Origin of the sequence: Microbacterium sp. (assembly GCF_035556355.1) — a bacterium.
GTDB lineage: Bacteria > Actinomycetota > Actinomycetes > Actinomycetales > Microbacteriaceae > Microbacterium.
The window spans coordinates 1-48,380 of record NZ_DATMFG010000005.1; the positions used below are offsets into that span (position 1 = coordinate 1).

Consider the following 48,380-nt stretch of genomic DNA (forward strand, 5'->3'; position numbering starts at 1 on the left):
CTACTTCTCCGACATCTCCATGCGCAAGCTCGTCCACACCCTCCACGACCACACCGAGCAGCCCCGCCCCGAGCTCCTGCTCACCGCCTGACCCACCCATCAGGAACAACCGCAGTTACACCACCAGACGAGACTTGACCGGGCAGGCGCGGCCGCCCGCCGAGATTGCGCGAATCACCGCCGGATGCGGCGTACGCGCGCAGTTCGCGCGACCCGGCGACCGAGCGCGACCCGGCGACCGAGCGCGACCCGGCGCGACCCGGCGACCCGGCGCGACCGCGGCGCCCCGACCGCGACCGGGCCCCGGGCGCGCAAGCGCGACGCCGGGTCAGCCGCCCGCGGCGGGGGGTGTCTGCCGGGACTCGGCGAGCTCGTCGACGAGGAGCGAGCGCTCGTCGAGCGAGCGGTTGCGGTACGCCTGACGGCCGACCATGTGCGCCGACAGCGGCGCGGTCGCGAGCTGCATGAGGACGACCGGCACGAGGAAGGCGACCGTCTCCCACGAGCGCAGCGACAGCGCGATCGCGAGGCAGATGAGGATGAGCCCGAGCACCTGGGGCTTCGTCGCGGCGTGCAGGCGCGTCGCGACATCTCGGAACCGGAGGACGCCGATGGCGGCCGTGAGGCACAGGAGCGCGCCGCCGAGGATCAGGACGATCGCGACGAGGTCGATCCAGGCATCCGGTGCCATCGTCGCGTCGACGGATGCGGAGGTGAGCACGGCGTTCATTGTTCGGTCGTGTCCCTTCTCGCGACGAACCGCGCGATCGAGATCGACCCGAACACGCCCACCGCCGCGATCATGAGCAGCACCGGCAGAGTGCGCGTGTGGTGGTTGATGGCCATCTCGGCGCCGAGCACGCACATCAACTCAGTGAGAAGGACGTCGGATGCGACGGCCCGGTCGAGGATCGACGGGCCGACGACGATGCGCCACAGTGTGAGGAGCGCCGCGACGGCGAACACGACGTAGATGACGATCAGGAGAACGCTCATGCGGGTTTCGCCTCCGTCGGGTTGGCGCGCAGCTTCTCGAACTGCGCCCGGGAGCCGACTGCGCGCACGATCCGCTCCTCCCAGCGCTGAACACCGGCGCGCTGAGCGTCGACGTCGGCCTTCGTCCGGACACCGATCACGTGCAAGTACAGGATCCGCCGATCGCGGTCGGCCTCCACGACGAGCGATCCGGGGATGAGCGACGCGGTGACGCCCGTGTGGGTCATGATCAGGTCGTCGTCGGTGCGCATCGGAACCGCGATGATCGCCGTTCCGGGCTGGCGCCTCGGGTCGATCACGAGCCACGAGACCGACAGGGCGCCGCGCACGACCGCCGCGAGGAAGGTGGCGACGAACACGAGGCCGTACCAGAGGTTCACGCGTCCGGACAGCTCGACGGGCGGCAGTCGGAACACGCGCGTGACGAAGAGCGCCGCGATGAGCCCGGTCGTGAACGAGACGACCGTGATCTGACCCCACAGCAGCATCCACAGCGCGATGAGCCACAGGAAGAACGGCAGCTGCCGCCACACCTGAAGCAGCAGCGCCTTCCCGCGGGCGGGAGTCGCGGCATCCGGCATCGTCGTCATGGCTGCGCCTCCTCCTCCACTTGAACGAGCGAGATGGGTTCGAGCAGAGCCGCGCCGATGCGCGCGCACACGTCGTACAGGGGACCGGCGAACACCGTGAGAGCGACCGTCGCGGCGACCATGCCCGCGGTCGCCGCGGTCATGATGCGGGGGATCACGCGGCGCTCGGTCTGGATGCCGGCGGCCGGTGCCGAGCCGAGGTACTCGATGCGGGCTTCGGTCTCGGCCGAGTCGTCCTCTTCGCGCCAGAACGAGAGGTTCCACGCGCGCATGAGCGCGTACAGCGTGAGCAGGCTCGTGACGATGCCCGCGACGATGAGCACCATCATGAGCGGCGTCCCCACCTCGACAGCGGCGTCGAACAGGGCGAACTTGCCGATGAATCCCGAGAATGGAGGGAGGCCGCCGAGGTTGATCGCCGGGATGAAGTAGAGCACCGCGATCACGGGCGCCGCGCGCATGAGGCCCTTCACGCGCAGGATCGACGTGCTGCCCGCACGGCGCTCGATGAGTCCGACCGCGAGGAACAGCGTCGTCTGCACCACGATGTGGTGGACCATGTAATAGATCGTCGCGCCGATCGCATCCGGTGTCGCTATCGCGAGCCCGAAGATCATGTAGCCGATATGGCTCACGAGCGTGAACGACAGGATCCGTTTCAACTCCGCCTGCGCGACGGCGCCGAGCACGCCGACGATCATCGTGAGAAGCGCGGCGATCAGCAGCACGGTGTTGACGTCGTTGTAGAGGAAGAGCTGCGTCTCGGTGCGGATGATCGCGTAGACGCCGACCTTCGTCAGCAAGCCCGCGAACACCGCGGTCACCGGCGCGGGCGCGGTCGGGTACGAGTCGGGCAACCAGAACGACAGCGGGAACACCGCCGCTTTGATGCTGAACGCCAGCAGCAGCATGAGGTGCAACACGAGCTGCGTCTCTTGTGGAAGCTCGCCGATCCGCTGCGAGAGCTGCACCATGTTCACCGTGCCGAGCGCGCCGTAGATCATCGCGATGGCCGCGAGGAACAGCACCGACGAGACGAGCGAGACGACGATGTAGACGACGCCGGTGCGGATGCGGGACTCGGTGCCCCCGAGCGTGATGAGCACGTATGACGCGACCAGCAGGATCTCGAACCCGACGTAGAGGTTGAAGAGGTCACCCGCGATGAACGCGTTGAAGATGCCCGCCGAAAGGATCAGGTAGGACGGGTGGAAGATCGAGACCGGAGTCTCGTCGTCGCCGTCGGCGGCGCCCTGGCCGACCGAGAAGAGGAGGACCGCGAGCAGCACGATGCTCGACACGACGACCAGCAGCGCGGCGAGCCGGTCGACGTAGAGCACGATGCCGAACGGGATCGGCCAGCCGCCCACCGACACGGCGATCGGCTGGTTGCCCGCGTCGACCGCGTACAGCAGCACGGCGGCGATCGCGCATACGAAGGTGAGCGTCACGATCGAGACGACGACCTGCGTGCGGCGGTGACGGCCGGCGATGAGCGTCGTCGCCGCGCCCAGAAGCGGAAGCGTGACGAGCAGGGGAACGAGGCCGCTCACTCGTCATCACCTTCCTTCGGCGAATTCGGCTTGGCGGGCTTGTCGACGGGCGCGTCGTCGCGGATGCCGGACACGTCGCGGCTCTGCAGCACGACGATCGGCGAGGTCTCGACCCCGACGAAGTCGGTCGTCGCGTCGTCGTCGGTGTCTTCGATCTCGGTCTCCTCGTCCATCGCCTCTTCGGCACCGCGTCCGCGCACGGCGACGTCTTCGGCATCGTCCTCGACGGTGTCGGCCTGGCCGAGCTGCCACGAGCGGTAGATCAGCGCGAGGAGGAACGCCGAGACCGCGAAGGTGATGACGATGGCCGTCAGGGTGAGCGCCTGCGGAAGCGGGTCGGTCATCTCATCGGTGGAGCCCGACCCGAAGAACGGGGCGATCCCCGGCTGACCGGCGACGATGAGCAGCAGCAGGTTGGTCGCGTTGCCGAGCAGGAGGAAGCCGATCAGGACTCGCGTGAGGCTCCGCTCGAGCATCGCGTAGACGCCGCACGCGAACAGCACCGCCATGATGATGATCAGGACGAACGAGACGCTCATGCGGCGACCTCCGTCGAGCGGGTCTCGGCGGCCTGCCGGTCGACTTCCGCGCCGAGGCTGCGCAGCACGTCGAGCACGAGCCCGATGACCACGAGGTAGACGCCGATGTCGAAGATCGTCGACGTGACGAACTCGAGGTGCCCGAGCACGGGCAGCTCGATCTCGAAGAACGCGCTCGTGAGCGGCGCCGCGCCGAAGAAGACCGGCACGATCGCGCACGCGACCGCGATCGTCATTCCCGCGCCGAGGAGCCGGCCGGCGTCGGTGGGTGCCGCGGCACCCAGCTCGTAGCGTCCGCCCGCGACGTACCTCATGACGAGGGCCATGCCCGCGACGAGCCCGCCTGCGAACCCGCCACCGGGGAGATTGTGCCCCGCGAACAGCACGTACAGCGACACGACGATGATCGTGTGGAAGAGGATCCGCACGATGACCTCGAGCATGAGAGAGCGATTCTCGGGTCTCACGCGCTGCCCGCCGACGAGCCACGCCATGCGGCCGCTGCCGCGCACGTCGCCGCGCTGCCGGAGGCCGTCGGAGGTCTCGACGAGCGGACGGAACGAGCGCGCCGCCACCTTCGGCAGGGGTGCGGTGAACGAGAGGGTGTCGGCGCGATGCGTGACGAACACGAGCGAGGCGACGCCCGTCGCCGCGAGGATCAGCACCGACAGCTCGCCCATGGTGTCCCAGCCGCGCAGGTCCACGAGTGCGACGTTGACGACGTTGCGCCCGTGACCCAGCTCGTACGCGAGCTCGGGGAACGCCTCGGAGATCGGCTCCGCCACCCGTGACGCGGTCGCCATGACGGCGACGACCGCCATCATGGCGCCGACCATCGCTCCGAGCACCGCGCGCGCGATCGGCGCGACCGAGGCGTTGTGCTCGCCGAGCCGCGAGGGAAGTCGCCGCAGCACGAGCGCGAAGGCGACGAGCGTCACCGTCTCGACGAGGATCTGCGTGAGCGCGAGGTCGGGTGCACCGCTCGTCGCGAACAGCACGACCATGCCCATGCCCGTCACGGAGACGAGCACGACTCCCGTGTAGCGCTTGCGCGCGCGCACCGCGATGAGCCCCGCCGTGATCATGACCGGCGCGACCGCGAGCTGAACCGGCGTCTGGTACGCGTCGAGCGCCGCCCGCCACTCCTGCCCGGCGAAGAGCGCGGTGCCTTCGGCCGCGATGAACACGACGAAGATGGTGCCGACGTAGACAGGCAGCGAACCGCGTTGCGTGAGGCTCGTCGTGACCACCGACGCGCGCGCGATCGCCCGCAGGACGATGTTGTACACGTCGGGGGCGGTGAACGGCAGCATCCGCTTCGTCCATCCGGTCGCGACCGTGAGCCAGAAGATCCCCGCGCCGACGACGAGAGTCGCGATCGAGATCCAGAGCGCGGGCTCGAGTCCGTGCCACAGCGCGAGGTGGGCCGGATGCTCCGGCACCGCGATCCCCGTCGACGACTCGGGGGCCGTGTCGGCGTACGGCGCGAGCACTTCGTCGACGAACGTGACGGCGAGTCCGGCGATGACCCCGAGCGACGACAGCACGACCGGCGCGGCGAGGAACCCGATCGGCGGGTCGGGCCACTCGGTCTTGGGGAGAGGCGTGCCCGCGGCGTCTTTCTTGGTCCAGAACGCGCCCCACAGGAAGCGGATGCCGTAGGCGGCGGTCAGGGCGGAGCCGAGGGCGATGCCGGTGACCGCGACGAGACCCCACACTGCGCCGTTCTCGGCCTCGTAGAGCAGCGACGCGAGTGCGCCTTCTTTCGCGACGAAGCCGATCGTCGGGATGATGCCCGCCATCGACGCGATCGCCAGGAACGAGAAGGTCGCCATGACGGGCGCCTGGCGCCCGACGCCGCTGAGCTCGCCGATGTCACGGGTCGACAGCTGGCGGTCGATCACACCGACGACGAGGAACAGCGCCGATTTGAACAGCGCGTGTGCGATGAGGAGAGCGAGACCGGCGAGCGCGACATCACGGATGCCGTAGCCGAGCACCACCGTGAGCAGACCGAGCTGGCTCACGGTGCCGAATGCCAGGATGCGCTTGAGGTCGGCTTCGCGAAGGGCCTGGATGCCGCCGAGCAGCATCGTGAAGATGCCGAGCGAGATGACGACCGGACGCCACACCGGGGAGATCGCGAACACCGGGGCGAAGCGCGCGATGAGGTAGATGCCCGCCTTCACCATGGCGGCGGCGTGCAGGTAGGCGCTCACCGGGGTGGGCGCAGCCATGGCGCCGGGCAGCCAGAAGTGGAACGGGAAGATCGCGGACTTGCTCAGCGCGCCGACGAGGATGAGCACGAGCGCCGCATCGACCACGGGACCGGTCGGCGCTTCGGCGAGGATCGTCGAGAGGCTCGACGTGCCGGAGTCGACGACGAGGAGGACGACGCCGATCAGCATGACCAGACCGCCGAGCGTCGTCACGAGGAGCGCCTGCAGGGCCGCGCGTCGGCTCGCGGCGCGTCGGTGGTAGTAGCCGATGAGCAGGTAGGACAGGACGCTCGTGACCTCCCAGAACATCACGAGCACGACGAGGTCGTCGGTGAGCACGAGCCCGTACATCGCGCCGGCGAACGCGAGGAGCACGGCGGAGAACTGCCCGAGGTTCTCGGTCTTGTCGCGGAAGTACCAGCGGCAGTAGAGCATCACGAGCGCGCCGACGCCGGTCACGACGAGCGCCATGACCCAGCCGAGCGTGTCCATCCGCATCGAGAGCTCGATGCCGAGGGGCCGGATCCAGCGATATGCCTCGAACGGAATGTCGCCCGCCATGACCGAAGGCGTCAGGACGACCGCGTGCACGAACGCGGCCGCCGGCACGATCGCCGACACGAAGAACGCCCGGGCGCCGATGCGTGCGACCAGCCACGGCATCGCGAGGGGGAGAAGTGCGAACGCCGCGAGGAAGGCCAGCATCTAGGCCTCCTCGTGAGACAACGCGGCGCGACGGGGAACAGCTGCGCGGGGCGGTCGGGGTGTCTCGAACATTCTACTGGGGCGTCGGAACACCCGATGACTGGGGGAGGAGAGATGGAAGCCGAATTCAGCCGCCCGGCGCCGGCCCCGTGGTGTTGCCCTCGCGGAACTCGCACGTGAACCGGATCGACGCGGCGAGTTCACCACGGATCATGGCGGCGACGGCCGCTCCCGCCGCGCGCCCTTTGTCCGTCGCGGGCTGCACGAGGGTCGTGAGCTCGTACGGAGCGAGCCCGTCGACGACGATCCCGTCGAACCCTGTGACGCTCACGTCCTCCGGAATGCGGAGCCCCGCCTCCTCCGCCGCCCGGATCACGCCCGCGGCGAGCAGGTCGCTCTGCGCGATGACCGCCGTCGGCCGCGCCGACGGATCGGCGAACAGCTCGCGGCCCGCGGCCAGGCCCTCATCGATGAAGCTGCCCGCGGCGGCGAAGGCCGGGGCATCCGGATACACGTCCCGCACCCCCGCCAGCCGGTCGCGCGTGACCTCGATCGTGATGTCGTTCTCGTCGTCGGGCGTGAGCCATCCGCGCGCCGCGCCCGCCCGGGGCGAGAGAGTCACGGTCGCGACGCGCGTGTGGCCGAGCATCCGCAGATGGCTCGCCGCCTGGCGCTGGGCCTCCCGGTTGTCGAGCTCGATGCGGGGGATGCCCTCACCGGCGTCGCCCTCGACGACGACCACCGGGATGCCGCGCGCGCGCACGACGTCGAGCGACTCGCGCAGCAGCCCGCTGCATCCGATGAGCACCGCGGCGTCGAGGGGTGCCGTTGTGAGCGACGGCGCCGCGCCGTCCTTGCTCCACGAATCGCGATCGCGCAGCAGGAGGAGCCCCGCGCCGATCGGCGCGACCGCGTCGGCGAGGCCGTCCATCATGAGGGTCTTGACGGGGTCGAGGAAGGCGGTGCCGAGGTGCTCCTCGAAAACCACGCCGACGATGCCGGAGCGTCCGAGGCGCAGGGACGCGGCCCGCGGGTCGGGTCCGGTGTAGCCGAGGGCGGATGCGGCGGCCAGCACCCGCTTGCGCGTCGCATCCGACACGGGGGTTTTGCCGCTGAACACGACCGAGGCCGTCGACGGCGAGACACCTGCCTCGCGCGCGACGTCGGCGATCGTTGCCCGGCGCGTACTCATCTTCCGTCGATCGTACTCCGCCCGGTGCATCCGGATCGAATCGATTCGGTAGACTCCACGCATGGAGTCGACGCTCACCCGATCGCAGCTCGTCCGCTGGCGCACCGCGATCTTCGCGATCTTCCTCGCGAGCGGTCTGAGCATCGCCACCTGGGCGGCGCGTGTGCCGGCGATCAAAGACGCGGTCGGCGTCGACCGCACGCAGCTCGGCCTCATGCTCTTCATCGGCGGCGTCGCGTCGATCGTGGGCCTCTCGGTGAGCTCCGTCGTGCTCGCCCGCTGGGGAGCCCGGCGCGGAATGCTCGTGATGATGATCGTCTTCGCCGTGGGCGTCGCGACCATCGGGGTCGGCTCCGATGCGCTGCACTCCGCGCCGGTGGTGGTGATCGGCCTCGTCCTGTGGGGATTCGGCAACGGATGCCTCGACGTCATGATGAACGTCGAGGGGGCGGCGATCGAGAAGCACGTCGGCAAGACGATCCTGCCGCTGTTCCACGCGTTCTTCAGCTTCGGCACCGTGATCGGCGCGGGCCTCGGCGTGCTCGCGATCGCGTGGGGTGCCAACGTGCTCGCACACCTCGCGATCGTCGCGGCGCTCATCGTCGTCGTCGCGATCGTGAGCATCGCGAACGTCCCGTCGCGCGAAGCCACGATGGACCCCGAGACCCGCGCCGAGAAGGCCGGGTGGCGCGAGCGGCTGCGCCTCGCGCTGTCGGCGTGGAAGGAGCCGCGCACCTACGCGCTCGGAGTGGTCATGCTGGGCATGGCGTTCGCCGAAGGCGGGGCGAACGACTGGCTCGCGCTCGGAGTCGTCGAGGGCCACGGCGCCGACGAGGCGCTGGGGGCGGCCGCTCTCGCGGTGTTCTCGGTGTGCATGACCGTGGTCCGCGTGTTCGGCGGACCGCTCGTCGACCGATTCGGCCGCGTCGCGACGCTGCGTGTGCTCGCCGTCACCGCCACGGTCGGACTGCTGCTGTTCATCCTCGCGCCGTCGATCCCGCTCATGTTCGCGGGGGCGGCGCTGTGGGGTGCGGGGGTGTCGCTGGGCTTCCCGCTCGGCATGTCCGCCGCGGCGGACGACCCTGCGAAGGCAGCCGCGCGCGTGAGCGCCGCGGCCACGATCGGCTACGTCGCGTTCCTCGCGGGTCCTCCCGCGCTGGGCTTCATCAGCGAGCAGATCGGGCTGCTGAACACGCTCTACATCATCGTGGCGCTCATCGTGGCATCCGGTCTCGCGTCTCCCGCGGCGAAGCCGCTGCCCGGTTCGAAGGTCGGTGCGGGGCACCACTGAACCTGCTTCTGCTACCGTTCTCTGAGCCGTGCAGCAGCGTGAGGAGGTGGTACCCGTGAACGAATCGACGTGGGTGCTCCTCGCAGGAGCCACGGTCGGGCGATAGGTCGTCCGGGAGCGCCGCCTCTTGAGCACTCCCGAAAGGCACGACCGTGCACTTCACCTCTGATCGCCGCAACGGCGACCTCATCGAACGCGAGTTCGTCCTGGGCGAGATCCCGGGCGTCCTGTGGGCTCCCGCCCGCGCGTCCTCACCTGTTCCCCTCATCCTCCTCGGTCATCCCGGCGGACTGAACCGGATGCTGCCGCGGCTCGCCGCGCGCGCCGAAGCCGCCGCAGCACAGGGCTTCGCCTCGGTCGCCATCGAGCTCCCCGGCGCCGGCGATCGCCCCGCGTCGGCCTCGGCCACGCGAGCTCGCGCCGACCTGCAACGGGCGATCGCGGCCGGCGGGCGACCGAGCGAGGAGGTCATCGACCGCCTCGTCCTCCCGCTCGTCGAGCAGGCGGTTCCGGAGTGGCAGGCCACGCTCGACGCGCTCCTCGAGCTGCCCGGATTCGGCGGCCCCGTCGGGTTGTCGGGCGGGGTCGTCGCGATGGGCGTGCGGCTGGCGCTCGTCGACCCGCGCATCGCCGCTGCCGTGCTCTTCGCGGGCAGCTATGTGCCGCGCTCGATCATCGAGGAGGCGCGGCGGGTCACGATCCCGCTGCACGTCCTGCTGCAGTGGGACGACGAAGGCAACGACCGGCAGCTCGCGCTGGACCTGTTCGACGCTTTCGGGTCGACGGAGAAGCAGCTCATCGCCAACATGGGGGGCCACACCGGAGTCCCACGCCACGCGGGGGAAGACGCGAGCGGCTTCTTCGCGCGGCACCTCGTCAGGGCCTGCTGACTCGGGCGGGACGGATCCGACGTCGCCGGACGCGGGTAGGCTCGTCGCGTGCGTCTCGTCATCGCCCGCTGCTCGGTCGACTACACCGGACGCCTCACGGCACACCTCCCGCTCGCGACGCGCCTGCTCGTGCACAAGGGCGACGGAAGCCTGCTCGTCCACTCCGACGGCGGCTCGTACAAGCCCCTGAACTGGATGTCTCCGCCCTGCACACTGACGGTCGAAGAGCCGGATGCGGCATCCGCCGCCGAAGGCGTCATCGAGCAGTGGCGCGTGACCCACGCGAAGACGGGCGACGCACTGCTCGTGCGCATCCACGAGCTCGTGCACGACTCGTCGCACGACCTCGGAGTCGACCCGGGTCTGGTCAAGGACGGCGTCGAAGCCGATCTGCAGCGGCTGCTCGCCGAGCAGGTCGATGTGATCGGCGAGGGGCTCACGCTCGTGCGGCGAGAGTTCCCGACCGCGATCGGCCCGGTCGACCTGCTGTTGCGCGATCCCGCCGGCGGCACGATCGCCGTCGAGGTGAAGCGCCGCGGAGACATCGACGGCGTCGAGCAGCTCACGCGCTATCTCGAACTGCTCGGACGCGATCCGCATCTCGCTCCCGTGAAGGGCGTGTTCGCAGCGCAGGAGATCAAGCCGCAGGCGAAGGTGCTCGCGACCGACCGCGGCATCCGGTGCGTGACCCTCGACTACGAGGGCATGAAGGGGATCGAGTCGGGGGCGCCGCGGCTCTTCTGAGTCTCGCATCTCGCACCCCGGGGGCCGAGTGCACGACTTCGCGTCGAGTGCACGACGTGCCGACGCACGCGACCCGTGCTGTAGACGGGAAGCCGTGCATCCGCCGCTGACGCCTAGGCTGGGGGCATGCCGACCCGACCTCGCTGGACCTGTGTGCTGTGGGATGTCGACGGCACGATCGTCGACGCATCCGAGGGCATTCTGCGCCGGCTCACGGTCACGCTCACGCACTTCGGCAAGCCGACCCCGACCCGCGCGGAGCTCGTGCACTGGATCGGCCCGCCCATGTACGACTCGTTCCAGGTGAACGTCGGGATGACGCCGGCTGAGGCATCCGAAGCCGTCACGTTCTACCGCACACTCGGCGCGTCCGAGGGGTACACCGCCGGCGCTCGGCTCATCGACGGCATCGGAGAGCTCATCGGCGAGCTGGCGGCGAACGGTGTGACGCAGGCGACCGCGAGCTCCAAGCCCGAGCGGCAGGTCGTGGCGCTCATGGAGCACTTCGGTCTCGCGCCGCACTTCGCGACGATCGTGGGTGCGAGCGATGACGAGCGCACCCTGAGCTCGAAGTCCGACGTCATCGGCGAAGCGCTGCGGCGGCTCGAGAAGCTCGGCGTCGACACGAGCCGCGCGGTGCTCGTCGGCGACCGGCACCACGACATCGACGGTGCGGCCGAGCACGACATCCCCGTCGTGTTCGTGCGCTGGGGATTCAGCTGGCCGCACGAGTCCGAGGGCGCGCAGGCCACGGTCGACACGGTCGCCGAGTTGCGCGACCTCCTGCTGGTGGCTGATGCCGATGGGTGAGATCGTCGCGGCTCTGCTGGGGTGGCTCGTCCCGGCACTCGTCGTGTTCGGAGTCACGGCGATCGGCGTCGCGGCGCTGGTGTGGGGCATCCGTCGTGCCCGCCGTTCGCCGCAGGCTCGAGCCGCGGCCGAAGAGGTGCGCGCCCGCGCGGGTGCGGCATTGGTCCGGCTCGACGACGCGGTGAGCGAGCTCGACGTCGAAGTGGGCCTTTCGGGCGCCCTGTACGGGGGCGACGCCCCGACGTCGCTGCGGCGAGCGCGTCTGACCGCCCAGCACGTGCGCGACGAGTCGTTCGAGGAGTTCCAGGAGATCTCGAAGCCGGATGCCTCGCCCGTCGACATCCGTCGTGTGTCGTCGCGCATCGAGCGCCGGGCAGACGAGGCGATGGCGGGCATCGAGCGCGCCCGCACCGACCACCGCGCGTGGATGGCCGCGAATGTGACCGCGGCGTCGCAGGTCGCGAGCGCACAGTCCCGCCTCGAGGCGCTGCGCGCGTCGATGGGCGACCCCGCCGCGCTCGTCGCGGAGCTGTCCGACCGCTTCGCCCAAGACGAGTGGCGCGAGGCGGCGCGAGCCGCGCGCGCGGCGATCGCAGCGGTCGAACAGGCCGAGGGGCTGCTCGCGGAGGCATCCGAGCACGCCGCAGACCCGACCCGTTCGGCGCTTCCCGATCTCGCTCGGGCCGAGCGTGCGCTGCGCACTGCCGAGACCGAGTCGCGAATCCTCGAGGAGAACCACCGTCTCGTGACGCAGGCCGCGCAGGCCCTCGCCGGCGAGTTCGCGTCGGCGCGGTCCGCGCTGCGGCTCGCCTTCGTCACGCGCGACAACCTCGAGCCGCCCGACGCCGAACGACTCGGTCGGGAGTTGAGGGCGATCGAGGAGGAGCTGACGAAGCTCGAACCGGATGCCGCACGCCGCCCCACCCGCACGATCGACGCGATCGCGCGGCTGCGCGACCGGCTCGACCTCGCGCTCGGCGACGCCCGCACCGCCCAACAGCGCCTGCGCGGCGCGCGCACCGCGCTCCCCGGCACGCTCGCCGCCGCACGCGGAGCGATCGCCCAGGCCGAGGCCGCGATCGCACACGCCCACGCCGGAGCCGACGCTCGATCGCGACTTCTGTCGGCGCAGCGGGAGCTCGCCGCGGCGCGTCAGTCGCACGATCCGGTCGAGGCTCTCGACGCCGCGCGCCGCGCGATGCGCGACGCCGAAGACGCCAAGGCGCTCGCCGATTACGCACGTCTGAGTCGCTCGTAAGACACTCCGACGCGAGCGGGGTCTCCCGAGCACGCGACGGGTCTCACCATAATGAGGGGCATGACGGATGCCTCGCCCCGTCCGAGTCGCCTGGTCACGGTGCTTTCCCGACTGCCGGCGACGCTGTCGCTCGTCGCAGCGATCATCGTCGTCGGGATCGTGAGCGCGGGACTCTGGTCGCCGTTCGAAGACAGCCCGGCATGGGAGGTCGTCGCATACGGACTGCCCGCGCTCGACGCCGGACGATGGTGGACGCCGATCACGGGCACCTTCTTCGTCAACCAGCCATGGGTCTACGTGTTCACGATCTCGAGCTTCGCCGGCATGGCGTATCTCGAGTGGCGGCGCGGATGGCGCTCGGCGCTCGGCTACTTCTGGATCGGTCAGCTCTTCGCGGTGTTCGCCAGTGCGCTCGTGCTCTGGCTGCTCGCGTTCCTGCCGTGGGAGTGGGCGCAGACCGAGGCGGCGTCGCTCGACGTCGGGCCCTCCGGCGGGACGATGGCGTGCATCGCGGCGGCCGTCGGCCTCTTCGTTCAGCCGTGGCGTGTGCGGGCGTGGCTGGTGCTCCTCGCGTTCGTGTTCATCGCGATGCTCTTCTGGGGCGAGCTCGCCGACGTCGAGCACCTGCTCGCCGTGCTCCTCGTCCTTGCGGTCGACCGCTCGCTGCGGGTGCGGCGCACGACGATGCGCGAACAGCGGCTCATAGCGTTCGTCTCGATGCTCGTGCTCGGGGCGATCCAGGTCATCGTCGTCCTGGTTCCCACCAACGGACCGTTCGGTCCGACCGCTCCGGTGAGCGGCGGCTTCCTCGACGCCGCGTTCGACGGCCTCGTGATCCTGATCGTCGCGAACGGCCTCCGGCGCGGACGACGCTGGGCGTGGGTCCTGTCGATCATCCTCGCGGGCATCAACATCGCGATCGCGGCGCTCGTCGCGGTGGCGATCGTGCTGTCGAGCGAGGCGCAGGTCGAGGTCGTGATCGACGGCGAGACCGAGCTGGCCCTCGCCGCCGGCATCATGTGGCTGCTCCTGCTCGCCTATCTCATCGCCGTCCGACACGCCTTCCGCGCCCGGCGCCGCTCCGAGCTGGGGCATCAGCCGGCCCCCGACGTCGAAGACGTCAAGGAACTGCTTCGCGCGCACGGCGGCGGAACCCTCTCGTGGATGACGACGTGGGAGGGCAACTCCTATGCCCGCACGACCCACGGCATCGTCGCGTACCAGCGCCGCGCGGGTGTCGCCCTCGCGCTGGCCGATCCGCTCGGACCCGCCGACACCCGGGCGGAGTCCGTGCAGGAGTTCATCCGCATGGCGGAGTCGGCGGGTCTCGTGCCCTGCTTCTTCAGCGCCGACGCGGCGACGCGCGATGCGGTGCCCCCGACGTGGCGCAGCCTCGTCGTCGCGGACGACACGATCGTCGACCTGCCGGGACTCGAGTTCACGGGCAAACGGTGGAACTCCGTGCGATCGTCGCTCAACCGCGCGGGACGCGAGGAGATGACGTTCCGGATGACGCGGCTCGCCGACGAGCCATGGGGCATCCAGGCGCAGCTGCGTGCGATCTCGGAGATGTGGGTGGGCGACAAGGGGCTGCCCGAGATGGGGTTCACACTCGGGACGCTCGTCGAGGCCGAGGACCCCGAGGTGCGACTCGCGCTGGCGATCTCGCCGCACGGCGACGTCGATGGATTCCTGTCGTGGTTGCCGGTCTACGGCGAGGGCGGGGTCGTGCGCGGGTGGACGCTCGACCTCATGCGCCGCCGCGAGGGCGGCTTCGGCCCCGTGATGGAGTTCCTGATCGGGTCATCGGCCCGCGTCTTCTCAGACGAGGGCGCCGAGATCATGTCGCTGTCGGGCGCGCCGCTCGCCCATGACTATCCGCCCGACGCGGGGATGCTGGCGACACTGAGCGACAAGCTCGCCGAAATGCTGGAGCCGGTCTACGGCTTCCGGTCGCTCCACCGCTTCAAGCAGAAGTTCCACCCGCGGTACGAGACGATGTATCTGCTGTTCCGCGACGAGAGCGACCTCACCCGCATCGGCGCGGGTCTCACTCGGGCCTTCCTGCCCGACGCGACGCTGCGTCAGTTCGCCGGCGCGGGCATGGAGCTCGTCCGCGGCGGACGCGACTGAGCCGCGACCCCTGCCGCCGGATGCCGCGCGATGCGCACGGCGAAGGCGGCGGCATCCGCTCACAAGGAATCGGATGCCGCACGCCGGCCCGTCACTCAGATCGGACGGATGTTCTCTGCCTGGAGACCCTTGGGCCCCTGTGCGATCTCGAACTCGACGCGCTGGTTCTCTTCGAGAGAGCGGTAGCCGCTCGCCTGGATCGCGCTGTAGTGCGCGAAGACGTCGGCTCCTCCTTCGTCGGGCGCGATGAAGCCGAATCCCTTCTCGGAGTTGAACCACTTGACGGTGCCCTGCGTGCTCATGAAATGCCGTTCTTTGCTTGCCCGCGCCTCCTGCACGGGTCCGATGCCCACGCTATCGATCGGCAGGGGTGCGTGGGAGGTGCGTGACGGATGGTGACACAAACGTTGCAAGAGCGGGCGAGCGGGGGAGGAACGGATGCCCCGCCGGCGCAAGCGGGCCCATCGTACGCCCGGGCCGAGCGAACTCAAGGCCCGGGCGTCGACGGATCCCCCCGGATAGGCCACGCCCACGCGTGACAGCGTCACTCTACCGATATATCGGCGTAACTGCGAGTTCGGAATGGGTCTGTGGAAAACTCGACCGCGGGTTATGGCACCCGTCTACACTGGTCGCGGCATGCCCGCGTCCCCCGATCCTCGCCAGAACAGCGGCACCGCCCTCGGAGATGAGGTGTACTCGGTGCTCGGTGAGGCGATCCTCGAAGGCCGCCTCGCTCCCGGTGAGCGGTTGCGCGACCACGAGCTCGCCCAGCGACTCGGCGTGTCGCGAACCCCCGTGCGGGAGGCTCTCCAGCGACTCGAGGTGATCGGGCTCGTCGAGGTCTCACCCAACCGGTACACGCGCGTCTCGACGCCGAGCGCCGCATCGCAGCGGTACACGCAGGAGTTCGTCACGCTCCTGATGGGCAACGCCGCGCTGCTCGCGCTCCCGCGCTGCGACGACGGAACGCTGGAGAGCCTGGTGGCGCAGGCCGACGACCTCGTCGAGGCGTCGCACAGCGGCGACCCCGCGCGCATCCTCGCCGCGAGCGCCCATTTCTTCCCGGCTCTCACGCACGCGACCGGCAACCCCGCCTTCATCCGCGTCCTTCGCGAGGCGGAGTTCGCGCTGCGCCGCAACCTCGTCGGCTGGCGCCCACCCATTGCCGACGAGCCGACACGCACCGCCCTGTACAGGGAATTCCGCGACGCGATCGCGGCGCGTGACGGCGCGGCAGCCGAGCTCGTGCTGCGGCGCCTGCATCTGCTCGCTTAGAGACTCTCGCCCTGGGCGGCCCCTCGCCTATCTTGTAGAGCGTGGGCCATATCGAACTGCGCGAAGTGCGCGACGACGACCTCGATGCGATCTTCGAGATGATGCGCGATCCCGAGGCCGTCGCGTTGGCGGCCTTCACGGCAGCCGACCCCGACGATCGCGATGCGTTCGACTCGTGGATGAACCGGAACATGTCGTCGCCCGACACCTCGGTGTTCGTCATCACCGAGAACAGCGGATTCGCCGGCTCGATCTCCGCGTTCACGATCGAGGGTCAGCGCGAGGTCAGCTTCTGGCTCCCGCGCCTCGCGTGGGGCCGTGGCATCGCGACCGAAGCGCTGCGGCAGCTGATCTCGCGCGAGCCGATCCGCCCGCTCTTCGCGCGCGTCGCCGCCCACAACCACGGCTCGATCGCGGTGCTGCGCAAGGCGGGCTTCGCGGAGGTCTCGCGCAACACCGCGTACGCTCCGGGGCTCGGGCGCGAGACCGAGGAGATCGTGTTCGCGCTGATGCCAGCGGTCGACGGGGTCTGACGGGCATTTCCGGTCGCGGGCGGCCGAGATTGCGCGAATCGCTCTGCATCGGCGCCTTCGGCCGTCGTTCGCGCAATCTCGACGGCACTTCGGGGCGTGAGAACGCTGGGTTTCAGCGGAAAAGGTGAAGGCCCCCGGTTTCGGGGGCCTTCACGTTTGCTGTGCGCGAGGGGGGAGTTGAACCCCCACGCCCTTTCGGGCACTGGCACCTGAAGCCAGCGCGTCTGCCTATTCCGCCACTCGCGCGAGTCGCCGCAACGGATGCCGCGAACTCAACTTCCCGAGGATATCACGCAGTGCCGCGCGGGCCGAATGGGGGCGACTCCTCCCCAGGCGATGTCGTGGGAACGTTCTCCCCATTCCACAGGGCTTCAATGGTCAATTCAGCCGGGGCAACTAGCATGTACCCACCGGTCGCCTGCCTGAGGAGACGTGTGGGACTACTTGACAGCTTCGAGAAGGGTCTCGAGCGCGCCGTGAACAGCGCGTTCGCGAAGACCTTCCGCAGCGGCATCCAACCCGTCGAGATCGCATCCGCGCTGCGGAGCGAGCTCGACAAGAAGGCCGCGGTCGTGAGCCGCGACAGAATCCTCGCCCCGAACTCGTTCACGGTGAGGCTCTCGCCGACCGACGACGACCACATGCGCGGGTTCGGCCCCGCGCTCGAGGAAGAGCTCGACGGGATCGTCCAGAAGCACGCGAAGTCGCAGGGCTACTCCTTCGCCGGTCCCGTGACGATCTCGCTCGTGCGCGACGAAGAGCTCTCGACCGGCACGCTCCGCGTGGACTCGTCGACCGCACAGGGCCGTGTGTCGTGGCGCGGTGTCGTCGAGGTCGAGGGCAAGCGGCATCCGCTCGTCAAGGCCCGCACCGTGATCGGCCGCGGCAGCGACGCCGACATCACGATCTCCGACGCCGGCACGAGCCGCAAGCACGTCGAGATCCTGTGGGACGGCGAGCGTGCGATGGTCCGCGACATGAACTCGACGAACGGCACGCAGCTCAACGGCCGCAAGGTGACCGAGGCCGCGCTGCCGCCCGACTCGACGATCCGCATCGGTCGCACCGACATCGTCTTCCGCGTGATCGCGCAGGCGTCGCCCACGGCGCCTCCGCGTCCGCCGCTGCCCGATGACCGCACGCGCGCCTTCGGACTGCCCGACGGAGGCCCCCAGGTATGAGCGAGCTGACCCTCCTGCTGCTGCGCATCGGGTTCCTGCTGCTGCTGTGGTTCTTCGTGTTCGCGGTCGTGTACTCGCTGCGTGCCGATCTCTTCGGCGTCAAGGTGAGACGGATGCCCGAGCCCGCGCCCGCGGCCGCACCGGCTCCTCGCGCCGATGCGAACTCGACCCGCCCGGCCGCGTCCGCCTCCCCGAAGCCGTCGTCGGGTCCGAAGGTTCCCGCCACCACATCCAACGTGTCGCGCATCGTCATCACGAGCGGCCCGAAGGCGGGGCTCGAGCTTCCGCTCGGCAACGAGCCGCTGACCATCGGCCGATCGAGCGAGTCGGGGCTCGTCATCCGCGACGACTACACCTCGAGCCACCACGCGCGGCTCGTGCTGTGGGGCGACCAGTGGATGATCCAGGACCTCGACTCGACCAACGGCACGTGGCACGACGGAACGCGCGTCGCGACGCCCGTGCCGGTTCTCGTGGGCGCTCCGATCAAGGTCGGAGCGACGACCTTCGAGCTGCGGAAGTAGCGGGGAGAACCACGACGCATGGTCTTCGAGGGCTCGAGTGCCGCCATCTCGCACACCGGGAAGGTGCGGTCCAACAACCAGGACTCCGGTTACGCGGGCTCGAACCTCTTCGTCGTCGCCGACGGCATGGGCGGTCACGCGGGCGGTGACGTCGCGTCGAGCATGGCGATCAACCGCCTGGCCGAGCTCGACCGCCCGTTCGAATCGACCGCCGAGGCCGAGCGCGCCCTGCGCGAGGCGATCACCGAGACGGCGGGCGACCTCATCGACACGGTGCGTGCGCGCCCCGAGCTCGCCGGCATGGGCACGACGGTCAGCGCGCTCATCATGGTCGACGACTACGCCGTCATCGCGCACATCGGCGACTCACGCGTATACCTCTACCGCGACGGCGCGCTCACCCAGATCACGACCGACCACACATTCGTGCAGCGCCTCGTCGACTCGGGCCGCATAACGCCCGAAGAGGCCCGGTTCCATCCTCGCCGCTCCGTGCTCATGCGCGTGCTCGGCGACATGGACGCCGACCCCGAGCTCGACACGTTCATCATGCCGACGCAGCCCGGCGACCGGTGGCTCATCTGCTCCGACGGGCTCTCGGGCGTCGTCGACGACATCCACACCGCGCGGGCGCTCGGGCAGGGCATGGCGCCGGGTCGCACGGCCGACAACCTGCTCAAGCAGGCGCTCGACGGGGGCGCTCCCGACAATGTGACGATCGTGATCGTCGACGTCGGCGGGCAGCATCCGATCTTCTCCGGCACACCGACGATCGTCGGATCGGCCTCGAACCCCGAGGGTGTCGAAGTGCCGGCCGCTCGTCCGAGCCGCGGAGGCTGGCTGCATCCGGTACGCCAGGCGGCGAACGAGCCGACGCACTTCGAGCCCGCTCCCGAGTACCTCGAAGAGCTCATCGAAGAGGACCGCCGGCGCGCGCGGCGCCGTCGCATCGGCTGGACGATCGGCCTCGTGCTCGTCCTCCTCATGCTGGCGGGCGCGATGTTCGGGGCGTACCAGTGGACGCAGACCCGGTACTTCGTCGGCGCCGATGAAGACACCGTGGTGATCTACCGCGGAATCCAGCAGGACATCGGGCCGATCAGCCTGTCGACGCCGTACATCGACACGGGCATCTCGCTCGAAGACCTCACACTGTTCGACCGTGTCACCATCGAGAACACGATCACCGCGCGGTCGCTCGCCGACGCCGAGGCGATCGTCGACCGCATCCGAGACAGAGCGGAGGTGAACAGCAGATGACCTCGACGCAGCCCTCGTCGCCGACCGAGGCGATCAACGCCGACACCACCGTGCTGCGCGCACTCCGCCGACTTCGCGTACCGCAGACGCACCGCAACCGCGAGCTGTTCCTCCTGCTGTTCGCTTTCGTGCTGACGGGCGGCGCGATCGCGCTCGTGCAGCTCGGGGCGCGCGGCGCGATCGACATGTCCTTCCTGATGCTGTGCGGCGGGCTGATGGTGCTCGTCATCGTGCTGCACATCGTGCTGCGGCTGCGGGCTCGAGACGCCGATCCGTTCGTCGTCCCCATCGCGACACTGCTCACCGGCATAGGCCTCGCGATGATCTATCGCCTCGACCTCGCCCGCAACCGTGAAGGGTGGGAGGCGTTCTCGATCCGGCAGCTCGTGTGGGCCGCGATCGCGCTCGTGCTCGCGATCGCGGTCGTGATCGCGCTGCGCAACTACCGCGTGCTCTTCCGCTACACGTATGTGTTCGGGTTCCTCGGTGTCGTGCTGCTGATCCTCCCGATCATCCCGGGTCTCGGCACCGACGCCAATGCCGACGTGTGGGTGTCGCTCGGCTTCTTCAGCTTCCAGCCGGGTGAGCTCGCGAAGCTCGCACTGGCCATCTTCTTCGCCGGGTACCTCGTGCGCACGCGCGAGAGCCTCACGTCCGTCGGAACGAGGTTCCTCGGCATCACGTGGCCCCGGGCCCGCGAGCTCGGGCCGCTGCTCGTGTTCTGGCTGCTGTCTCTCGGGATCATCGTGCTGCAGCGCGATCTGGGCACAGGCCTCCTCATCTTCGGCATGTTCGTCGCGATGCTGTACGTCGCCACCGGCAAGACGAGCTGGGTCCTGATCGGTGTCGTGCTCGCGGCAGGCGGTGCGTTCTTCGCGTCGCGCGTGCTGCCGTACGTGGGCGGCCGCTTCACGAACTGGCTCGACGCGTTCAACCCCGACCTCATGGACGGCAGCAGCTACCAGCTCGTCAACGGCATCTTCGGCCTCGCGCAGGGTGGCCTGATCGGCACGGGTCTCGGTCGGGGCCGCCCCGAGCTCACGCCCGTCGCCGAGAGCGACTACATCTTCCCCGCGCTCGGCGAGGAGCTCGGCCTCGTCGGCGTGTTCGCTCTGCTGTGCCTCTACATGGTGTTCGCCAGTCGCGGCATCCGCATCGGCCTCGCCGGCCAGGACGACTTCGGCAAGCTGCTCGCAACCGGCGTGTCGTTCACACTCGCGCTGCAGGTGTTCATCATGGTGGGCGGCGTGACCCGCCTCATCCCTCTCACGGGTCTCACGACGCCGTTCCTCGCGGCGGGCGGTTCGTCGCTCGTCGCGAACTGGATCATCGTCGCCCTCCTGCTGCGCATCTCGGATGCCGTGCGGCAGCAGCCCCGGGTGGTGATCGGATGACGAAGGAACTGCGCCGCCTCAGCATCCTCATGCTCATCATGTTCCTGGCCCTTTTCGCGTCGACGAGCTGGATCCAGGTGGTCGAGGCCGACGCCCTGTCGGCGAACCCGGCGAACCGCCGCGCACTCTACGACTCCTACGAGGTGCAGCGGGGCTCGATCATCGCGAGCGGCATCCCGATCGCGACCTCCGTGCCGTCGGACGACGTCTACTCGTGGCAGCGCCAATATCCCGACGCGCCGATGTGGGCGCACGTCACGGGCTGGATCAACCCGGCGCTCGGCTCTTCGACGGGCGTCGAGCAGGCGATGAACCAGGCGCTCAGCGGCACCTCCGGATCGCAGTTCTTCTCGCGCATCGAGCGCATCATCACGGGTCAGCCCCCGCGGGGTTCGAACGTCGTGCTGTCGCTCGACGCGGACGCTCAGCGCGCTGCGTACGAGGCGCTCGGCAACCTCCAAGGCGCGGTCATCGCGATCGAGCCGGCGACGGGCCGCATCCTCGCGATGGTGTCGAGTCCGTCCTTCGACACGAATGTTCTGGCGCAGCATGATCCGGATGCCGCGCTGGCCGCCTACGACGCGCTCGAGGCGGAGCCGACGCATCCGCTCTACGACCGTTCGATCGGCGGCGACCTGAACCCGCCGGGTTCGACCTTCAAGCTCGTGGTCGCGTCGGCAGCGCTCGCGTCGGGCGAGTACACGCCCGAATCGCAGCTGCCGAACCTCGCGGTGTACCGCCTGCCCCAATCGAGCGCCGTCGTGTACAACGCCGGCGGAGGCACGTGCGGCGGCGGCGCGACGGTGTCGATCGCCGACGCCCTGCGGCTGAGCTGCAACATCCCGTTCGCACAGCTCGCCGTGGAGCTGGGCGACAACGCAATCCGCGAAGAGGCGGAGAAGTACGGATTCAACATGTCGTTCGACGTGCCGATGACCTCGACGCCGTCGAGCTACCCGCGGGCGCTCGACGACCCGCAGACGGCGCTGACCGGATTCGGCCAGGGGCAGGTCACGGCGACTCCCCTGCAGATGGCGATGGTGTCCGCCGGTATCGCGAACCGTGGGATCGTCATGAGCCCGCGGCTGGTCGATCGGGTGATCGGATCCGACCTGTCGGTGCAGGAGACGTTCGACGATGTCGAGTTCGGACGGGCGCTCGAAGACGACCTGGCCGCGGAGATGATCGCGATGATGGTCGCCAATGTCAATGACGGCGCCGCATCGGGTGCAAGAATAGACGGGATCGACGTGGGCGGGAAGACCGGCACCGCGGAGAACGGACCCGGCAGACCCTACACGTTGTGGTTCACCGGGTTCGCGCCTGCGGACAACCCGCGGGTGGCTGTCGCCGTCGTCGTGGAAGACGGCGGAGGACAGGGTCAGTCGGGGAGCGGCAACACGATCGCGGCGCCTATCGCGAAGAGGGTCATGGAGGCGGTGCTGGGCAGATGAGACCGACGCAGGGTGTGACCTTCGGCGGCCGTTACGAGCTGGATTCTCGGATCGCCATCGGCGGGATGGGTGAGGTGTGGGAGGCGACCGACCACGTCATCGGCCGCACCGTCGCCATCAAGATCCTCAAAGACGAGTACATGGGCGACCCGGGCTTCCTGGAGCGCTTCCGCGCCGAGGCCCGCCACGCCGCGCTCGTCAACCACGAGGGCATCGCGAGCGTCTTCGACTACGGCGAGGAGAACGGCTCCGCCTTCCTCGTGATGGAGCTCGTCCCGGGTGAGGCGCTGTCGACGATCCTCGAGCGGGACGGCTCCCTGTCGACCGACAAGACGCTCGACATCGTCGCCCAGACCTCCGCCGCACTCCAGGCCGCACACGCGGCCGGACTCGTGCACCGCGACATCAAGCCCGGAAACCTCCTCATCACACCCGACGGGCGCGTCAAGATCACAGACTTCGGCATCGCGCGCATCGCCGACCAGGTTCCGCTCACCGCGACCGGGCAGGTCATGGGCACGGTGCAGTATCTCTCGCCGGAGCAGGCGTCGGGGCATCCGGCGTCGCCCGCCACCGACATCTACTCGCTGGGAATCGTCGCGTACGAGTGCCTCGCCGGCAAGCGTCCGTTCACGGGCGAGTCGCAGGTCGCGATCGCGATGGCGCAGATCAACGAGCAGCCTCCGCCGCTGCCGCCGACCGTCGCCGCGCCGGTGCAGAAACTCGTGATGGCGATGATCGCGAAGAAGCCGGAAGACCGCCCGGCTTCGGCCGCGGCCGTCGCGCGCGCGGCGACAGCTCTCCGGCGAGGTGATGTCGCCGCAGCGGCCGCCGCCGTGCCGGCGATCGCCGGTGCCGCCGCGGCAGCCGGCTCCGACGACGTGACGATGCTGCTCACGCCCGGCGGCGATCCCGGCTCGACGCAGCTGATGCCCTCCGCCGATCCCGCGCCGGTCGAAGGGGAGGAGGAGCCGCAGAAGAAGAAGCGCAGCCCGTGGACGTGGCCCCTCATCGCGCTCATCATGCTGCTCCTGCTCGTGCTCGGAGGCACCATCTGGGCGCTGTTCGCGAACCAGGGCGGTAACCCCGACCCGACGCCGTCGTCGCCGACGCAGAGCGAAACGCCGACTCCCACGCCCACCGAGACCGAAGACACGCGCGTCAACATCGACGCGCTCGCGCTCTTCGGAATGAACTGCGACGACGCACTGGTCAAGGCGACCGAGGCGGGTCTGCAGCCCACTCGCGCTGCGGGCTCGGCGGCTCCCACCGGCGCGCAGGTCAACACCGTCGAGGCGACCAACCCCGCGGGCGGCAACGTCGACCGGGGGTCGGCGATCAGCGTGATCTGCTTCGGCGAGCAGACGAGCATCCCCGCTCCGCAGGCGGGGCCCACGATCAACAACGGCGCGCAGCCGGTGCAGGGCACCACCGTGCCGGTGACGTGGCAGTCTGCGTCGTGCCCGGCGGGCACGGGCAGCCTGAGCAGCTTCACCGTGACGATCACGGGCGCGACCTTCGTGCAGGGCGGGTCGACGTCGCGCGACTTCGGTCCGACCGAGCTCTCTGCCGACATCGTGGTCGTCAACCAGCCGAACGCCCAGGTCACCGCGACCTACGTGTACACGTGCAGCGGCGGATCGGGCGGCGAGCAGCGGTCGTCGGCGCCGTCGCCGGTGACCAGCACGACCACCCTGCCGACGCCCGACGACGGCGGCGAACCCGAGCCCGAGCCGACCGACGGCTGACGCTTCGATCGACGCGCGGCGGACACCCCGCGGTCGGTTAGGCTGACTCTGTTTCGACCCCAGGGAGTGACCGTGATTGCTGAGACGCGCGTGCTTTCGGGGCGCTACCGCGTCGATGAGCAGATCGGTCGGGGCGGGATGGCGACCGTGTACCGCGGCTACGACCTGACGCTCGGGCGCCAGGTCGCGATCAAGATCCTCGACCGCGAGCTCGCGGGCGACAACGCCTTCCGCACGCGGTTCCGGCTCGAGGCGCAGGCGGCGTCGCGCATGGCGCATCCCACGATCGTGCGCGTGTTCGACGCGGGCGAGGACTCCGAGACGGCGCCGGACGGCAGCATCCGCTCTGTCCCGTACATCGTCATGGAGCTCGTGAACGGGTCGCTCCTCAAAGACATCATCGCGCAGGGTCCCGTGCCGGTCGGCGACGCCGTGCGGTACGTCGACGGCATCCTGGAGGCGCTGGAGTACTCGCACCGCGCGGGTGTCGTCCACCGCGACATCAAGCCGGGCAACGTCATGGTGACGCCGGCCGGACAGGTCAAGGTGATGGACTTCGGCATTGCGCGCGCGGTGTCCGACAGCTCCTCGACCGTCGCCGAGACGACGCAGATCCTCGGGACGGCCGCATACTTCTCACCCGAGCAGGCGAAGGGCGAGCCCGTCGACGCACGCGCCGATCTCTACTCGACCGGCGTCGTGCTGTACGAGCTGCTCACGGGGCGTCCGCCGTTCCGCGGTGAGAGCCCGGTCGCGGTGGCCTACCAGCACGTGAGTGAGGCACCCACCGCGCCGTCCGAGATCAACGAGGCGATTCCGCGCGCGCTCGACGCGGTCGTGGTGCGTGCCCTCGCGAAGGATCCGTTCCAGCGCTATCAGGATGCGGCGACGTTCCGCGAAGCGCTCGACGCGACGATCGGCGGGCGCAATCCGTCGCGCCGCCAGGTCGGCGCGCTGACGAGCGAGCTGTATGGACCGAACCCGCGGCAGGCCGCCGAGACGGCCCGCTCGCTCCGGCAGCTCAGCACCGATTCGACCATGAAACGCACACAGGCCGGCCCGCCGGTCGCGTGGATCTGGGCGGGTGTCGCCGTCCTCGCGGTGCTGCTCATCTCGGTGCTCTTCTGGGTGCTCACGATCCGCCCGGGCGGAGACATCCCGGCATCCGCGCGCATCGTGCCCGACGTGACCGGCATGACCTACGAACGCGCCACCGTCGAACTCGGCGAGGCAGACCTCATCGCACGACGAATCGACGAGCCGAGCACCGAGGTCGCCGCGGGCATCGTCATCCGCACGGATCCCGAGGCGGATGTGTCGGTCGCCGTGGGCCAGGAGATCCGCGTCTACGTGTCGAGCGGGCAGGAGACCACGACCGTGCCGGTGCTCGAAGGGCTCGCTCGTGACGCGGCGAGCGACGCGCTCACCGCGGCCGGGCTCACCCTCGGCACCGTCACGACCCGGAATGATCCCGATCTCGCCCAGGGCATGGTGATCTCGTCGGATCCCGCGACGGGCGCCGAAGTGGCGAAGGGCTCCGCCGTGAACCTCGTCGTCGCATCGGGCCAGGTCACGATCCTCGACTATCGCGGTTACACCGTCGAAGCAGCCCGGACAGCCCTCGAGGCGCCCGACATCAGGCTCACGGTCGAGACGATCGAAGACCCGACGTGTCCCGCCGTCGATCCGCCGATCGTGTCGCAGCAGTCCCTCGCGCCGGGCGATGTGCCGGTCCATTCGACGATCACGATCACGTACTGCACGGGAGCAGCAGGCGGAGAGCCGGACGAGTAGCGCGTCCAGCGGGCGCGGCGCGCTGCGCCGTACGCGCCGCGAGGGGTCAGCGACGCGGATGCAGCACGGCGCCGCGGGCGGCGGCATCCGAGAATCCGACCGACGCCAGCCAATTGCCGAGCAGTCGGTACCCGCCTTCGGTGAGCACGCTCTCGGGGTGGAACTGCACGCCCTCGATCGGAGCGTCGCGGTGCCGCACCCCCATGATGACCCCGCTGTCGGTGCTGCTGGTGACCTCGAGCTCGTCGGGAAGGGTCTCGGGCACGATCGCCAGTGAGTGGTAGCGCGTCGCGACGAACGGATCGGGCAGGCCGCCGTACAGCGGGTCGCCCCCGTGGTGCACGAGTGACGTCATGCCGTGCATGAGCTCGGGGGCGTGGTCGACACGGGCGCCGAACGCCTCGCCGATCGCCTGATGCCCGAGGCACACGCCGAGCAGCGGCACGCCGCGAGAAGCCGCTTCGCTCACGACGGCGATCGAGGCGCCGGCGCGTGCAGGCGTTCCCGGTCCGGGTGAGACGAGCACCGCGCGGTATCCGTCGATCGCAGCCGCCGCTTCATCCGCGCGGATCGCGTCGGCCTCGATGAGGTCCGTCTCGGCACCGAGCTCGTGCAGGTAGCCCACGAGCGTGTGGACGAAGCTGTCGTGGTTGTCGACGACGAGCACACGCCCGCCGCGCCGACCCTCGCTCATTCGACGGTGACTTCCTGCGGGATGATGAACTGACTCACCCACGGGAAGACGTAGTAGAAGAGTCCGTACAGCACGGCGGCGAGCAGGACCAGCAGGATGATCACCCGAACCCACGCGGGACCGGGGAGGATGCGCCACAGGGCCGCGTACATCAGGCCGCTCCTTCGGTGAGCGAGGCGGGCGGGCCGGCCGAGCGCGGCGTGAACGACTCGAACACGCTGTACGCGACGATCCGCTCGGCGAGCCCGAACATGGGACTGCAGCTCGTCATGGTCATGTACGCCGTCGTCGCCTGCACGATGTCGGGCCTCTGCGGCACCGGTAGGAGCACGTCGACCTCATCGGGTCGCACGTACTCGAGCGTGCGGAAGCGGTACGTGTACCAGCCGTCGGGGGTCTCGATGACGATCGCGTCGCCCACGCGCAGCTCCGCGATGCGGTTGAACGGCTTGCCCCACGTCGTGCGGTGGGCCGCGACGGCGAAGTTGCCCGGCTCTCCCGGCATCTGCGTTCCGGGGTAGTGCCCGATGCCGATCGTGTCGAGCGTGCGCGCTCGGCTCACGCCGCCGGCCATCTCGACGGCGTAGTCGGGCCCGAAGCGCGGCACGCGCATGACCGCGAAGACCTCGGCGTCGGCGGGCTCGGGAAGGATGATCGGATCGGCGGTCGGGGTCTCGCCCGAGGCATCCGGTTCCGTGGTCGGCAGAGGATCGGGGTCGGACGCTTCGTAGCTCTCCTGCCACTCGACAGACCGCTCCTGACCGGCGGCGTTGCGCTCGGCGCCGAAGATCCAGTCGCCGATCCACATCTGCCATGCGACGTACAGCAGCACGACGACGCCGATCGTGATGAGGATCTCGCCGAGGACCCCGATGACGGATGCGCGGGGCCGATCGGGACGGCGACGATCGGCCGCACGTGCACGCTGCGCGTCGGCCGACTCGACGGGTGCGTCGTCGTCCACAGGTGGATTCTATTGATCAGTGCTGGAGCCGCGCTGACAGTAGACTGTCGGCATGGCACGTGCAGGCAAAGACGACGACGCCCTCGTCGAACGCGGCGGAGGCGACGCCGCCCCCAACCCGGTGTGGTTCAAGCCCATCATGATCGGGCTCATGCTCGTCGGGCTCGTCTGGGTGCTGGTCTTCTACCTGAGCGGCAACAATTACCCCATCCCGGGCATCGAGGGCTGGAACCTCGTGATCGGCTTCGGCATCGCCTTCATCGGCTTCCTCATGACGACCCGCTGGCGTTAGCCGCGGCATCCGACTCTTCGAAAGCACCGCCTTCGGGCGGTGCTTTCCTTATCCACCGATGTGTCCACATGTGGGTAATTACACGCGTGTGATTCATCCCCACGTGTGGATGAACCTGTGGATAACTATGCGCGTGAACGCATCAGAGGTAGAAGACGGCCGGAATCACAAGCAGTGCGAGAAGCACGACGGTGAGCCCGACGAGCAGTCCGATCTGGAGCGGGCGCTGGCGCAGCCGCCGCGTGCGCGCGTAGATGAATCCCACGAGCGCGCCGGCGACGAGTCCGCCGAGGTGCGCCTGCCACGAGATGCGGATCGCGCTCAGCGCCATCGCGAACGAACCGCTGCCGATCGCGCCGATGAGCGCGAACACGAACGGCAGCGCGAGATTGATGCCGATGATGATCGCGATGCCGCGCATGTTGGCGCCGATGTGGCGCCCGATCACGAGCAGCGCGCCGAACAGGCCGAAGACGGCACCGGATGCGCCGACCACCCACGTGAAGGGGGCGAGCAGCGCCACAGCGACCGACCCGCCGAGACCGCTGATGAGGTAGAGCGCCAGGAAGCGCCATCGACCCACGAGCGGTTCGAGACTGCGGCCGATCATCCACAGCGCGAGCATGTTGAGCCCGACGTGCCAGAACCCGTCGTGCACGAGCAGCACCGTGAAGAGCCGCCACGGCTGGAACGGCACGCCGCTGGCGGGCAGCACGAACGCGCTGTTGAAAGCGAGCCAGCCCTCGGCGTTCAGCCCCGGGATGAGGGTGACGATGTACGCGATCAGCGTGATCCCGATGATCGCGTACGTCACGAGCGGCCGCGTGTCGAGCGGCGCCGCGACGGGGCGAGCGGTCGACCAGCGACGCTCGGCCTTGCGCTGCGCGGGGCTCTGCGCTCCCTGCTGCTCGCGGAGGCACTCCGGGCAGATCACACCCACCGGGGCCTGCGTCTGGCATTCGGGGCAGATCGTGCGCAGACACCGCTGGCAGAGCACGAAGCTCTGCCGGTCGGGGTGCCGGTAGCAGTAGTCGTCGCTGTTGCGAGGCTCGGCCGAGGTCACGGGTGGTCGCGGGTGGTCTCAGGCGTCGGTCAGACCGCGACGACGTCGATCGAGGAGATGACGACCGGCTCGACCGGGCGGTCACCCGCGGCGGTGGGGACGCGGCTGATCTCGTCGACGACGGCGCGCGAGTCGTCGTCGGCGACCTCGCCGAAGATCGTGTGCTTGCCCTGCAGCCACGGGGTCGGGTCGGTGGTGATGAAGAACTGCGAGCCGTTGGTGCCCTCGACCGCGCCCGTGATCGCGTTGCGGCGCAGACCGGCGTTCGCCATCGCGAGCAGGTAGGGCTTATGGAAGGTGAGCTCGGGGTGGATCTCGTCGTTGAACGTGTAACCCGGACCGCCGACGCCCTGACCGAGCGGGTCACCGCCCTGGATCATGAAGCCGGGGATGATGCGGTGGAAGATGACGTCTTGATAGAGCGGGCCCTCGCCCTTCTGCCCCGTCGCCGGGTGCGTCCACTCCTGCGAGCCGTCGGCGAGACCGATGAAGTTCTGCACGGTGCGCGGTGCGTGGTCTCCGTAGAGATTGACGACGATGTCGCCGTGGTTGGTGTGAATGGTGGCGACGGCGGTGTGCTGAGGCATGCGTACATTCTCTCAGAGTTCTCCGCAAGCCCTTCCGCCTCGATCCAGGTCTGGCAAGATGGGAGACCGACACGCCCATGCGTAGGGAGGGCCCCGTGAGCAAGAGCCGCAAGCGCAAGAAGGAACTCCGCAGACTCCAGAGCCAGGCGAACAACCTGTGGGAGTCGCAGCAGGTGCTGTTGGCCGAGGCGGCCTCTGTGGCGAAGGAAGCCGGCCGCCAGCTCGGCAACTACGGCCGCGACGAGCTCGTGCCGACGGTGAAGCAGAAGTACGACCGCTACGCCGCGCCTTATGTCGACAAGGGCATGAAGTTCTCGAAGACCGTGCTGACCGACAAGGTGGTCCCCACCGCCGGTGCCGTGGTGGGTGCCGGACTCTCGGTGTGGGACGCCGCCAACGACACACGCGCGCGCCTCGCGGCAGGACGCGGGTTCGGCGGACTCGATGCCAAGAAGTACGCCAAGAAGGCCGACGCGTACGGCAAGAGCGCGACCAAGGCCCTCGCCGCGAAGCTCGCGCCCGAACCCCCCAAGAAGAGCGGACTCGGTGCGAGCGGGATCATCGCGATCCTGCTCGGTGTGGCCGCCGCGATCGGAGTGTTCTATGCCGCGTGGCAGACGCTCCGTGCCGACGATGAGCTCTGGGTCGCGGACGACCCGCTTCGCGCTCCGGACGCGTGAGTCAGGACGCCGCCGATCCGCTCGAGCGGGTGAGGGCCGCGGCATCCGCTCTCGGCCTTGATGTCGAGTTCCGCGAGCGTCCCGTCGCGCGAAGCCTGCCCGAAGCGGCCGAGCTCTTGGGCATCACGCCGGCGGGAATCGTGAAGACGCTGGTCGTGAAGCGCAGCGACGACACGTACCTGTTCGCGCTCGTGCCGGGCGACCGCGCGATCTCGTGGCCCAAGCTGCGTGCGGTCGTCGGCGTGAACCGCCTGCAGCTGCCGGATGCCGAGCGCGCACTCGAAGCCACAGGATACGAGCGAGGCACCATCGTTCCGATCGGCAGCACGCATGCGTGGCCGGTGTACGCCGATGAGCGCATCACCGGTCAGCGGATCGCGATGGGCGCCGGCGCGCACGGGTACAGCATGTTCGTCGACGCGGATGCGCTCATCGAGGCGCTCGGCGCGACCGTCGCCGACATCTCGCAGGTCGCGGGGGAGCCGGCCGCCTAGGCGAGCCCGGCCATGCCGAGCGCGACGTCCACGACCTCGACGCGCTTGAGCTCAGGGATCGTTCCGAGCGGGAACCACTCGGCGCGGTCGGTCGAGCCGTCGAGCTCGAAACGCAGATCGCCACTGACGACCGACGCCCGGTACACGATGCGAAGTGCGTGGAGCGGACCGACAGCGCCCGCCGAGATGCGCCGCGCCGCGGGGATCACGCGTGAGTGGATGCCGAGCAGCGCGTCGACGCGCACGGAGTAGCCGGTCTCTTCGAGCACTTCTCGCAAGACGGCGTCCGCCGGGTCCTCGCCGGGATCGAGGCCCCCGCCGGGGAGAGTCCACGCCGCGTGTCTCGGATCGTTCCAGTGCGCGAGCAGCACACGCCGGTCGTCATCGGTGATGACGGCGTACGCGGCGACACGCAGATCCACGCGACTCACCCTACTCACCGGACTCGCGACGACGGCGGAGCCCCGACCCTTCGCGGATGGCTAGAGTGCGGTTCAGGAAGGACGTGTCGAATGCGCGTGCCAGGGGACGCCGACGACAGGGCGGATGCGCGGGCCGGTGCCCTCCGCCCGACGCTTGGCGGGCTCGCGTGGCTCGGCATCCTCCTCGCGATCGCCGTCGTGCAGCTCGCGCGCGGACAGTGGGGGGACGCCGCGATCTTCGCGGTCGCCGGCGTGCTCCTCATCGCGGAGTCCACTGGCCTGCTGTCCATGCTCGAGCGGATCGCGCGACCGGGCATCGATGTCGTGGTCGTCGGAGCGGCCGTGGCGGCCCTCGCCCTGACGCTCGCCCCGCGCCACTCGGTCACCGCGGGTGCTGCGATGATCGGTGTCGGCGTCGCCGCCCTGACCGCCGCATGGCCGCCTTCGCGTTCGACGGAACGGGCGCCGATCGCATGGCCGTCCGCTGTCCGCCGCCTCGCGTGGAGCTGGACCGTCGTGTGGCTCGTCGCGTGCTTCTGGGAGGTCGCGCAGGTGACGCTCGGCGGGTCGACGCCGGGCGGACGCGCCGCACACCCCGCGCTGAGCGACATCGTGAATCCGCTGCTCGACCTTCCGCTCGGCAAGGTGGTGTTCGTCGTCGCGTGGGTGGCGCTCGGGGTGTTCCTCGTCCGGCGCGGCAACGTCCGCCGCGGATCGCAGCAGAGGGAGCGCGAGCCGTGATAACGAGCCTCGTCGTCTTCGCCGCATGCGGCATCGCACTCATCGTGAGCGCATGGTGGGCGCGACGCTCCGACCCGGATGCGACGGTGACCGAGCTCTTCGACCTCATGATGACCGACCGCACGGTGCGCCTCGCGGTCATCGTGTGCTGGTGGTGGCTCGGCTGGCACTTCCTCGTCGGCCAGACCGCCGACCCCGGATTCGGCGAGTAGCGCGGTGCCACCCGGGAACGAAGAAGACGGATGCCGCAGCATCCGTCTTCTGAACGTGGTGGAGCCTAGCGGATTCGAACCGCTGACATCCTGCTTGCAAAGCAGGCGCTCTACCAACTGAGCTAAGGCCCCGGGGCGATGCGTGTCGCGGGCTTCGCCCGCTCCACAGGACTCAATCGACTCGGCAGTGAATGCAAGCATTCGCTGCGCTCGCCTCAATCGCCTGTGGGGCTACCAGGACTTGAACCTGGGACCTCTTCATTATCAGTGAAGCGCTCTAACCGCCTGAGCTATAGCCCCGTTTGGAACGCGACGCGTGCGTCGCAACCTCCAAGACTTTACCCGACCCGAGTCGAATTTCCGAATCGGAGCGGGTGCAGCCTCAGTTCGACGTGAAGCCGACGAGCAGCCCGCCGGTGATCTTCACGGCGAGGTTGTAGATGCCGGCGATCACGGCACCCATCACCGTCACGACGACGAGGTTCAGGATCGCGACGATCGACGCGAACGCCATGACCTGCGGCAGGCCGATGAAGCTCGTGAGCGACACACCCCCGTCGGACAGGCTCTGGAAGAACTCGTCCACCGTCGAGATGAGGCCCGTCGTCTGGACGACGAGGAACATCAGGAAGAACGCCACGACCGTGACGATCGCGATGGCGACGGCGGCGAGGAAGGAGAGCTTCACCGCTGACCAGAAGTCGATGTAGACGAGGCGCAGGCGCACCTGCTTGGCCGTCGTCTTGTGACTGGACTTGCGTGCGAGCTTGTCGGCGACAGTGGTCATGCTTCAGGACTCTCTTCGGGGGTCTCGGGGGAAGACCCTTCACGGGATTCGGGAGCCGGGTTCGCGTCGGCGTCCGCGGGGGCGGTGGTGGTGGCATCCGCCGTCTCGGTGAGTCCGCGTTCGCCGTTGCGCGCGATCGCGATGATGCGGTCGTCGTCGTCAGGGCGGGCGAACACGACACCCATGGTGTCACGGCCCTTGGCAGGCACCTCGGCCACGGCAGAGCGTACCACCTTGCCGCTGGCAAGAACCACCAAGACCTCGTCGTCCTCGCTGACGATGAGGCCGCCCGCGAGATCGCCTCGGTCCTCGTTCAGCTTGGCGACCTTGATGCCCAGACCGCCGCGCCCCTGGGGCCGATACTGCTCGACCGCGGTGCGCTTCGCGTATCCGCCTTCGGTGACGACGAACACGTAGCCGTCGTCGGACACGACGGATGCCGACAGCAGGCTGTCGCCGTCGCGGAACGACATCCCCTTCACGCCACCGGTCGCGCGGCCCATCGGGCGCAGCGTCTCGTCGGTCGCGGCGAAGCGCAGCGACATGCCGTGGCGGCTGATCAGGAGGATCTCGTCGTCCTCGTTCACGAGCATCGCGCTCACGACCTCGTCGCCGTTCGGCTCATCGCCCGCCTCTTCGTCGTCTTCGCCGACGTCGCCCGCGCCACCGCGCAGCTTGATCGCGATGACGCCGCCCTGGCGGTTCGTGTCGTACTCGGTGAGGCGCGTCTTCTTGACGAGCCCGTTGCGGGTGGCGAGCACGAGGTACGTCGCGACGTTGTAGTCGCGGATGTCGAGGATCTGAGCGATCTCCTCACCCGGCTGCAGCGCGAGCAGGTTCGCGACGTGCTGGCCCTTCGCGTCGCGGCCGGCCTCCGGCACCTCGTACGCCTTCGCGCGGTACACGCGGCCCTTCGTCGTGAAGAAGAGGAGCCAGTGGTGCGTCGTGGTGACGAAGAAGTGCTCGACGACGTCATCGGCGCGAAGCTGTGCACCCTTGACGCCCTTGCCACCTCGGTGCTGCGACCGGTAGTTGTCGCTGCGCGTGCGCTTGATGTAGCCCTCGCGCGTGACGGTGACGACCATCTCCTCTTCGGGGATGAGGTCTTCGATCGACATGTCGCCGTCGTAACCGGGGAGGATCTGCGTGCGGCGCTCGTCGCCGTACTTGTCGACGATCTCGCTCAGCTCGTCGCGGATGATCGAGCGCTGGCGGATCGGGTCGGCGAGGATCGCCTGGAAGTCGGCGATCTGCGCCTCGAGCTCGGTGGCCTCGTCGACGATCTTCTGGCGTTCGAGAGCAGCGAGGCGACGCAGCTGCATCTGCAGGATCGCGTCGGCCTGGATGTCGTCGATGTCGAGGAGCTGCTTCAGGCCCTCACGCGCGTCGTCGACCGTGGGAGAGCGGCGGATGAGCGCGATGACCTCGTCGAGCGCATCGAGCGCCTTGAGGTAGCCGCGCAGGATGTGCATGCGCTCCTCCGCCTTGCGCAGGCGGAAGCGCGTGCGGCGCACGATGACCTCGATCTGGTGGTCGATCCAGTGCGTCACGAAGCCGTCGAGCGCCAGCGTGCGCGGCACGCCGTCGACGATCGCGAGCATGTTCGCGCCGAAGTTCTCCTGCAGCTGCGTGTGCTTGTACAGGTTGTTCAGCACGACCTTCGCGACCGCGTCGCGCTTGAGCACGATCACAAGGCGCTGACCCGTGCGGTCACTCGTCTCATCGCGGATGTCGGCGATGCCGGTGATGCGGCCGTCGCGTGCGAGGTCGCGGATCTTGACCGCGACGTTGTCGGGGTTCACCTGGTACGGCAGCTCGGTGACGACGAGGCACGTGCGGCCCTGGATCTCCTCGACGTTGACGACGGCGCGCATCGTGATCGATCCGCGGCCGGTGCGGTAGGCATCGCGGATGCCTCGGGTGCCGAGGATCTGCGCCGCGGTCGGGAAGTCGGGGCCGTGGATGCGCGACATGAGAGCCTCGAGGAGCTCTTCGCGTGTGGCATCCGGATGCTCCAGGGCCCACAGCGCACCGTCGGCGACCTCGCGAAGGTTGTGCGGCGGGATGTTCGTCGCCATGCCGACCGCGATGCCGACCGAGCCGTTCACCAGCAGGTTCGGGAAGCGGGCCGGCAGGACCGTCGGCTCCTGCGTGTGGCCGTCGTAGTTGTCCTCGAAGTCGACGGTCTCCTCGTCGATGTCGCGGACCATCTCCATCGCGAGCGGCGCCATCTTGGTCTCGGTGTACCGCGGCGCGGCGGCGCCCTGGTTGCCGGGCGAGCCGAAGTTGCCCTGACCGGCGGCGAGCGGGTAGCGCATCGACCACGGCTGCACGAGACGGACGAGCGCATCGTAGATCGCGGCGTCGCCGTGCGGGTGGTACTGACCCATGACCTCGCCCACGACGCGCGCGCACTTCGAGAACGCCTTGTCGGGGCGGTACCCGCCGTCGTACATGCCGTAGATCACGCGGCGGTGCACGGGCTTGAGCCCATCGCGCACGTCGGGCAGGGCGCGCCCGACGATCACGCTCATCGCGTAGTCGAGGTAGCTGCGCTGCATCTCCAGCTGCAGATCGACCTGGTCGATGTTGCCGTGATTGTGACCGGATGCCTCGGCCGGCCCGGTCGTGATGTCGTCAGTCATTCGCTCTCAGTTCCGTATCGTTCGCGCCCGACTCAGATGTCGAGGAAGCGGACGTCCTTCGCGTTGCGCTGGATGAAGCCGCGGCGCGATTCGACGTCTTCGCCCATGAGGATCGAGAAGATCTCGTCCGCGGCGGCGGCGTCGTCGATCGTGACCTGCAGGAGCGTGCGGGTCTCGGGGTCCATCGTGGTCTCCCACAGCTCCTTCGGGTTCATCTCTCCGAGACCCTTGTAGCGCTGGATGCCGTTGTCCTTCGGGATGCGCTTGCCTGCGGCGATGCCCGCCTCGAGCAGCGCGTCACGTTCGCGGTCGCTGTACACGTACTCGTGCTCGGCATTCGACCACTTGAGCCGGTAGAGGGGTGGCTGCGCGAGGTACACGTAGCCCGCTTCGATGAGTCCGCGCATGTAGCGGAACAGGAGGGTGAGCAACAGCGTCGTGATGTGCTGGCCGTCGACATCGGCATCCGCCATCAGGACGATCTTGTGGTATCGCGCCTTCGAGACGTCGAAGTCCTCGCCAATGCCGGTGCCGAACGCGGAGATCATCGCCTGGATCTCGTTGTTGCCCAGGGCGCGGTCGAGTCGCGCCTTCTCGACGTTGAGGATCTTGCCGCGAAGCGACAGGATCGCCTGCGTCTCGGGGTTGCGTCCGCGCACGGCCGAGCCGCCGGCCGAGTCGCCCTCCACGAGGAAGATCTCGCTGATCGAGGGGTCCTTGCTCGTGCAGTCCTTCAGCTTGTCCGGCATCGACGCCGATTCGAAGACGCTCTTGCGGCGGGCTGTCTCACGCGCCTTGCGCGCCGCCAGGCGGGCGTTCGCGGCGTCGATCGCCTTGCGCACGACATTCTTGGCCTGCTGCGGGTTGCGGTCGAACCAGTCGCCGAGCCTGTCGCCGACGACCTTCTGCACGAACGCCTTCGCCTCGGTGTTGCCGAGTTTCGTCTTCGTCTGACCCTCGAACTGCGGCTCGGAGAGCTTGACCGAGATGACGGCGGTGAGGCCTTCGCGCACGTCCTCGCCGGAGAGGTTCTCGTCCTTGTCCTTCAGCAGGCCCTGCGCGCGGGCGTATCGGTTGACCAGCGCGGTGAGCGCGGCACGGAAGCCCTCTTCGTGCGTCCCACCCTCGTGCGTGTTGATCGTGTTCGCGAAGGTGTAGACGTTCTCGGTGTAGCTCGTCGTCCACTGCATCGCGATCTCCATCGCGATCTTGCGCTCGGTGTCCTCCGACTCGAAGTCGATGATGTCGTTCACCGTCTCGGCCTTGCGCACCTTGTTGATGTATTCGACGTAGTCGACGAGACCGCGCTCGTAGAGGTAGCTGTCGGCGGGCTGACGCTCGGCCTCTTCGCCGTCGTTGTCGACGGCATACGCCGACTCGGGCCGCTCGTCGCTCAGGCTGATGCGCAGGCCCTTGTTGAGGAACGCCATCTGCTGGAAGCGCGTGCGGAGGGTGTCGTAGTCGAACGACACGCTCTCGAAGATCTCCGGGTCGGGCCAGAACGTGATGATCGTGCCGGTCTCGTCGCTCTCCTCGCCGCGCTCGAGCGGCGCGAGCGGCACGCCGCCGTCGCGGAACGACTGCCGCCACACGTAGCCCTGTCGCCGGACCTCGACCTCGAGCCGCTTCGACAGCGCGTTCACGACGGACGAGCCGACGCCGTGCAGACCGCCCGACACGGCGTATCCGCCGCCGCCGAACTTGCCGCCGGCGTGCAGCACGGTCAGCACGACCTCGACCGTCGACTTGCCTTCGGTCGGGTGCATGTCGACCGGGATGCCGCGGCCGTTGTCGAAGACGCGGATGCCGCCGTCGGCGAGGATCGTGACCTCGATCGTGTCGCAGAAGCCGGCAAGGGCCTCATCGACCGCATTGTCGACGATCTCGTACACGAGGTGGTGCAGACCGCGTTCACCGGTCGAGCCGATGTACATGCCGGGGCGCTTGCGGACGGCCTCGAGTCCTTCGAGAACCTGGATGGCGTCTGCCCCGTAGTCGCCGGGAGCCTTGTGTGCGGGTCGCGAACGCGGTTCCTCGGGCACGCTATCGGGGGTCGCTGACGTCATAGGTTTCGAGGCTCCGCATCTGTTCCGGGGGACTACTCCATCCTACCCTGTGGAACCTTGCCGACAGGCTTATACGCCCCTGTGCGGCCCGGAAATCGCCCAGAACGGTATCGGACCTGTCTCAACCGTAGGTATCGCGCGGGCCGCGCCCTGGAACCGTTCTGGAGCCCCATTTCCAGGAGGGGACGTCCGGTCCGATGAAGCGGATGCTCTCCACCCCGGCTTCGGGATAGCGCCGGACGATCTCCGTCATGATGTGCGCACGCATGAGCTGGAGCTGTTTCGCCCACGCCGTGGAGTCCGCCTGAACCGTCAAGGTGCCCTCTGTGAACGCCACCGGCCGCGTGTGCCGCGCCGTGTCCTCGCCGGCGACCTCGTGCCATGTGCGGACGACGTCCTCACGCGCGAGCAGCGGGTCCCAGCCGGCCTCGCGCGTGAGCGCGGCGAGCACATCGCCGACCCCGCGCGGATCGCGCCCGGGAGTGAACGGCTGGTTCTCGTCGTCCTCATAGCGGCGGCGGCGACGACGCACCGCACGAGCCGACGGCTCAAGCCCGCGCAGGCGCAGGTACGTCGCGATCGTCTCGGGCACGCCGTCGGAAGCGCCGGCGGTCGACCGGATCTCTCCGGTTCCTGAGCCTGTCGATGGGTCAGGCATCCGCATTCTCCAGAATCCTGCCCGCCTCGACGCGCACGATCCGCGCGCGGAGGGTGTCGGGAACGTCCTGCTCGACGGCCGCGGTCACGACGACCTGCTCGAAGTCGCCCGCGAGGGATGCCAGACGCGTGCGGCGTTCGGCATCGAGCTCGGCGAACACGTCGTCGAGGATGAGGATCGGGTCGCCGAGCTGCGACTCGGCGCGCAGCAGCTCTGCGGATGCGAGGCGCAGCGCGAGCGCGACCGACCACGATTCGCCGTGCGACGCGTACCCCCGCACGGGCAGTCCGCGCACGCGGAGGATGAGGTCGTCGCGGTGCGGCCCGACGAGGGTGAGGCCTCGTTCGAGCTCGGACGTCCGGCGGGCGGCGAGCGCGGTGCGGAACTGATCGGCGACGCCGGCAGGTGCGGCATCCGTCGTCATCGTGTCCTCGTCGCCGTCCGCGTCTTCGGCGTCGACGCCTCGGACGGTGAGCGCCCACTCCAGTTCGGGCCGGTGGTCGGCGCCCGCGATCTGCGTGTAGGCGCGCGCCAACGGGCCGGCGAGCTCATCGGCGAGCGCGAGCCGCGCCTCGATGACCTGACTGCCGAGGGCGACGAGCTTGTCGTCCCACACGTCGAGTGTCGAGAGCGCGTCCCCGCGGATGCCGCGCGCCCGCGCCGTCTTGAGGAGAGTCGTGCGCTGCTTCAGGACGCGGTCGTAGTCGGCGAGCACGCCGGCCATGCGCGGACGCCGCTGGATGAGCAGCTGATCCGCGAAGCGCCGACGGGCGGACGGGTCGCCGCGCACGATCTGCAGGTCTTCGGGGGCGAACAGCACGACCTGCGCATACCGCGGAAGCTCGGCGGTGCGCACGGGAGACCCGTTCACACGCGCCTTGTTCGAGCCCTGCTTGTTGAGCTGCACCTCGAGCTGCACGCGACGCTCGCCGTGGGCGAGTCGCGCCCGCACGATCGCGGCGTCGGATCCGTGGCGGACCATCGGGGCATCCGTCGACACCCGATGCGAGCCGAGCGTCGCGAAGAATGCGATCGCCTCTGCCAGGTTCGTCTTTCCCTGACCGTTGCGGCCGACGAAGACGTTGGGACCCGGATGCAGCGCGACATCGGCTTCCGCGTAATTGCGGAAGTCCACGAGGCTGAGCTGCTCGACGATCACCCTGTCACCCTATTCCGCCCGTGTGACAGCGAGCCGGGAGAGCCGCCTCAGCGCAGCAGCAGGTTCGGCTGCAGCAGGTACTTGAACGTGTCCTCGCCCGCCTTGTCGACCGAGGTCTGCGGCGTGATGAGCACGGGGCTCAGCTTGTTCGCGTTCTCGCTCGAGGTGAACGTGATGCGCGTGAACTCGCTGCGCACCGCCGCAAGAGCCTCGAGCAGGTACTGCGGGTTGAGTCCGAGGGTCACGTCCTCGCCGACGAGGTTCGCATCGACGGACTCGGACGCACGCGCCTGCTCGGTGCCCGATGCGTCCATCGACACGCTGTCGGACGTGAACGTGAAGCGCAGCGGAGCCGAACGATCGAGCACGAGCGACACACGGCGCACAGCCTCGCTGAGATCGGCGGTGTTCACGACGGCGTGGTGGTCGGTCTGCTCGGGAAAGAGCCGGCGCACAGGAGGGAAGTTGCCCTTGATGAGCAGAGACGTCACGGTCTTGTTGCCCGCTGTGAACGCGATGATCTCGCGGTCGCCTGAGCCCGAGAACGAGATCGAGATGTCGCCGCCGTGCGCGAAAGTCTTGCCGACCTCGGTGAGGGTGCGCGCCGGGACGAGGGCGGTGGTCTGCTCGTCGGATGCGACGGTGCCGCCGTCCCACGGGATCTCGCGCAGCGCGACGCGGTAACGGTCGGTCGCGACGAGGCTCAGCTGTGTGCCCGACACCTCGAGCTGCACACCGGTGAGGACGGGGGTGACGTCATCGCGGGATGCCGCGAAAGCGACCTGCGAGATTGCGGTGGCGAAGTCCTCGGACGGAACCAGGCCCGACTCGCCGCTCACCTCGGGGATCGCCGGATACTCCTGCACCGGCATCGACGCGAGCGTGAAGCGGGCCGAGCCGCACGTGAGGACGATGCCGTCCTCGTCGAGCTCGATCTGGATCGGCGCGTTCGGGAGTCGGCTCGCGATCTCGGAAAGCAGCCTGCCGTGGACGAGGATCGTGCCGGGCTCGTCGACGGTGGCCTCGATGGTCGTGCGGGCGGACGCCTCGTAGTCGAATGCCGAGAGCGACAGACCTGCGTCGGATGCCTCGATGAGCACACCGGCCAGGATCGGCTGCGGATTGCGCTGCGGCAGGAGCTTCACGACGAACGACACGGCTTCGCTGAACACATCGCGATTGACGTGGAACTTCACGGACGCTCCCTCGACATCGGGCTGGGCTACCCATGCTAGTGCCAGGCACGAGCCCCGCCAGTGGTTTGTCACCGTCGACGCCGTGGCGCGGCTCCGTTCACGTCGAGGTGATCGAATGAATCTTCATCAAGGAGATTCTTGTCATGGTGTTAACCGCTGTGGAAAGTGTGGATAACTCGCGACTTGTCAGTCAGCGCCTGGGAACTACACGCGTGTGACTTGTGGAACGGCTGCGGAGAGCTGTGGGACCGCGGAATCACGCGGATGCGTGCCGAGCGGTCCTCGTCCACAGGGAGGCCTCCTGTGTGCACAGCCTTTCCGCAGTCGTCCCGAGTTATCCACAGGTTTTCCACACTGTGTAGAACGCGAATAATGGCCCCGTCGTCCACAGGTGTCAAGCATCCGTTGGGGCATATTGCGCGATGCCGTGGGCGAGCAGGACGGACCCGATGAGGCATCCGCTTCGGCGAGCCGCGAAACGACGGGAACGCACAGGAATACTCACCGTGTCATCCCGACCGAGGCCGGTGCGTCGTCAGCGGCCGTTGCGGCCGAGCTGCGCGGTGATCTCCGTCACCTGGTTGTAGATCGAGCGGCGCTCCTTCATGAGGTCGCTGATCTTCTTGTAGGCGTACATCACCGTCGTGTGGTCGCGGTTGCCGAAGAGCTGCCCGATCTTGGGCAGCGACAGACTCGTGCGCTCGCGGCACAGATACATCGCGATCTGTCGTGCGGTCGCCACCGCCTGCGAGCGGCTCGACCCGTACAGATCGTCGACCGACAGTTTGAAGTAGTGCGCGGTCGCATTGATGATGTCGGTCGGCGAGACGACGTTCGCGTCGTCTTGATCGACGATGTCGCGCAACACGGTCTGGGCGAGCGACATGTCGAGCGTCGAGCGATTGAGGCTCGCGAACGCCGACACGCGGATGAGCGCGCCCTCGAGCTCGCGGATGTTCGACGACACGACCGTCGCGATGTACTCGAGCACCTCGTCGGGCACCTGCAGCCGCTCGTTCTGCGCCTTCTTGCGCAGGATCGCGATGCGGGTCTCGAGGTCGGGCGCCTGGACGTCGGTGATGAGGCCCCACTCGAACCGGCTGCGCATGCGGTCCTCGAAGCCGGTGAGCTGGCGCGGCGGCACATCGCTCGTGATCACGACCTGCTTGTCGTGGTCGTGGAGCGTGTTGAAGGTGTGGAAGAACGCCTCCTGCGTCTCGGCGCGACCCTGCAGGAACTGGATGTCGTCGATGAGGAGGATGTCGACCTCGCGGTACCGGGCCTGGAAGGCCGACCCGCGGTTGTTCGCGATCGAGTTGATGAAGTCGTTCGTGAACTCCTCGCTGGAGACGTAGCGAACACGGATGCCGGCATAGAGGCTCAGCGCGTAGTCGCCGATCGCGTGCAGCAGGTGCGTCTTGCCGAGACCCGAGTCGCCGTAGATGAACAGCGGGTTGTACGCCTTGGCGGGAGCCTCGGCGACAGCGACAGCGGCCGCGTGCGCGAAGCGGTTCGACTGGCCGATGACGAAATTGTCGAACGTGTACTTCGGGTTGAGCCGCGTGTCGTAGCGAGAACCGGCGGATGCCGCGTCCGTCGTCTCCGGGATTCCGGCTCGCGCACCGGCCGTCGGCTGCGACGGCGCGATCGGCTCGGACGGCATCGGGGTCTGCACCGGGATCGGCGCTGTCAGATGCTGGTCGGCCAGATCGGGATTGACGACGACGCGGAACGTCGCGACCTCATCGTCGCCCACGCGCGAGATCGCCTCGAGGATGGGCGCCCGCATGCGCTTGTTGAGCTGCGCGGCCGTGAGGTCGTTCGGCACATCGAGGTAGAGCGTGCCGCCCATCACTCCTTGGGCGACGGCGAGATTGAGGAAGCCCCACAGCTGGGGTGTGATGCGATCGTCCGCGGTGAGTTCGTCGAGCACGGCTGACCAGACTGGTACGTCTGGAACTTGGTGCGATGACATGGCCCCCCCGGGTGTGATGATGCGCCTCAGGCCCGCGTCGTGGTCACGCGAGCCTGTGGATAACTGCCGAAGCCACGGTAGGTCAGAGCCCGTGCCGGGGGCAAACTCCACTGTAGGACTCGGCCGCGTGTCATTGCGACACTCGGGCTCCGGATTGGGGATAATGTCGCGGTTCGGCTCGGTTTGAGTTATCAGGAGTCTCGACGTAGCCTTAATCGGTTGACTTATGCCCTCGTGGCAGTCCCCTGTACGCCGTCTCCGGTCTCCATAGGGCCAGTCTGTCGCTGGCTTCCCCGCCCGGTGACACCTGATCCGGAAGAGATCTCATGAGCAAGCGCACGTTCCAGCCCAACAACCGCCGCCGCGCCAAGAAGCACGGTTTCCGCGCCCGCATGCGCACCCGCGCCGGCCGCGCGATCCTCTCGGCGCGCCGCGCCAAGGGGCGCACCGAGCTCTCGGCCTGAGTCCGGCCCGAAGACCCGGTGCTTGCGAGGCCGAACCGACTCACCCGCGGAGCGGACTACAAGGCCGTCGTCCGTCGGGGCCGTCGCTGTGCCGCCGCGCACACCGTGAGCTATGTGTCCGCCCGCGCTGAAGCGGCCACGGCGCCGCCGCGCTTCGGCTTCATCGTAAGCAAGCAGGTCGGCACGGCCGTCGTGCGCAACACCGTCCGCCGGCGGCTGAAGGCTGTGTGTGCGGAGGCGCTCGACTCCGTACGTCCGGGAACGGATGTCGTCATCCGCGCCCTGCCGAGCTCGGCGACCGCCGCGTACAGCGAGCTCCGTGCCGAGATCTCGCGATGCCTCGCCCGGAGTGCTGCATGAGCGTCCTTCCTGCTTACGCGCTCGGCGAGGCCCGGTTCGAGGCATCCGGACTTCTCTCGGCGATCCCGCTGCTGCCGCGCAACGCATTGCTCGCGTTGCTGCACGGCTATCGCGCCACCATCTCGCACACGTACGGTGACGTGTGCAAGTACTACCCGTCGTGCTCGGCGTACGCCGTCGGCGCGGTGCAGCAGCACGGCGCCGTCGTCGGGACCGCGCTCACCGCGGCCCGCCTCGTGCGCTGCCACCCGTGGGCGAAGGGCGGCGTCGATGACGTGCCGCTTCGCAAGAACTTCCGGTACGCACTGACCCCGCGCGGGTTCGTCGTACCCACCCCTTCCGGAAAGGACTGATCCTCCGCATGGATCTCTTGCTGGCCTCCACCCCCGCCCCCGAAACGGCGAGCGGGGGCTTCGATCTGATCGGGACCATCCTGTGGCCCCTCAAGTGGCTCGTCGAGCTTGTGCTCGTCGCATGGCACTGGCTGTTCACCGCGATCGGCCTGCCGCCAGCCGACGGCATCACATGGGTGCTCGCGATCGTGGGCCTCGTGGTCGTCGTGCGCGCGGCCCTCATCCCCCTCTTCGTGCGTCAGATCAAGAGCCAGCGCAAGATGATGGAAATCGCTCCTGAACTGCGGAAAATTCAGGAGAAGTACCGCGGCAAGCGCGACCAGCTCTCTCGCGAGGCGATGAGCCGCGAGACGATGGCGCTGTACAAGAAGCACGGCACGACACCGGTGTCGAGCTGCCTTCCGCTGCTTGTGCAGATGCCGATCTTCTTCGCGCTGTTCAGCGTGCTGAACGACGTCCAGAAGATCGCGACCAACCCGAACTTCAGCGGTGTCGGCCTTCTCAGCAACGAACTGACGCAGCAGTTCTACGACGCGAAGCTCCTCGGCGTCGCGTCGCTCCACGAGAACCTCATCACGGCGATCGAGACCGGCAACACGACGTCGATCATCATCCTGCTGATCCTGGTCGTCCTGATGATCGCGTCGCAGTTCTTCACGCAGCTGCAGATCATCTCGAAGAACCTGTCCCCCGAGGCCAAGACCGGCCAGGCGTACCAGATGCAGAAGATCATGCTGTACGTCCTGCCGTTCGCGTTCGTCTTCTCGGGTGTCTTCTTCCCGCTCGGTGTCGTCATCTACTGGTTCGTGTCGAACCTGTGGACGATGGGCCAGCAGTTCCTCGTCATCCGCGAGATGCCGACCCCGGGCTCCGAGGCGGCGAAGGCCCGCGAGGAGCGCCTCGCACGCAAGGGCAAGGCGATCGATTCGAACGGCAAGGTCGTGCCGATCGAGAAGTACGAGGCCGAGCAGCGCCGTCTCCTCGAAGAGGCCGAGCGCGCGAAGGCGGCGGCGCCCAAGCGCCAGCAGCCGGTGAGCAAGCAGAGGGCGAAGAAGCAGGCGCAGAAGCGCGGCGGTCAGTCGCCTTCGGCGCAGGCCGGCTCCTGACTCCGCGTCTCCGGACGCCCCGACCGCAATTGAGCGAAGGACTGTCATGACGACAAGCAGCCCCACCCCCGTCGAGTCCGGGGCCATCGGCCGTGAGCCCGCGAGCGTCGAGCAGCTCGAACAGGAGGGCGACCTCGCCGCGGACTTCATCGAGGAGCTTCTCGACATCGCCGACATCGACGGCGATCTCGCGCTCGACGTGCGCGCCGGCCGCGCGTACGTGTCGGTCGAGGCGGATGATCCCGGCGCACTGCGGTTGCTGTCGGATCACGACACCGTGCAGGCGCTGCAAGAGCTGACGCGCATCGCCGTGCAGAACCGCACCGGCCGCTTCTCGCGTCTGATCCTCGATGTGGGCGGTTCGCGCGATTCGCGGACGCAGGAGCTCGCCCGGCTCGTCGACACGGCGGTCGCCCGCCTCGACGCCGGAGCCTCGCAAGCGTCGCTGCCCCCGATGACGAGCTACGAGCGCAAGATCGTGCATGACCTCGTCGCCGAACGCGGCCTCGTATCGGAGTCGTACGGCGAGGGCGCCGACCGCCACACGGTGATCCGCCGCCGCTGAGTTCGTCACCCGAGCGCCGGTGTTCCGCGGTTCGAGCGGAGGCCGGCGCTCAGCGTTTCACGTGAAACAGAGCGGGTCCAGCGGGATATGCATCCCAGGAGCCCTGACATGATTGGCGCAGCGCGGGCTTGTGCCGGGATCATTGTTCTCCGCAGACCACGCCGCGGACGGATCGCCGTCGCGGTTCGAACCCTCACCAACGGAGCACGGATGATCGAGTCTGAACCCGACGCCGCCGTCACGATCTTCGGCGACCGCATCGATGTCGCCCGGGCGTTCGCCGAGGCGCTGGCCGTGCACGGCGAGGAGCGCGGGCTCATCGGACCACTCGAGGCCCCCCGACTGTGGTCGCGGCACATTCTGAACTGCGCGGTCGCTGCGCCGTTGTTCTCGGGTCGGGTCGGTGACGTCGGGTCGGGGGCAGGTCTGCCCGGGTTGGTGCTCGCGATCGCAAGGCCCGATGTCGAGTGGGTGCTGATCGAGCCGATGGAACGCCGTGTCGCCTGGCTCGAGGAGCAGGCGTCGCAACTCGGTCTCGACAACGTCGAGGTGGTCCGGGCCCGTGCCGAAGACTGGGCGTGGGGCCGGTCACTCGACGCGGTGACGGCGCGTGCGGTGAGCGCGCTGCGGACGCTGATCCCGCTCACCGCGCCTCTCGTGCGCGAAGGCGGTGAGCTGGTCCTGTTGAAGGGGGCCGGCGCACCCAACGAGATCACCGCCGCTGAAAAGCAGATCCGACGGTTCAAACTGAGCGACGTGCACGTCGAGGTGATCGGGGAGGGCTTGCTGGAGGAACCCACGCGCGTGGTGCGGGCCACCGTCAACTAGCCGCTCCTTCGACGGCGTTCCGGCGGCTTGTTTCACGTGAAACACCGAGGGACCTGGGGCCGACCGGTCTGATTCTGAGCGGTTGTCTCGGATTTTGGGGTCTCGCGCCTCGTCACCATCGGTCGCCGACGATCCGAGCTCGTTCTTGGCGCCTTGCGCCCGGGGAACGCGACCTGCCGCGATCGCCGGGAGGCGGTGGACTCGCTGGCGTTATCTCGTGCCGAGGAATCCGGGGCGATACCACCGGCGGTGAGCTCGCTGGATCGTGTGCACCTCCGCTGCGCCAGACCGGCGATGACGGGAGATTCCGAACGCTTGTGGGCGGACGGGCGCGGGGCGCATCGGCCGGTCAGCTCAAAGCCTTCTCAGCGACCTGCATCGGCGGAACGTCCGGCCGCTTCTCCTTCCATTGTCGCGGCAGCGGCTACAGCGGGCGGGGAGCTCGCTGTGACGGGGCGAAACGCACCGTATCTGGCCGCAGCGGGTCGATCGGGGCTTCGATCGCTGCGGGCTTGGCGACGCGGTGTCCCCGCCCCCTGGGCCTTTCCCACAGGCCGCGCATGCGGCACGAGTTGCATGGAGCCCGCGCCCGGACAGGGCGTCGGCGGTGGATTCCGCTCGGCGCCTCTCTCGCGAGGCACGGATCGGAGCAACACGGGGCCCACTGCATTCTCGAATGTGCCGATGGTCGCGCACCGCGGGTGTGTTCCCGACGCCGCCAGGCCGGCCGTGTTGAAGGGGTGCCACTGCTTGCGCACGCCGAGCGGGACGGTGCCGACGCCTCCACAGTGTGGCGATAGGCGTGACGTGGGAGCCCCACCCAATCGCACGCCGCTCCCCGCAGCCACATTGATCTTCCGATGCTCGCGCACGCGGAGGCGGACGCGTCCGCGCGCGGAGTGTCCTCTCGTGCGCCTGGAGAGGTGCATCGCGCGGCACGTCGCGCGCCATGTCGCGCCCGGGGGAGTCCATGTTGAGCAGTGCAGGGTGTGTGAAGCAGGACCTCTTCGGCGGTCCTCCTGGGACGCAACGACAGGGTGCTCACCTCGACAGTTTCACGTGAAACACCGCGATCCTCGGGCGTGGGAGTGCTCGCACCCAGTTGACATCGCACTACGGGATGCCAGCGCAGTGGACCAAGCCGAGACGAGGCATCTCCTTTAGACGGCAGCCCGACTCCGTGAAGGAGCGCGTGCCGCGGCGCCAAGCAGGCAAGGACAAGTGTCGGGGAGGTGGTCGGCTCTCGGTGCTTTGCCGGGACGATCAGTGGTCATGTCCCGGTGGTCTCCGGAGGAGGGAACCTCACTCCCGACCGGTGCCGTAGCACCGCGCGTTGTCGCATAGCGTCCCCACCAAATCCTCGCCAGCCTCGCCCGGCGCGTTGCACCCGAACGGGGTGTTTCACGTGAAACACCGGTGTGCGCGGCGGCTACGCCCTCACGCCGGCCCGTGGCGAAAGGGCGTGCGTGGCAGGTGCCCCGGGAGTCTGCGGTCGAAGGCACTCCCCATGCTCCGCCCGGGCACGCCAAGCACCGCCGGAGGAAGCGCACTTGGCGTTTCCTCGAAGGTATTCCCAGCCTGATTCGCGCAGGATCTTCTCGCGGAGCGGACGGGAGGCCGTGAGGGACGCGTGCCCACCCCCGATCGGCCTCGTGGTGCGGCGTCCACCCAAGATTGGACCGGGCCGCGGGTGTTTGGCCTTCTCGGCGCACGGACACCCGGCCGGCGGGGCTCGGACGTCGACGCGCGCGGTGCCCATGGGCGAGGGTTCGCGTGCTCGGAGCGTTTGCCGCAGCGACGCTGGAAGGGACTGAGAATCCGCACAGGTCGGACCGAGACGGGACGGTCAAGTCCTGGGACGTGGTGTATCGGTGATCGTGTGATCCTTCGTGTCGTGGTCAGGCTGTGAGGGCCCGGAGGTCGGGTTCGATCACCTCCTCGGTGTTGGGTTCGCCGACGCGGCGTGCGGCGGCGAGGGCGTCG

The 48,380-nt window shown here is 68.8% G+C and carries 47 protein-coding genes and 3 tRNA genes; 26 read left to right on the forward strand and 24 right to left on the reverse strand.

The annotated features are described in order from the left end of the window. Nucleotides 1-328: 328 nt before the first annotated feature. The 7 genes from mnhG to VNR19_RS00510 form a co-directional block, all read right to left on the reverse strand. Nucleotides 329-691 carry a monovalent cation/H(+) antiporter subunit G gene (mnhG, locus tag VNR19_RS00480; RefSeq protein ID WP_325722907.1) on the reverse strand — a complete coding sequence of 121 codons (363 nt, stop codon included), beginning with the start codon at nucleotides 689-691 and terminating at the stop codon, nucleotides 329-331. A 35-nt stretch (nucleotides 692-726) separates the two neighbouring features. After that, entirely contained in the window at nucleotides 727-996 is a 270-nt protein-coding gene (locus tag VNR19_RS00485; RefSeq protein ID WP_325722824.1) for an MrpF/PhaF family protein, read from the reverse strand. Further along, nucleotides 993-1,586 (reverse strand): Na+/H+ antiporter subunit E, encoded by a 594-nt coding sequence (locus VNR19_RS00490; protein ID WP_414684104.1) that lies wholly within the window; start codon nucleotides 1,584-1,586, stop codon nucleotides 993-995. The genes VNR19_RS00485 and VNR19_RS00490 overlap by 4 nt, the downstream gene beginning before the upstream one ends. Further along, a complete protein-coding gene (locus VNR19_RS00495; protein ID WP_325722825.1) occupies nucleotides 1,583-3,139 on the reverse strand; it encodes a Na+/H+ antiporter subunit D in 1,557 nt (518 codons plus the stop codon). Before VNR19_RS00495 ends, VNR19_RS00490 begins: the two co-directional genes overlap by 4 nt. Next, nucleotides 3,136-3,678: a Na(+)/H(+) antiporter subunit C gene (locus VNR19_RS00500; protein ID WP_325722827.1), complete on the reverse strand. Its 543-nt coding sequence runs from the start codon at nucleotides 3,676-3,678 to the stop codon at nucleotides 3,136-3,138. Before VNR19_RS00500 ends, VNR19_RS00495 begins: the two co-directional genes overlap by 4 nt. Then, a complete protein-coding gene (locus tag VNR19_RS00505) occupies nucleotides 3,675-6,602 on the reverse strand; it encodes a Na+/H+ antiporter subunit A (RefSeq protein WP_325722829.1) in 2,928 nt (975 codons plus the stop codon). Before VNR19_RS00505 ends, VNR19_RS00500 begins: the two co-directional genes overlap by 4 nt. Nucleotides 6,603-6,729: 127 nt before the next feature. Beyond that, the gene (locus VNR19_RS00510; protein ID WP_325722831.1) at nucleotides 6,730-7,794 is read right to left on the reverse strand and encodes a LacI family DNA-binding transcriptional regulator; all 1,065 of its coding nucleotides are present in this window, start codon (nucleotides 7,792-7,794) and stop codon (nucleotides 6,730-6,732) included. A 61-nt stretch (nucleotides 7,795-7,855) separates the two neighbouring features. On the opposite strand from VNR19_RS00510, the gene VNR19_RS00515 reads away from it, so the two are divergent. The 6 genes from VNR19_RS00515 (at nucleotide 7,856) to VNR19_RS00540 (ending at nucleotide 14,920) form a co-directional block, all read left to right on the forward strand. Continuing rightward, on the forward strand, nucleotides 7,856-9,085 hold the full coding sequence (locus VNR19_RS00515) for an MFS transporter (RefSeq protein WP_325722833.1): 1,230 nt from the start codon (nucleotides 7,856-7,858) through the stop codon (nucleotides 9,083-9,085). A 152-nt stretch (nucleotides 9,086-9,237) separates the two neighbouring features. Beyond that, nucleotides 9,238-9,975 (forward strand): dienelactone hydrolase family protein, encoded by a 738-nt coding sequence (locus VNR19_RS00520; protein ID WP_325722835.1) that lies wholly within the window; start codon nucleotides 9,238-9,240, stop codon nucleotides 9,973-9,975. Between the two features lie 48 nt (nucleotides 9,976-10,023). Next, nucleotides 10,024-10,719 carry an endonuclease NucS gene (gene nucS, locus VNR19_RS00525; protein WP_325722837.1) on the forward strand — a complete coding sequence of 232 codons (696 nt, stop codon included), beginning with the start codon at nucleotides 10,024-10,026 and terminating at the stop codon, nucleotides 10,717-10,719. 126 nt (nucleotides 10,720-10,845) lie between these two features. Beyond that, a complete protein-coding gene (locus tag VNR19_RS00530; protein WP_325722839.1) occupies nucleotides 10,846-11,529 on the forward strand; it encodes an HAD hydrolase-like protein in 684 nt (227 codons plus the stop codon). Then, complete coding sequence (locus VNR19_RS00535) at nucleotides 11,522-12,787, forward strand: hypothetical protein (protein ID WP_325722841.1); 1,266 nt, start codon at nucleotides 11,522-11,524, stop codon at nucleotides 12,785-12,787. The genes VNR19_RS00530 and VNR19_RS00535 overlap by 8 nt, the downstream gene beginning before the upstream one ends. A gap of 60 nt (nucleotides 12,788-12,847) precedes the next feature. Beyond that, entirely contained in the window at nucleotides 12,848-14,920 is a 2,073-nt protein-coding gene (locus tag VNR19_RS00540; RefSeq protein ID WP_325722843.1) for a bifunctional lysylphosphatidylglycerol flippase/synthetase MprF, read from the forward strand. A 95-nt stretch (nucleotides 14,921-15,015) separates the two neighbouring features. On the opposite strand, the gene VNR19_RS00545 is transcribed toward VNR19_RS00540, so the two are convergent. Further along, entirely contained in the window at nucleotides 15,016-15,222 is a 207-nt protein-coding gene (locus VNR19_RS00545) for a cold-shock protein (protein ID WP_179487317.1), read from the reverse strand. Between the two features lie 337 nt (nucleotides 15,223-15,559). On the opposite strand from VNR19_RS00545, the gene VNR19_RS00550 reads away from it, so the two are divergent. Beyond that, nucleotides 15,560-16,198 (forward strand): GntR family transcriptional regulator, encoded by a 639-nt coding sequence (locus tag VNR19_RS00550; RefSeq protein ID WP_325722846.1) that lies wholly within the window; start codon nucleotides 15,560-15,562, stop codon nucleotides 16,196-16,198. Nucleotides 16,199-16,239: 41 nt separating this feature from the next. After that, nucleotides 16,240-16,731, forward strand: coding sequence for a GNAT family N-acetyltransferase (locus VNR19_RS00555; RefSeq protein ID WP_325722848.1), 492 nt, complete (start codon nucleotides 16,240-16,242; stop codon nucleotides 16,729-16,731). Between the two features lie 162 nt (nucleotides 16,732-16,893). Here the strand turns inward: VNR19_RS00555 and VNR19_RS00560 are convergent. After that, nucleotides 16,894-16,977, reverse strand: a tRNA-Leu gene (locus tag VNR19_RS00560). Nucleotides 16,978-17,165: 188 nt separating this feature from the next. On the opposite strand from VNR19_RS00560, the gene VNR19_RS00565 reads away from it, so the two are divergent. The 7 genes from VNR19_RS00565 (at nucleotide 17,166) to pknB (ending at nucleotide 26,086) form a co-directional block, all read left to right on the forward strand. Then, a complete protein-coding gene (locus tag VNR19_RS00565; protein WP_325722850.1) occupies nucleotides 17,166-17,912 on the forward strand; it encodes an FHA domain-containing protein in 747 nt (248 codons plus the stop codon). Continuing rightward, a complete protein-coding gene (locus tag VNR19_RS00570) occupies nucleotides 17,909-18,436 on the forward strand; it encodes an FHA domain-containing protein FhaB/FipA (protein WP_325722852.1) in 528 nt (175 codons plus the stop codon). Before VNR19_RS00565 ends, VNR19_RS00570 begins: the two co-directional genes overlap by 4 nt. 18 nt (nucleotides 18,437-18,454) lie before the next feature. Further along, nucleotides 18,455-19,696 carry a PP2C family protein-serine/threonine phosphatase gene (locus VNR19_RS00575; RefSeq protein ID WP_325722854.1) on the forward strand — a complete coding sequence of 414 codons (1,242 nt, stop codon included), beginning with the start codon at nucleotides 18,455-18,457 and terminating at the stop codon, nucleotides 19,694-19,696. Continuing rightward, complete coding sequence (locus tag VNR19_RS00580) at nucleotides 19,693-21,090, forward strand: FtsW/RodA/SpoVE family cell cycle protein (RefSeq protein ID WP_325722856.1); 1,398 nt, start codon at nucleotides 19,693-19,695, stop codon at nucleotides 21,088-21,090. The genes VNR19_RS00575 and VNR19_RS00580 overlap by 4 nt, the downstream gene beginning before the upstream one ends. Next, entirely contained in the window at nucleotides 21,087-22,544 is a 1,458-nt protein-coding gene (locus VNR19_RS00585) for a peptidoglycan D,D-transpeptidase FtsI family protein (RefSeq protein WP_325722858.1), read from the forward strand. Before VNR19_RS00580 ends, VNR19_RS00585 begins: the two co-directional genes overlap by 4 nt. After that, on the forward strand, nucleotides 22,541-24,292 hold the full coding sequence (locus tag VNR19_RS00590) for a serine/threonine-protein kinase (RefSeq protein ID WP_325722860.1): 1,752 nt from the start codon (nucleotides 22,541-22,543) through the stop codon (nucleotides 24,290-24,292). Before VNR19_RS00585 ends, VNR19_RS00590 begins: the two co-directional genes overlap by 4 nt. A gap of 72 nt (nucleotides 24,293-24,364) precedes the next feature. Beyond that, entirely contained in the window at nucleotides 24,365-26,086 is a 1,722-nt protein-coding gene (gene pknB, locus VNR19_RS00595) for a Stk1 family PASTA domain-containing Ser/Thr kinase (protein WP_325722862.1), read from the forward strand. A 46-nt stretch (nucleotides 26,087-26,132) separates the two neighbouring features. Here the strand turns inward: pknB and VNR19_RS00600 are convergent, their stop codons facing one another. From VNR19_RS00600 to VNR19_RS00610, 3 genes are read right to left on the reverse strand one after another with little or no spacing between them, the layout of a single operon-like run. Next, nucleotides 26,133-26,780: an anthranilate synthase component II gene (locus tag VNR19_RS00600; RefSeq protein ID WP_325722864.1), complete on the reverse strand. Its 648-nt coding sequence runs from the start codon at nucleotides 26,778-26,780 to the stop codon at nucleotides 26,133-26,135. Continuing rightward, the gene (locus VNR19_RS00605; protein WP_325722866.1) at nucleotides 26,777-26,932 is read right to left on the reverse strand and encodes a hypothetical protein; all 156 of its coding nucleotides are present in this window, start codon (nucleotides 26,930-26,932) and stop codon (nucleotides 26,777-26,779) included. The genes VNR19_RS00600 and VNR19_RS00605 overlap by 4 nt, the downstream gene beginning before the upstream one ends. Then, nucleotides 26,932-27,744 (reverse strand): class E sortase, encoded by an 813-nt coding sequence (locus tag VNR19_RS00610; RefSeq protein WP_325722868.1) that lies wholly within the window; start codon nucleotides 27,742-27,744, stop codon nucleotides 26,932-26,934. Before VNR19_RS00610 ends, VNR19_RS00605 begins: the two co-directional genes overlap by 1 nt. A 52-nt stretch (nucleotides 27,745-27,796) precedes the next feature. Here VNR19_RS00610 and VNR19_RS00615 point away from each other — a divergent pair, with 52 nt between their 5' ends. Then, a complete protein-coding gene (locus VNR19_RS00615; RefSeq protein ID WP_325722870.1) occupies nucleotides 27,797-28,036 on the forward strand; it encodes a cell division protein CrgA in 240 nt (79 codons plus the stop codon). 142 nt (nucleotides 28,037-28,178) lie between these two features. Here the strand turns inward: VNR19_RS00615 and VNR19_RS00620 are convergent, their stop codons facing one another. Continuing rightward, nucleotides 28,179-29,099, reverse strand: a complete 921-nt coding sequence (locus tag VNR19_RS00620; RefSeq protein WP_325722872.1) for a rhomboid family intramembrane serine protease — start codon at nucleotides 29,097-29,099, stop codon at nucleotides 28,179-28,181. A 29-nt stretch (nucleotides 29,100-29,128) separates the two neighbouring features. Then, complete coding sequence (locus VNR19_RS00625; protein WP_325722874.1) at nucleotides 29,129-29,686, reverse strand: peptidylprolyl isomerase; 558 nt, start codon at nucleotides 29,684-29,686, stop codon at nucleotides 29,129-29,131. Nucleotides 29,687-29,781: 95 nt separating this feature from the next. On the opposite strand from VNR19_RS00625, the gene VNR19_RS00630 reads away from it, so the two are divergent. Beyond that, nucleotides 29,782-30,366 carry a DNA helicase gene (locus VNR19_RS00630; RefSeq protein ID WP_325722876.1) on the forward strand — a complete coding sequence of 195 codons (585 nt, stop codon included), beginning with the start codon at nucleotides 29,782-29,784 and terminating at the stop codon, nucleotides 30,364-30,366. Next, a complete protein-coding gene (locus VNR19_RS00635) occupies nucleotides 30,363-30,860 on the forward strand; it encodes an aminoacyl-tRNA deacylase (protein WP_325722878.1) in 498 nt (165 codons plus the stop codon). The genes VNR19_RS00630 and VNR19_RS00635 overlap by 4 nt, the downstream gene beginning before the upstream one ends. Here VNR19_RS00635 and VNR19_RS00640 read toward each other — a convergent pair. After that, a complete protein-coding gene (locus tag VNR19_RS00640; RefSeq protein WP_325722880.1) occupies nucleotides 30,857-31,282 on the reverse strand; it encodes an NUDIX hydrolase in 426 nt (141 codons plus the stop codon). The two genes, VNR19_RS00635 and VNR19_RS00640, sit on opposite strands and share 4 nt — an antisense overlap. A gap of 90 nt (nucleotides 31,283-31,372) precedes the next feature. Here VNR19_RS00640 and VNR19_RS00645 point away from each other — a divergent pair, with 90 nt between their 5' ends. Beyond that, nucleotides 31,373-32,023, forward strand: a complete 651-nt coding sequence (locus tag VNR19_RS00645; protein WP_325722882.1) for a hypothetical protein — start codon at nucleotides 31,373-31,375, stop codon at nucleotides 32,021-32,023. Beyond that, nucleotides 32,020-32,235, forward strand: coding sequence for a DUF6186 family protein (locus VNR19_RS00650; protein ID WP_325722884.1), 216 nt, complete (start codon nucleotides 32,020-32,022; stop codon nucleotides 32,233-32,235). The genes VNR19_RS00645 and VNR19_RS00650 overlap by 4 nt, the downstream gene beginning before the upstream one ends. A 56-nt stretch (nucleotides 32,236-32,291) precedes the next feature. Here the strand turns inward: VNR19_RS00650 and VNR19_RS00655 are convergent. From VNR19_RS00655 to dnaA, 9 genes are all read right to left on the reverse strand, one after another. Continuing rightward, a tRNA-Ala gene (locus VNR19_RS00655) sits at nucleotides 32,292-32,367 on the reverse strand. A gap of 94 nt (nucleotides 32,368-32,461) precedes the next feature. Beyond that, a tRNA-Ile gene (locus tag VNR19_RS00660) sits at nucleotides 32,462-32,535 on the reverse strand. Between the two features lie 82 nt (nucleotides 32,536-32,617). Further along, nucleotides 32,618-33,022, reverse strand: coding sequence for a DUF3566 domain-containing protein (locus VNR19_RS00665; protein WP_325722886.1), 405 nt, complete (start codon nucleotides 33,020-33,022; stop codon nucleotides 32,618-32,620). Then, nucleotides 33,019-35,667 carry a DNA gyrase subunit A gene (gene gyrA / locus VNR19_RS00670; RefSeq protein WP_325722888.1) on the reverse strand — a complete coding sequence of 883 codons (2,649 nt, stop codon included), beginning with the start codon at nucleotides 35,665-35,667 and terminating at the stop codon, nucleotides 33,019-33,021. Before gyrA ends, VNR19_RS00665 begins: the two co-directional genes overlap by 4 nt. A gap of 32 nt (nucleotides 35,668-35,699) precedes the next feature. Continuing rightward, a complete protein-coding gene (gene gyrB, locus VNR19_RS00675) occupies nucleotides 35,700-37,733 on the reverse strand; it encodes a DNA topoisomerase (ATP-hydrolyzing) subunit B (protein ID WP_325722890.1) in 2,034 nt (677 codons plus the stop codon). Nucleotides 37,734-37,854: 121 nt separating this feature from the next. Further along, nucleotides 37,855-38,391, reverse strand: coding sequence for a DciA family protein (locus VNR19_RS00680; protein ID WP_325722892.1), 537 nt, complete (start codon nucleotides 38,389-38,391; stop codon nucleotides 37,855-37,857). After that, entirely contained in the window at nucleotides 38,384-39,550 is a 1,167-nt protein-coding gene (recF, locus tag VNR19_RS00685) for a DNA replication/repair protein RecF (protein ID WP_325722894.1), read from the reverse strand. Before recF ends, VNR19_RS00680 begins: the two co-directional genes overlap by 8 nt. Before the next feature lie 47 nt (nucleotides 39,551-39,597). After that, the gene (dnaN, locus tag VNR19_RS00690) at nucleotides 39,598-40,746 is read right to left on the reverse strand and encodes a DNA polymerase III subunit beta (RefSeq protein WP_325722896.1); all 1,149 of its coding nucleotides are present in this window, start codon (nucleotides 40,744-40,746) and stop codon (nucleotides 39,598-39,600) included. 535 nt (nucleotides 40,747-41,281) lie between these two features. Next, on the reverse strand, nucleotides 41,282-42,721 hold the full coding sequence (gene dnaA, locus VNR19_RS00695; RefSeq protein WP_325722898.1) for a chromosomal replication initiator protein DnaA: 1,440 nt from the start codon (nucleotides 42,719-42,721) through the stop codon (nucleotides 41,282-41,284). 326 nt (nucleotides 42,722-43,047) lie between these two features. Between dnaA and rpmH the strand changes: the two genes are divergently transcribed. The 6 genes from rpmH to rsmG all read left to right on the forward strand — a co-directional run bounded on the left by rpmH (nucleotide 43,048) and on the right by rsmG (nucleotide 46,397). After that, entirely contained in the window at nucleotides 43,048-43,185 is a 138-nt protein-coding gene (gene rpmH / locus VNR19_RS00700; RefSeq protein WP_022879826.1) for a 50S ribosomal protein L34, read from the forward strand. Nucleotides 43,186-43,203: 18 nt separating this feature from the next. After that, nucleotides 43,204-43,545, forward strand: coding sequence for a ribonuclease P protein component (rnpA, locus tag VNR19_RS00705; protein ID WP_325722900.1), 342 nt, complete (start codon nucleotides 43,204-43,206; stop codon nucleotides 43,543-43,545). Further along, entirely contained in the window at nucleotides 43,542-43,898 is a 357-nt protein-coding gene (gene yidD / locus VNR19_RS00710; RefSeq protein WP_325722902.1) for a membrane protein insertion efficiency factor YidD, read from the forward strand. The genes rnpA and yidD overlap by 4 nt, the downstream gene beginning before the upstream one ends. Before the next feature lie 8 nt (nucleotides 43,899-43,906). Next, a complete protein-coding gene (gene yidC, locus VNR19_RS00715) occupies nucleotides 43,907-45,004 on the forward strand; it encodes a membrane protein insertase YidC (protein ID WP_325722904.1) in 1,098 nt (365 codons plus the stop codon). Between the two features lie 46 nt (nucleotides 45,005-45,050). Then, on the forward strand, nucleotides 45,051-45,569 hold the full coding sequence (locus VNR19_RS00720) for a Jag family protein (RefSeq protein ID WP_325722906.1): 519 nt from the start codon (nucleotides 45,051-45,053) through the stop codon (nucleotides 45,567-45,569). A 210-nt stretch (nucleotides 45,570-45,779) separates the two neighbouring features. Then, nucleotides 45,780-46,397, forward strand: coding sequence for a 16S rRNA (guanine(527)-N(7))-methyltransferase RsmG (rsmG, locus tag VNR19_RS00725; protein WP_325722910.1), 618 nt, complete (start codon nucleotides 45,780-45,782; stop codon nucleotides 46,395-46,397). Nucleotides 46,398-48,380: the final 1,983 nt, after the last annotated feature.

What these genes read in the sequence shown, in the direction of transcription:
- mnhG (WP_325722907.1), bottom strand. Translation starts at nt 691, where the DNA reads ATGGCACCGGATGCCTGGATCGACCTCGTCGCGATCGTCCTGATCCTC.
- VNR19_RS00485 (WP_325722824.1), bottom strand. Translation starts at nt 996, where the DNA reads ATGAGCGTTCTCCTGATCGTCATCTACGTCGTGTTCGCCGTCGCGGCG.
- VNR19_RS00490 (WP_414684104.1), bottom strand. Translation starts at nt 1,586, where the DNA reads ATGACGACGATGCCGGATGCCGCGACTCCCGCCCGCGGGAAGGCGCTG.
- VNR19_RS00500 (WP_325722827.1), bottom strand. Translation starts at nt 3,678, where the DNA reads ATGAGCGTCTCGTTCGTCCTGATCATCATCATGGCGGTGCTGTTCGCG.
- VNR19_RS00505 (WP_325722829.1), bottom strand. Translation starts at nt 6,602, where the DNA reads ATGCTGGCCTTCCTCGCGGCGTTCGCACTTCTCCCCCTCGCGATGCCG.
- VNR19_RS00510 (WP_325722831.1), bottom strand. Translation starts at nt 7,794, where the DNA reads ATGAGTACGCGCCGGGCAACGATCGCCGACGTCGCGCGCGAGGCAGGT.
- VNR19_RS00515 (WP_325722833.1), top strand. Translation starts at nt 7,856, where the DNA reads ATGGAGTCGACGCTCACCCGATCGCAGCTCGTCCGCTGGCGCACCGCG.
- VNR19_RS00530 (WP_325722839.1), top strand. Translation starts at nt 10,846, where the DNA reads ATGCCGACCCGACCTCGCTGGACCTGTGTGCTGTGGGATGTCGACGGC.
- VNR19_RS00535 (WP_325722841.1), top strand. Translation starts at nt 11,522, where the DNA reads ATGGGTGAGATCGTCGCGGCTCTGCTGGGGTGGCTCGTCCCGGCACTC.
- VNR19_RS00540 (WP_325722843.1), top strand. Translation starts at nt 12,848, where the DNA reads ATGACGGATGCCTCGCCCCGTCCGAGTCGCCTGGTCACGGTGCTTTCC.
- VNR19_RS00545 (WP_179487317.1), bottom strand. Translation starts at nt 15,222, where the DNA reads ATGAGCACGCAGGGCACCGTCAAGTGGTTCAACTCCGAGAAGGGATTC.
- VNR19_RS00550 (WP_325722846.1), top strand. Translation starts at nt 15,560, where the DNA reads ATGCCCGCGTCCCCCGATCCTCGCCAGAACAGCGGCACCGCCCTCGGA.
- VNR19_RS00570 (WP_325722852.1), top strand. Translation starts at nt 17,909, where the DNA reads ATGAGCGAGCTGACCCTCCTGCTGCTGCGCATCGGGTTCCTGCTGCTG.
- VNR19_RS00575 (WP_325722854.1), top strand. Translation starts at nt 18,455, where the DNA reads ATGGTCTTCGAGGGCTCGAGTGCCGCCATCTCGCACACCGGGAAGGTG.
- VNR19_RS00580 (WP_325722856.1), top strand. Translation starts at nt 19,693, where the DNA reads ATGACCTCGACGCAGCCCTCGTCGCCGACCGAGGCGATCAACGCCGAC.
- VNR19_RS00585 (WP_325722858.1), top strand. Translation starts at nt 21,087, where the DNA reads ATGACGAAGGAACTGCGCCGCCTCAGCATCCTCATGCTCATCATGTTC.
- VNR19_RS00590 (WP_325722860.1), top strand. Translation starts at nt 22,541, where the DNA reads ATGAGACCGACGCAGGGTGTGACCTTCGGCGGCCGTTACGAGCTGGAT.
- VNR19_RS00600 (WP_325722864.1), bottom strand. Translation starts at nt 26,780, where the DNA reads ATGAGCGAGGGTCGGCGCGGCGGGCGTGTGCTCGTCGTCGACAACCAC.
- VNR19_RS00605 (WP_325722866.1), bottom strand. Translation starts at nt 26,932, where the DNA reads ATGTACGCGGCCCTGTGGCGCATCCTCCCCGGTCCCGCGTGGGTTCGG.
- VNR19_RS00615 (WP_325722870.1), top strand. Translation starts at nt 27,797, where the DNA reads ATGGCACGTGCAGGCAAAGACGACGACGCCCTCGTCGAACGCGGCGGA.
- VNR19_RS00625 (WP_325722874.1), bottom strand. Translation starts at nt 29,686, where the DNA reads ATGCCTCAGCACACCGCCGTCGCCACCATTCACACCAACCACGGCGAC.
- VNR19_RS00645 (WP_325722882.1), top strand. Translation starts at nt 31,373, where the DNA reads ATGCGCGTGCCAGGGGACGCCGACGACAGGGCGGATGCGCGGGCCGGT.
- VNR19_RS00665 (WP_325722886.1), bottom strand. Translation starts at nt 33,022, where the DNA reads ATGACCACTGTCGCCGACAAGCTCGCACGCAAGTCCAGTCACAAGACG.
- gyrA (WP_325722888.1), bottom strand. Translation starts at nt 35,667, where the DNA reads ATGACTGACGACATCACGACCGGGCCGGCCGAGGCATCCGGTCACAAT.
- gyrB (WP_325722890.1), bottom strand. Translation starts at nt 37,733, where the DNA reads ATGACGTCAGCGACCCCCGATAGCGTGCCCGAGGAACCGCGTTCGCGA.
- VNR19_RS00680 (WP_325722892.1), bottom strand. Translation starts at nt 38,391, where the DNA reads ATGCCTGACCCATCGACAGGCTCAGGAACCGGAGAGATCCGGTCGACC.
- dnaA (WP_325722898.1), bottom strand. Translation starts at nt 42,721, where the DNA reads ATGTCATCGCACCAAGTTCCAGACGTACCAGTCTGGTCAGCCGTGCTC.
- rpmH (WP_022879826.1), top strand. Translation starts at nt 43,048, where the DNA reads ATGAGCAAGCGCACGTTCCAGCCCAACAACCGCCGCCGCGCCAAGAAG.
- yidD (WP_325722902.1), top strand. Translation starts at nt 43,542, where the DNA reads ATGAGCGTCCTTCCTGCTTACGCGCTCGGCGAGGCCCGGTTCGAGGCA.
- yidC (WP_325722904.1), top strand. Translation starts at nt 43,907, where the DNA reads ATGGATCTCTTGCTGGCCTCCACCCCCGCCCCCGAAACGGCGAGCGGG.
- VNR19_RS00720 (WP_325722906.1), top strand. Translation starts at nt 45,051, where the DNA reads ATGACGACAAGCAGCCCCACCCCCGTCGAGTCCGGGGCCATCGGCCGT.
- rsmG (WP_325722910.1), top strand. Translation starts at nt 45,780, where the DNA reads ATGATCGAGTCTGAACCCGACGCCGCCGTCACGATCTTCGGCGACCGC.